The following is a 57,671-nucleotide window of genomic DNA, read 5'->3' as shown; positions in this document are numbered from 1 at the left end:
TTTCTTCCAGCTCACATTCTCGCGCACGGAATAAGTGGTCAGCACCGCATTAATGCAGGCTAAAACGTTGATGACCAAGATTCCTTCTACCGGCCCCATAATCAGCATGAGAATAGGACCGCCGATGAGACCGAGGCCCATTCCAGATACTCGCTGGAGGGTCGAACCTACGACCACAACGAGAAAAATGACCAGTGCTAGGCTCACTTTCGGTATTTCTCCTTTACCGCACGGCCTACGGCTTCAGGAAACATGCCGGTCACGTCCCCGCCAAACTTCGCCACCTGCTTACACAGTGAGGAACTGATATAGCCGTATTTTTCGTCCGTGAGCAAAAAGACGGTATCAATGCCGGAAAGGCGCCGATTCATCTGCGCCATAGGCAGCTCATATTCATAATCTAGGGAGCTGCGCAGCCCTTTCACCAAAACATCCACCCCATGCTCAGTGGTGTAGTCCACCAAAAGCCCAGAGCAGTAGTCCACCTTGATGGAAGAATCCACGCTCTGGCGAATTAGTTCCATACGCTCATCCACGCTAAAGAGCCCGGAGGGTTTGTCAGGATTACCGGTTACCAATACGGTGACCTCATCAAACATTTGCTTAGCGCGGTTAATGATGTCGACGTGACCTAAGGTCACGGGGTCGAATGATCCTGGGCACACGGCCTTAGTCATGCTTTTGTCGCTTCCTTTTCTTCAGGGGTTTAGTCTTCGGTTTCCTCGCTGCCAGGGCGGGTATAGACCGCCATATCCATGCGCGCGATGCCAAAGGTACGCTTCTTCAGTTTCTGACCAGTGGGCTCAAAACCTGCAGGCCACGCAGTTGCTGCGGAATCAACGTGGCGCTCAATGACTACCATGGCGTTATCACTTAACACCGGTTCAATGGCGGCGATGAGTTCATCTACCTCATCAAAAGCATAGGGCGGGTCCGCCAACACCAGATCGAAGTGCCGCCGCGGGGCACTTGCCAGGTAGGTGCCTACCTTCATCTCTTGCACGCGCACGCCGGGGTGCTTGACGACGCCCATGTTATGCCGAATGATCTTCACCGCATCCGCCGAAGATTCCACTAGTACAATTTCTTCTGCTCCACGGCTAGCTGCCTCAAGGCCGAGTGCACCGGAACCAGCAAATAGGTCGAGAACCGAAGAACCGGCAAAGCCCCACCGTGCCGCGAGGGATGAAAAAAGCCCTTCACGGGCACGGTCTGCAGTAGGCCGGGTTCCTTCGGCAGGCACCTTAATGGTGCGGCCGCGGGCCTCGCCGGCAATAATGCGCGTCATTTATATTTCTCCAATCTCCATCAAAAGGTCTCCGGCTACCACGTCCCTCAAGCCAGCGACTACAATGCGGTATGCCTTGCTTAGTCTTGGGCTCGCTACGGAAGCGACTAGTTCCGTGGCGTCGACGATCGCGGGCGCGACGCCGATATCAACGGTGCCTCCCCCATTCACCTGGCAGCGGAAGATGCCTGCAAAGGGGACAAGGACGTTCATGCTTCTAGGTTAACCTGTCTTAGTTCTTCTCCAAGTATTCCTGTTCGCTTTCACTCAAGTTGCGCGTGAGTTCCTCGGCCAACTCGGGATTGCGCATCACCATTGCGCGGGCATCCGTATGGGTGCGTTCCACAATGTCTTGGTCATCCGCCAGATTTAATAGCCGCAGCGTACGGTGTGTTCCGGACTGCATGGTGCCCAAAATGTCTCCCTCTTGGCGCTGACGCAAGTCGAGCTCGGCCAGCTCAAATCCGGACGAGGTTTGGGCAATCTGATTGATGCGGCGGAAGGACGGAGTGTTATCGCCTGCCATAGTGTGCAGAAGACAAATAGAGGCATTGCCGCCTCGTCCCACACGCCCACGCAGCTGATGCAACTGGGAGACGCCGAAATGCTCGGCCTCACGGATGAGCATCACCGTAGCATTGGGAACATCCACACCCACCTCGATGACCGTGGTAGAGACCAAGACATCGATCTCTCCCCTAGCAAATGACGTCATAACCTCGTCTTTATTGGGCATCTTTCCATGCAAGATTGCTATGCGCAGCCCTTTAAACGGCCCGTTTTCTAGCTGCTCCGCAAGCTCTAGCACTCCGCCTTTTCCTTCAATGCGCGGGCAGACGATATAGGCTTGGTGGCCGTGGGCCACTTCCTCGCGAATCCGCTCAAGGGCGCGCAATACCCAGGTAGGGCGCCACTCAGCTACCACCGCTGACTGAATAGGTTTGCGGCCACCAGGCAGCTCAGTAAGGGTCGATACGGCAAGGTCGCCGAAGACGGTCATCGCGATGGTGCGAGGAATCGGCGTAGCCGTCATCACCAGTACGTGAGGACTTAGCCCCTCGTTAGCCTTCAGTCTCAGGCTATCGCGCTGCTCTACGCCGAACCGGTGCTGCTCATCTACTACCACTAGTCCAAGGTTGAAGAACTCCACTGTGTCTTGGATGATGGCATGGGTTCCAATAATGATGTCCGCATCTCCGGAAACGATATCCAGCAATGCCTGCCGTTTATCCGCAGTGCGCATCGAGCCGGTGAGAAGTACCACCGTGACGCCTTCAGGAACAGCGGTTCCGATGGAGGCAGCGTGCTGGGAAGCCAGCACCTCAGTAGGCGCTAGAAACGCCGCCTGAGTTCCTGCGTCAACAGCCTGCAGCATAGCGCAGGTAGCCACCATGGTTTTGCCCGAGCCGACCTCGCCTTGCAGCAAACGCATCATGGGCAATGGGCGGGCTAGGTCATCTTCAATCTCACTGATAACACGCCGCTGCCCTTGGGTGAGCTCGAAAGGCAAATGGCTTAGCAGTTCTTCGCGGAAGCCGCCTAAGGTTGCCGGCATGGTCGGAGCGGTTCGAGCTTCCGCATCGCGCTGGCGCAATGCCATCACCAAGCCAATTGACAAAGCCTCGTTATATTTAAGCCTTTGGATAGCACGATAAGGCCCTGCCTTACCAGGCTCGTGAATTTCCCGCACCGCGTTATCCAGGCTGATTATCATTTGATAATCCAGTGGCTCTTCGATGGGCGGGGTCTTAGATAGGACGTAGTGAATAGCCCCCATGATGTACCAGGAGGTCACCTTGGACGTGGCTGGGTACACCGGGATCCATTCTCGTTCCAAAAGGAGCTGGTCGAGCCTCCCAAACTGCGAGAGGTTCCGCAATGAGCCGGTGGCCTTGGGCCGATTCTTCTTTCCAGATTCGGCCGCCGGCTGGCGGTAGTCATCCACTTCACCATCGGGACGGCCGAACGCATCGATTTCCACAAAGTCTGGCTGTTGCAGCTGCGGTTGGTTGCGGAAGAATTTGAGCTTGCCGCTCATCATGACGCGCTGTCCGCGATGCAGCATGCGCATGACGTAATTGGCATTGAAAAAAGTCGCCATAATGCTGTCATCGAGCTGGACATTGATGATGGTGGTCTTGCCCCTGTCATGCCGGTTGAAGCCGGTAATAGTCCCGGTAACGGTGACGATATCGCCCTCCGCAGCGTCTCCTAGGCCCACGTCCTTGTTGTGGCGAATATAGTCTCGCGGATAGTGAGCCAAAAGCTCACCGCAGGTCTCATACCCCAACGCCTTGGTAATCTTCGCGGCGTCTTTCGCCGCAAGAACCTCCGTCAACGGTCGGTTGTCCTGCCAGCCGAGCATTGCTACTCCACTCCGATTTCGGTTGCAATATCCGGAACGTTAAGCGCCACCACATCCACATGTAGCTGTTGGCCCAAATCCTCCTCATCTACGTCAAGGGCGCTTAAGATGGTGACCTGCTCCCCGCCTTCTGCCAAGAGATCGCGACAGGTGGCGCTGATTGACGCAAGGGTTTCCTGGCTGGGATAAGCTACGCGCATGGAATTGGCTGCATCGCGCATAGCAGCGACCACAGCACCGGTATCTGGGTTATTAGGTTCATTGACAGAGATAGCGGCCAAGGCAGCAACTAGCGACTGTGCAGGCACTACTCGCCCGGCACCAGTCTGCGAGCTCAGCCCCGTAACTAGGACAATATCCTCCTCTTCGGCCGCAATGGGTTTCTCCGGTGGCACAACGGTAACGCCCGCAGATTCCAAAAGATCGGTAATAGGCCCGGCCGGCGCGGCTGCGTATACCCGGCGAACAACTGATTCTTCGGCGGCGGGTTCGGTGGGAGCCGGCAGCACCTCAAGGTGCAAGTTGGTCACTTTTCCCTTAGCAAAAGCTGTCTCAATGACGGCGCCCGCCTGCGGAGAGTGGATATGCACATTAGCCCTGTCCTCGGTAGCGCGAGCGATGACCAAGCTATCTCCCATCGGTGCAATTGCCGCCTGCAGCGCGTCGATATCTCCTTCATAGAAAAAGACCACTTCCAGCACGGTGACCTCCTCTGGGGCGGGTAGACCTGCATGCCCAGTAGAGCCCTCAATCTCCGCGAGAAGGGACTCTAAGAGAATCACGAGGCCGGCTCCGCCAGCATCCACTACTCCAGCCTCCTGCAGGGCTGGCAATTGCGATGGGGTGCGCTCTAGAGCAGTCCGAGCGGCCGAGATTGCGCCGCTGACGATGCCGTGCAAGGTCGCGCCAGGACGCGCTGCGGAGTCGTCGGCGGCTTCCGCTGCTGCACGCAAAACCGTAATAACCGTGCCTTCCACTGGCTCGGCGATGGCTCGGTCCACCAACTCCACGGCCTGCTGCAAAGAACGGGCAAAAACGGAACCGTCAATAACTGAGTCCACCGTGGACTCCGCTACGCCGCGCAGAACCTGAGACAACACCATGCCCGAATTTCCGCGTGCCCCACGCACCGCCCCACGCGCGAGGGAATCAGCTACATCGCCACCTTTGTCGAGCTCCGCAACCGCTGCTTCCATGGTGTGCGCCATATTTGAACCAGTATCCGAATCCGGTACGGGAAACACATTGAGGGCGTTAATTTCCTCGCGGCGATGGGCTAATTCCCCCACGGCGCGGGTAGCCCAATTGCGCAGACCGCAGGAATCCAGCGTGCTGGGATATGACATGCGCAATAGTTTACAAGCGCCAGTCTATTTCCTGCGCGCCTTGGTCCCGCAAAAGGGCGTTTGCCCGGGAAAAGGGCCTAGAACCGAAAAAGCCACGGCTGGCAGAAAGCGGTGAGGGGTGTGGAGACTTGATGCACGGGACGTCGGGAAGAAAGCGCTCACACGCTTGCGCATCGCGGCCCCAGAGGATCGCCACCATGGGGCTGCGGTTGAGCGCGCGGATGGCAGCCTCGGTGATTTCTTCCCATCCGATGCGACGGTGCGAGCCTGCTTGGCCTGGGGCTACGGTCAGCACCCTGTTAAGTAGCAATACGCCTTGGTCAGCCCAAGCACTCAAATCGCCGTCCTCTCGGCCGTTGATCCCCACATCATCGTGAAGTTCACGGTAAATATTGACCAAAGAACGCGGGGGCTTCACGCCGGGGCGAGTAGAAAAGGCCATGCCCATGGCATGCCCTGGGGTGGGATACGGGTCTTGGCCCACGATGAGCACACGGACCTCATCCAGTGGCATGCGCAGCGCGCGACAAACATCCTCAGCTGGGGGCAGATATTCCTGGCCCTCAAGGGCGTGAGAAATCCGTGGCCATTGCTCTTCTATTACCGGCGCCAGCACCGGCTCCCATGAAGGGTGATAGGTGGGGTGCATATTTAAAAGCTTCGCCAGCCTTTCTGATAGCTCGGTGTCTTTCCTCCCACCGTAACCCCGCAGCCCCGAGTTACGGTGCCAATTTTCCGGAATCCGGAGGGGGTGTCTTTCGCGGTCGTGCCTATTAATGTGTGGTCTTCACCGCCGCTTAGCACCCATTCCCACGGGTCACGGTCCACAAGGTCTGCGGCCTGGCACAGCAAATCTTCCGGCTGCAAAGCCTGCGGATCCAAATCCATATGTACGCAAGAGTGTTCAGACATCGTGGTGCAGTCTTGGATCAAGCCGTCGGAGTTATCCGTCATGGCGGTAACCCCAGCGGCGCGGGCAATGACACCGCGGCCGGGATTGAGCCAGGGTGCGCAATGGGCGTCAATAAGCGGCTGGAGGTGCTCGTACCCAGCGGGGAGCTGTCGGCCGAAGCGCTCTAACAAGGCCAAGCCGGCGGCCGAGTGGCCAATCTTGCCATGCGCTACCACGTGCTGGCCTGCCCGCGCACCCTCCAAGGTCAGGGCAGGAAGGCTGCCGCCGAGGAAACCCACGGCCGAAATGTTGATGACCAAAAGATCAGACTTCGTGAGGTCACCGCCCACCAACTCGGCATTATAGAAAGAGCTATGCTCCGCAATGCCCTCAGCGATGCCCCGCACGAAGGACACTGGGGTATCACCTGGCGCGGCGATGGCTAAAAGGGCAGCAACGGGTCGCGCCCCCATGGCTTCAACATCGGCGAAGTTGCGCAAGATAGCTTTCTTACCAATCTCGCGCGGGGTAGACCACTCGCGCAGGAAATGACGCCCCTCCACCATCAAATCCGTGGCTGCCACGGTGCGGGAATTCGGTGGTGCGCTAGGCAATACCGCCGCGTCATCTCCGTTGAGCCTGCTCGAGGCCACAGAGGTAATTTCCCGAATGGCGTTGCGTTCTCCCACCTCTGCGAGAGTCTGAGTTAAGTTCACCAGCGTCCTTTCGATACTATGAGCCCTTATGACATCCCAATTTAACCGCACCGCGATCTTCATTTCACTTGGGTTGTCCATAGTGATGGTTCTGGCGGTCCTCTTCGGCGCAAAGTACGTATTCAATAACATCGCCAAAGCACCCGTGGCGGTCTCCCCCGTGGAATCCAAGGAAGCAGATTCACAAGCCTGCCATAGCTTTATCGACTCCCTGCCGGATGAGGTCATGGATAAGCCGCGCGCAGACATTGCCGAGCCTGTGCCCTCCGGTGTCGCTGCGTGGGCAGCTAACTCTGAGGATAAGGTCACCGTGCGCTGCGGCGTGGACATGCCTTTCCAGTACACCGAGTATGCCCAGACCCAAGACCTAGAGGGAGAAAAGTGGTACAAGGTGCGCGATGCCACGCCGGGATCCAACCTAACCACCTGGTATGCGGCGCAGCGCTTCCCTATCGTCGCCGTTACTGCCCCCACCGACGCCGAGCCGGGCGAGCTTAACGACGCCCTCTCAGAACTCAAAGAAAAGCCTGCCCCCGCTCATAAGGCCCCGCTCAAGGAGCTCAAGGCGGGCGATGAGCAAAGGTGCGCCGATATCGCAAAGGCCCTGCCTGATTCGGTGGCCGAGGGCTACCACCGCCGCGAGGTTGCGGAGAAGAATACCTTTGTGTGGAGCGCCGATGGCCGCGAAGACATCGTGGCCCGTTGCGGTGTGGCCAAGCCCGAAAACTATCGTGCTGGGGTAAAGCTGCAGCAAGTCAACGAGATTCCGTGGTTCGAGGACACCACCTTGGCCCACGGCACCACAGCCGGCACGTGGTTCGCCTTCGGCCGCGAAAACTACCTAGCCCTGCACGCCCCACAGGATGCCGCGCAAGCGGCACTGGTGGAGATTGGCGATGTACTCGCCAAGCACACCGCTGAAAAGTAGAAAGTACTCCGTCCCTACTTTGCTAGCGCCTGCTCAATGAGGGCCTCAAGCAAAGCGGGGTACTCCACACCCGAAGCGGCGAGCACCTGGGGATACATCGAAATCGGGGTAAAGCCCGGCAGAGTATTGATTTCATTGATGTACACGGAATCTTCGGTAACGAAGAAATCCACCCGGGATAGGCCCTCACAATTTAGGGCCTCGAATGCGCGAACAGCCATGTCGCGCAGCTTCTCGGTCAACTCAGGCGTGAAAGGCGCAGGGATTTCCGCGGTAACCACATTATCGAGGTACTTTGTGTCAAAGCCATAAAAGCCCTCGTCAGAATCATCAATGCCCGCCAGCAGTGCTGGAACAGACGCCAACAGTGTGCCGTCGGCATAGTGCAAAACACCGATTTCTACCTCTTGGCCTACGATTTCTGGCTCCACCAGGATTTTCTCGTCGTCTTCTAGAGCAAGGTCAACGGCTGCGGGGAATTCTTCCCAGCTATTCACTTTGGATACGCCGATTGATGATCCGCCCCGGGCGGGCTTTACAAAGACGGGCAACCCTAGGTGCTGCTTTTCTTCCTCGCTGAGCTCGGTGCGACCTTTGGGGATTACCTCGGGCGCGACCGGCAGGCCTGCCGCTGCCAGCACCTTCTTGGTAAATTCCTTATCCATCCCCACCGAGGAAGCCAATACGCCCGGCCCGACATAGGGCAGGCCGGAGAGCTCAAAGAGACCTTGGACGGTGCCGTCTTCACCAAAGGGCCCGTGCAGGATGGGAAATACCACATCAACCTCAGCAAAGAGCGTGCCATCGGTGACGTTATGGAACTGGCCCCTGGCATTAGGATCCAGGGAAAGCGTTAGTTCCGCCCCTCGCCTGACTTCTGGCATGACACCATTGACAATCTCTAGTCCCTCAGTGGTGCCGGGCGTCCACGTGCCCTCGCGGGTGATGCCGATAGGCACCACCTCGAATTTTTCAGGATCGAGGTGATTCATGATCGCACCTGCAGAGACGCAGGATACGGAGTGCTCGGTGCTACGGCCGCCATAGATAACGGCCACGCGGGTCTTTTCAGTCATGCCCGCAGATTTTACCCTTGACCTACTCCGACTTCTTGGACCGACCCATCAGAGCGATGATCATATCTTCCACCGCCATGCCCTCGTAGCAGACACCATAAACCGCGTGGGTAATCGGCATCTCTACGTCTGCCTGCTGGGCTAGGCGGTAGATAGAATCACAGGAGTAGACGCCCTCCGCAACCTGCCCGTTGGTGGCGGCCTTGGCCTCTTCAATGGTGCCGCCTTGGCCCAGGCGATAGCCAAAAGTACGGTTGCGCGACAATGTCGAGGTACATGTTGCCACCAAGTCACCCAAGCCAGCCAAGCCGGAGAAGGTAAATGGATCCGCCCCCAACTCCACGCCGAGGCGGGTAATTTCTGCCAAACCGCGGGTAATGATGGTGGCCATGGTGTTATTGCCTAGTCCCTTGCCAGAGGCTATACCGCAGGCTAATGCGATGACGTTTTTGCAGGCGCCGCCGATTTCCGCACCAATAACATCGGTGTTGGTATACGGGCGCAAGTACGGCGCGGCCACCGCCGCCTGGACGCGCTTTGCGCGTTCCTCATCTGGGCAGGCGATTACTGTGGCGGCCACTTGGCCTGCGGCAATCTCTTTAGCCAGGTTCGGGCCAGAAAGTACCGCCACGCGGTCTGCTGGCACTCCCGCCGCATCCATGATGACCTCGCTCATGCGCTTGAGCGTGGTGGTCTCCACACCCTTGGAAATGGAGACCAAGGTTGCGTTTTGAGGCAGATGCGGGGCCCACTTTTCCACGTTGCCGCGCAAGGTTTGGGAGGGAACGCCGAATACGACGACCTCGGCACATGACAATGCTTCCACTTCATCATGAGTCGCCCGCACAGCCGCCGGTAGGCGGGTATCCGGCAAGTAGTCCGGATTAGTGTGGGTCTCGTTGATAGCTTGTGCCAACTCTGCGCGGCGGGCCCACAGGCGAACGTCATTTCCGGCATCCGCAAAGACCTTGGCCAAGGTAGTGCCCCAAGAACCGGCACCCATCACCGCAACATTAACCATGGTGTCTCCTCCAAACGTGCAAAGCAATAACCTCAACTTTAAAGCATGTCTGTCCGACCGTGTGGCAGGGATGCACACCGCGCCTAACCCGTGGGACAATGGGCGCTTAGACGTTGTTTAAATGAAGCCAGTTACTGTGGAAAGGCCCCGTGGAGGCAGACGATGCCCAATATTAAAAAGATGCACGAAACCGACAAGGATCAACAGCACGAGGAATTCATTTCCGGTCGCCATCAAGAAATCCCGGTGGATCCAGGCAAAGAATTCCACCGCACTACCCTTGCCGCCGGCGCCGTTATCTGGCGTGGTTCTCCGCAGGAACCGGAAATCGCGCTAATCCACCGTCCCCATTACGATGATTGGTCCCTGCCCAAAGGCAAGGTCGATCCCGGCGAGTCACTGCCCACCACAGCAGCACGGGAAATCCTGGAAGAGACCGGATTCAGCGTCCGGCTAGGCAAACTCATTGGCAAGGTAACCTATCCGGTCCAGGGGCGGACCAAGGTCGTCTACTACTGGGTCGCTAAGTATTTGGGCGGCACCTATTCCGCCAATAGTGAGACCGATGAGTTGCGCTGGCTGCCTATCGACGAGGCGCAAAATCTCTTGTCCTACGACGTAGATACCGCAGTGGTGGCTAAAGCCGCCAAACGCCTGCGCATCGCGCCGGCCACGCGCGTTCTTTATGTCCGCCACGCCCACGCGCATGAAAGCGGCAGCTGGGAAGGCGATGATAACCTGCGGCCGCTTGATAAGAAGGGGCGTCGCCAAGCGGAAATGCTGGTCCCGATGCTCAGCGCTTATCAGCCCACTGCCATTTACTCTGCGCTGCCCCAACGTTGCCAGCAGACAGCTGCCCCGCTTGCCGACGAACTGGGCAAGGACATCTCCATCAATAAGAACTTTGGCGACGAGGCTTGGGAAAACGACCCAGAAGCAGCCAAGAAAGCCTTCCGCCGCGTGGTAAACGAAGGCGGGGTGCCCGTTATTGTCAGCCAAGGCGGCACCATCCCCGGCATCATCGAGGACCTCGCCCCAAAGTTCCTTAAAAAGCCGGTGGACAAGCTGAAGTTCAAGAAGTCTTCTGTGTGGGTCTTGTCTTTCAACAACGGCGAGCTCACCGGCGCCGATTACCTGGCTAGCCCACTGCCGGTGCGCTAGTTTCCTAGTTCCTCCCCGACCAACAATTAAGGCCCTGCCTTCCATCTCATGCGGTGGACGAGCAGGGCCTTACTTGCGCAATTATCGTGCGGCTGCGGGGTTTTCTAACCGCGCAAGCCGAGCGTGCGACGGACGAAGAGGACCAAAATGAGGGTGTTCAGTGCTGGGAACAGAAGCATGCCGACGAAGGTAAAGCTCAACACTGCGTACAGGACGGCAATCAAGACGGCTACTAGGATGGTCACTCCGACATTCTTCTTCGCTACTTCGATGGAAGCCCCGAAAGTTTCGCCAACGGATAGCTCAGGGCGTGCGGCCTTAACAGCCGGCATCCAAGTAAAGAAGAAGGTGGCGAAAAGTCCCGGAATAATCAGGAGAACGAAGCCCAGGGAAATAACCAGCCACGAAAGCACATTCACCGCCATGAGACCGGCGACATTTTTAAAGCTCAGAAAGTCCATTATTTCCAGCGTCCCGGTATCAACCTGTTTATTAGCAGCCTTGTACCAGGTGCTAATGGACCAAATAAACACTAGGAACATGGCGATAATAGCTAAGAACATTACCGCAATTAACCCACCAGTAAGTGCGGCATCGGAACCCGAGCCACTATTGGCTAGGGCATCAATGGATGTACCGCTGCCTGCTAGGACGAGGGTCAACAGCAAATAGAGAATGGAGACAATTACGATCTGCACCAGTGGACCGAAAATCCACTGCGCCCAATTGCGGCCGAAGTAGCGGAAGCTATCCGCGATGACCTGAATGGCGTCTACGTCACGACCAATAGGGGAATCTTCTCCTTGGTAGGTGCTTCCAGCGTATCCGGGTTGCCCGAACTGTTGCTGACCGTACTGCTGCCCGTAGCCTGGTTGGCCGTTCGCGCCGTTTCCGTAGGGCGCAGATTCACTCGCAGGTCCGGGAGTACCTGGACCATTGTTTCCTGAATTAAAGGAATCATTATTCGAATAGGGATTGCTCATAGATTTAAAGCTAGGGGCATACTTTGTTATAGGAAACTGGAGCAGGTGATTGTTACCCTTACGTTACCAATTTTTACCCCCGCAGCTCCCCCAAGGTTTGTACTCAAGACTCATAGCCAAAAGCAAAGCACCCCCACCGCCCCTTCTTTAGAGAGGACTTTAGGGGTGTTGGCGCAAGTTCATCCCCAACCGCGCTCCCATCTATGGGGCGATAACAGAGGGCTTAAAGCCGGGGCGTCGCTTTTCATAGTCAGCGATATCGCCCTCGTTACGGAGGGTGATATCAATGTCATCGAGGCCCTCCACCAACCGCCAACGGGTGTAATCATCGATGTCAAAGCGGTAGGTATTTTCTCCCACCGTGACCGTTCGCGCTTCCAAGTCAACGGTGACCTGGGCTTCTCCTGATTCCAGCTGCTTCCAGATAAGCTCGATGTCCTCTTGTTCCATCAAACCGGTAAGAAGGCCGGACTTTCCTGCGTTACCGCGGAAGATATCTGCAAAGCGGGAAGAAAACACGGCACGGAACCCGTATTCACTCAACGCCCATACTGCATGCTCCCGGGAGGAACCGGTGCCAAAGTCTCTTCCTGCAAAAAGCACCGACCCATTTTTAAATTGCTCTTGGTTAAGCACGAAGCTTTCTTCGGGGCGCCAATTAGAAAACAGCCCTTCAGAAAAGCCTGTACGCTTAACCGACTTCAGGTAGCGCGCCGGAATGATTTGATCAGTATCCACGTTAGTAACGCGCAGCGGTACGCCAGTTCCGGTATGGGTTATAAATTTCTCCATTATCAATGCCTTTCTAAGCGCTTAATTCAGGTCAGCAGGACTAGACAGGTATCCGGTCACGGCTGTAGCGGCAGCCACCTGGGGCGAGACTAGGTGTGTGCGCCCACCTGGGCCTTGTCGGCCTTCGAAATTGCGGTTGGAGGTTGAAGCTGAGCGCTCTCCCGGCGCTAGTTGGTCTGGATTCATTCCTAGGCACATCGAGCAACCAGCGGTACGCCATTCGGCTCCAAACTGGCGGAAGATCTCATCTAAGCCTTCTTCCTCTGCTTGGGCCTTGACAGCTGCTGAAGACGGCACTACCAGCATCCGCGTATCTTCGGCGATGGTGCGGCCCTTGACCACACCGGCAGCGGCGCGCAAATCTTCAATGCGAGCGTTGGTGCATGAGCCGACGAATACGGTATCTATTTTGATATCGCGCAGCGGAGTCCCCGGCTGCAGGTCCATATATTGGAGGGCCTTTTCTACAGTGGCCGTTTCATTGTCGTCACCGCAGTCTTCTGGATCTGGAACACTCTCCCCTAATGGCAGACCTTGTCCAGGATTGGTTCCCCACGTAACAAACGGGGTCAAGGCAGAACCATCAATCTCAACGACGGTATCGAATTCCGCCCCCTCGTCGGTGGGAAGCGTCTTCCAATAGTCAACCGCAGCATCCCAGTCCGCCCCGCTGGGAGCAAACTCGCGTCCCTTCACATATTCAAAGGTGGTCTCATCTGGGGCGACCATGCCGGCGCGGGCTCCTGCCTCAATAGACATATTGCAGATAGTCATGCGCTCTTCCATGGACATCCTGCGGATCGCCTCACCACGGTACTCAATGATGTGACCTTGTCCGCCGCCGGTACCGATTTTGGCGATTATGGCCAGGATGAGATCTTTGGCGGAGACTCCCTCTTGCAATTCGCCCGTCACCTCAATCGCCATCGTTTTAAAAGGCTTCAAGGAAAGCGTCTGCGTGGCCATGACGTGCTCCACCTCAGAGGTGCCGATGCCCATTGCGATTGAGCCAAAGGCACCATGGGTGGAGGTATGCGAGTCGCCGCAGACAATGGTCATACCTGGCTGGGTGATACCCAATTGTGGGCCAACTGTATGGACAATGCCTTGCTGTGCATCTCCCATGGAATGCAAGCGCACACCAAATTCCTCGCAGTTCTTACGCAGGGTCGATACCTGGGTGCGAGAAACCTCATCCTTGATTTCCAAGAGGTTGCCAGACTTAATGCCTTGCGTGGGAACGTTATGGTCCTCGGTTGCCAAGTGCAGTTCAGGGTGGCGCAGTGTGCGCCCAGCCAGCCGCAGACCATCAAAGGCCTGTGGACTGGTAACTTCATGTAGTAGCTGAAAGTCAATAAAGATGAGGTCTGGTGCCCCAGCATCACCGGGTTGGACGACGTGATCGCGCCACACTTTTTCCGCCAATGTCAGCTTCTGGTTCATAAACATCTCTCCACACTTGAAATCTCATAATTTGGGACGTAGATTTCATTGTATGGGAGAGTATAGCGCAGTTTCCGGAATTAAAGTGTTGGATCGAGCAATGGCCATCATGATGGCCGCCGCCAACCACCCCTCCACCCTCAACGAACTATGTGAAACCACGGGCCTACCTCGGGCGACGGCACACCGGCTAGCCACCGCACTGGAAGCGCACCGCATCCTCGTTCGCACCCCCGAAGGAAAGTGGAAGGCCGGTCCAGCCCTCCCTGGCAACCGTGACCACCTACTGGAAGTGGCGGGTCCAATTATGGAGAAGCTGCGCGAAAACACCGGCGAGTCCATCCAGCTTTACGAGGTCACTGGAAATACCCGCACCTGTATTGCCACTAGGGAACCCGAGTCTGGCCTTCATAATGTCGTCCCCGTCGGACGCCAGCTACCACTTAGCTCCGGATCCGCAGCGCGCATCATTGCCGCCTATGTAGAGGTCAATATCGAAGACGCCTCGTTTACTCTCCAGGACATCGAAGCGGCAAGGAGCCAAGGGTATTCGGAGTCCATTGAAGAACGCGAAGCCGGGCTAGCCTCTATTTCTGCACCGGTTTTCGACGAAGCCGGAACTTTCCTGGCAGTCTTGTCCATTTCCGGATCTGTCGAGCGCTTCCAGCCATCACCCGCCCAAAAGTACGCGGATACCCTCACGGCAGCCGCTCGCGAATTGAGCAGCCAGCTTTAAGCTTCCCCTCGCCCCCCCCCCACCATGCCCGTCTCTGCCCAATCCTTGCAGAGACGGGCAATGCCTTTTTCTACTCATTTAAAAAAAATTTGAGGAAACTCGCCGCCAGCTATTGAAACCAAACTGAAAATACGATTTAATGAAAATACGTTGAAAACAACGGGGACTAATCCCCGCCAGAAAGGACCAGTCATCATGACCCACACCACCCACGAGAACCACACCCACACCCACGGCACCGATTGCGGCCACGTATCCTTCCCACACGGCGACCACACCGACTACCTCCACGAAGGTCATATCCACCGTGAGCACGATGGCCACTGGGACGAGTGCGAGACCACCGAGCACGTAGAAGCCGAGGCTCACACCGACCACACTCATGGTGAAGGCTGCGGCCACGTAGCTATCCCGCACGGCGACCATGTGGACTATCTGCACGACGGCCACCGCCACGCCGCACACGGCGATCACTACGACGAGCACTAGTTGCAGCTCGGGGCTTAGCCCCTCATTATGCGCCGCCTCGGCCCTTCACCTTGTGGGTCCCGGCGGCCATTTCTATGTCTACCCTTCCGCTAAAGAGCGCCCCGAAATTCACACCAGAAACATATCTGCGAGCTCGACAGGACACACTCTCTCATTTCTGTTAAAACTGACAGTCAGACTATTAGTTCTTTCCGGTTGGGTGCTACGGTTCTTCGAGTGATTACTAGTTGGAAGATTTTTCTCCAAGATTTTGTCCGCTTGTGGCGGACCCCGCAGGTCTGGGTGATCCTTATTGGTTTGATGATCACCCCAGCCCTGTATTCCTGGGTAAACATCTCCGGTTTCTGGGATCCCTACGGAAACACAGAACACCTCAAGGTCGCCGTTGTAAATGAGGACAAGGGCGCCACCTCGGAGATGACCGGCCACTTAGACGTCGGCGGACAAATGATTGACAAGCTGCATGATAACGACAGGCTTGGCTGGCAATTCATGGACAGGCAAGAAGCCGAGGACGCCGTTAAGAAGGGCGACGTGTTCGCCTCGGTAATAGTGCCCGAGGACTTCTCGGCCGATTTCGTCAGCCTGTTTAAAGGTACGTATTCTCAGCCCACGCTCGAATACCACGTTAACGAAAAGCTCAATGCAATCGCGCCGAAGATTACTGATACCGGCGCTTCGACTCTGGATACCACTATTAGCACTACTTTCAATGAGCAGGTGGCAGATTCAGTGGCGACGGAGCTTAAAAATTCCGGTGGTGATTTAAGCCAGAAGATTAACCGTTCCGCGGGCGATACCGCGGATTCTTTTTCGGAAACCGCAGACACTGTAGCCAACTCGCGCAGCCAGTTGGCCGACGTTCACGCCACCATCGATGACGCACGCCCGACTATCGCGCAAGCCCGCGAATCACTCGGTACGGTCCAACAGACCGTCGATGACGCGCAGGCCGCGTTGAACGAAGTTAATTCCATTACCGCTGAGGTCCAGCGCGAGGTCACTTCTTTCTCCGATGACGCCACGGCCGCTTATGTGGAAGGAACGACCGCGTTGGCAGACGGCACTGCTTCTGCCAACGCTACCGTGGGCTCGGTATCTGGCAAGCTACGCGGTGCCCTCACTCGCGTCGATGCCGCTTCTGCTGGCGCAGCAGGCATCGTTGGTGAAGCGGATCGGGCTATTGACCAGCTCGATAAGCTCGCCTCATCTCCAGCCCTGCCCCCGCAGGTTTCCCAGCAGATTAAAGATCAGGTGGGAGATTTGCGTGAACGCAATAATCAGAACCGCGCAGTCCTCGGTGACCTGGACTCTCTCAACGGCGATACCAACGACACCATCGATTCGCTCAATAAGACAACGAGCTTGCTGGATAAGATGGCTGCCCAAACGCGCGATGACTCCCACGCGCTGCGCGATAATGTGGCCGAAGGCTTGCCCAAGCTCAATGCCGCGCTTTCCGACGTCACAGCTACCACCGGAAAACTTTCCGCCTCGCTCGAAAGCCAAAAGGCACTGGTGGGCCAGACCGATGGGCTCTTAGGCGGCGTCGACAAGCAGCTCAACCAAGCCCAACAGGTGGTCGAGCGCTTTTCTGTAGACCTCGATGGCATTGAACAGGGACTCCGGGCCTCCCGCAGCGATGTGCTGGCGTTGAGTAATACCGCCAATAACAATTCCATCCTGCAGTCAGTCAAGGGCCTCAATACCGACGAGGTTTCCTCCTTCCTTGCCTCCCCTGCGGAGATGGAAAGCCACGCCGTCTTCCCGGTGAAGCACTATGGCTCGGGCATGTCCTCCCTATTTATCAACCTCACGTTGTGGATCGGCGCTTTCATGCTGCTCATCATCTTCCGCGCTGAGGTAGACCCGCAGGGCCGCAAGAACCTCACCATCACCAAGGCGTACCTTGCCCGCTTCCTTCTACTCTCCTTCTTTGCCATCGCCCAGGCGCTCATCGTGTCCATCGGCAACCTTGCCATTGGAGTGGAGCATGCCAATGCAGTGGCTTATGTCGGTACCGCAGTCATCGTCGGCCTGTGCTATCTGAGCATTACCTATAGCTTGGTGTCTACGTTTGGCCACGTGGGCCGAGGCATCGCGGTGGTCTTTGCCTTCATCCAGATTCCTGGCGCTTCCGGCCTCTACCCGATTGAGATGACGCCAGATTTCTTCCGTGCGGTACACCCGTTCCTCCCCTTTACCTACGGCATTGACGCCATGCGAGAAACCGTCGGAGGTTTCTACGGTAACCATTACGCACGTGATCTCTGCGCCCTCATCGGCATGGCGGCGATTGCTTACCTCATCGGTTCGGTGATGCGCCGTGGCTTGTCCAACGTCAATATGTTGGTCAACGACGAACTGCGCAAGGGTGGATTGGTTATCAATGAACAGGTCCACCTTGTAGGAAGCCGCTACCGTTTCACCGATCTCCTCTATGCCTTGAACGACCGCGAGGCTTATCAACAAAGCCTTGAGAATAAGTGGGGCATGGCGCGCAGGAACTACTCTCAGTTGATGAAAATCACCGTGGCGGTGGGCCTGGCGCTGGTTGTCGCTTTGGGTATCTACTCACGCATTAACCCTGGAGAAAAGGCCATCATCTTCGGCCTGGCCTGCCTGGTTACGCTCATCGCGGTGGGTGTTATCTGTTCCCTCGAGTACGTCAAGCAGAGCATCGCACATGATAACCGCCTGGCGGATCTTAGCGACGAGGAAATCCAGGAGCACCTCGAGCACCAGCAGGAACATCCAAACCGCTACCTCCTGGAAGATTTGGACGAGGAATCCGCACCTGCTGATACCACCGAGACCAAAGAAATACCCGCCGTTGAAGGCGATGACTCCGGAAAGGGCGGCGAGTAAGTCATGAAAAACATTCTGACCATCCTCCGCGATGACCTCCACGCCATTCGCACCAATGTAATGACCGCAGTCATTATCTTCGGTCTTGCTATCATTCCGTTGCTTTTTACCTCCTTCAACGTGCTGGCCAGCTGGGATCCTTTTGCCAATACCAACCAGCTCAAGATTGCTGTTGCCAGCGAAGATGAGGGACACGAAAGCGACCTAGCCTCATTGAAGCTTAATTTGGGCGATGAGGTGCTCTCGCAGCTCAGCCGCAATCACGATATTGATTGGGTCATTACCGACAGCGCCGATGCGGTCGAGGGAACAAAATCCGGTGAATACTATGCTGGCATCGTCCTGCCAAAGGACTTCAGCGCAGATCTGCTTACCTTTTATGTAGAAGGAACCGAGCCCAGCAAGCTCAATCTCTATACCAATGAGAAGAAGAACGCGCTGTCTACCAACATCACACAAAAGAGTGCGGACGGCGTCATTCAAAAAATCGACGAGTCCTTCACCCGCGTGGTATCTAACGTTGGTCTCGGCGTCGTATCCGATTTAGATAAATACCTCAACGAGGACGACACCCAGACGGCACTCAATAACCTTCACAACCGCATCAATAACGTCAGCACTCGCCTCGATGCGGCTTCAGGCACTGTAGGTGCCCTAAGCAATCTTGTCGATTCCACCCTCCCGCTTACGCAGGCAGCGGATAATATCCTCGCCGAGGCCGGCCGCCAGGCCACGGAGACGGACAATGCCCAAGGCGAGAACCCCATCGACATTCTGCGCTCCACCCTCAATGACTCTGCAGGTTCACTAGACGCTTCCTTGGCGGCTACAACACAAAGCTACGATGCGCTTTCTGCCCAGGTGGATGAGTTGCTCAATAACGCAAGTAACGCCACCGCACAAACGGCGCAGACCTACCGCAGCGCAGCTGAACGTGTAGATGAGCAAACGAGCGCCTTTGAGGGCGTACGCGCTTCCATCAAGGAGCAAGCCGATAAAGCGGCGCTGCCGGCTCCAGTCGCTGGCGGCTATAAGGCGTTGATGGGCCAGATTGATGCTTCTATCGCCCAGAGCAACGCGCTACATGATTCGTTGGTTTCGACCGCCGATGATATTGAGCAGGGCCGTGGTACCTCGCAAGAATCGCGCCAGCGCACCAAGGATGCCATCGCCAATGCGAAGCACGCCGCAGAGAAGGCGCGCACTTCCTATAACGAGAACCTCAAGCCCCAGCTGGATCAGCTCAACCAAAGCGTCTCTGTAGTGGCCGGCGATATTGATGCTGTTAAGCAGGACATAGCTGGTATTCGCGACTCGGTTTCTCAAGATAACGAGTCCCCACAGCAAAGCCTAGCCCGCGCCCGCGATACTACTGCTAGCCTTGCCGGCACCCTGCGAGAGCAAAGCGGCCGTTTCGCGGACATGGGACGCAAGATCGACGAGGTTCGCCATGGCGGCGACCTAAGCAAACTGGCCGATATCGTTGGCTCTGACCCAGAGCTACTCGCCTCCCGCATTGCTGCTCCTGTGGCTGTGGACCGTGAACCGGTCTATCCTGTGGCCGCCTTCGGCGTAGGCATGACACCGTTCTACCTCACCTTGTCGCTGTGGGTAGGTGCCCTCCTAGCGTGCGTGCTGGTCCATACCAACGCCGAACGCAAGTACTTGCGAAAAGACGAGAACGGCAAGTACGACGAAAGCGATTTCACCCGTGGCCAGGCATTCTTCGGTCGCTTTGCCACGCTCGCGTTGGTCGGTCTGGCTCAAGCCACCTTGGTGGTGCTTAGCCTCATTTTCTTCGTCCAAATCGAGCCTGCACACCCGTTCATGCTCATGTTCGCAGCATGGGTAGTCTCGCTAGTATTCATGTTGATCATTTACTCACTGGTCATCACACTCGATAGTGCCGGCAAGGCCTTGGCGGTATTGTTGCTTGTGATACAAGTGTCTGGTTCCGGCGGCGCCTACCCGTTGCCATTGCTGACTGAATGGTTCCAGAACGTCAGCCCTTGGCTGCCAGCTACTTATGCTATCGATGCCTTCCGCAGCGCCATTGCGGGCATCTACCATGGCGATATTTGGCGTGAGCTGGGCATGCTGCTGCTGTTTACCATCCCGGCATTGCTCGTCGGGCTCCTTATCCGCCGCGCCATGGACGCCTATCATAAGCGCCTACAAAAGGCGATTAAGAAGACGAAGGTGATGGCATAGCCAGCGCTTGGCGACGCCCTCCTTACACAGCCCAGCGAGCCGTTTCACGGCCCGTTGGGCTTCTTCCTTGCTGCGGTCTAGCGCAGGGCGCAGCTGACCACTCAGAACTCACTGTAGGGAGGTGCAACGCCGCCTGCTGCACTGTTTAGGGCGCTCGACGAGAATCGAGCGAGAATTGAAGAATACAGGCGCCTGAGGGCCGAGAGATTTATGGGCCACCAACCGCAAAAAATGCGCCTGGAACTAAAAACAAAAAGCTGCGAGCCATTAAGCTCGCAGCTTGCTATTGGTACCCCGTACGGGATTTGAACCCGTGTTACCGGCGTGAGAGGCCGGCGTCCTAGGCCGCTAGACGAACGGGGCGCGTTCGCAGCAAGCACACACTGTGCGTTGCGGACTCGTTAAGAGTAAACGATGGGTTAACTGAGCACAAATCGCACGCTTAGGGGCGGTTTTGAGGGCGGAGGCTAGGAAAACGAAAAGGGTCCCGAGTCTTCTACTGCAGTGAGGTTTCTTCATGGCCGAGGTGCGGATCGAATCAGTGGTTATTCCGCATGCAATCTGTGGATAGTCCGTGGCCGAGAACGCTGTGCTAGTAGGACTCGGGATGGCGCTGTGCGTCGAAGTGCATATACTGCAGGCTCCTATACTTCGTACAAATGTTGGTGGGAAGGAAGTTGTGGATTATAGCGTTACTACCTGGCTATGCTTTCGGCCTGTGCGCCTTCGCTGTGGTGCGTTTCGATTTCTGTCACCCGCTCTCCTTTCTGTCTGTTTTCTGCTGTACTTGCAGTCTATGCCTGTACTTGCAGGACTGGAAGGGGTTTGCACAACTTCGCGGTGGTCTTAACCCTGGTCTTATCGGCGGCGCGTCGCTGCCTGCGCGAAAGCTACCAATGGTCCGGGGTTAGGTTATAACCAGTCCCCCATGCTTGACCACATCTCCACGTGGCCTTTAGACGACACCTCACAATCGATACCTTCCCCTTTAAGCCCCGAAAGGATACCGACTCGGATATGAAAAATCCTCCAGCGCTAAGCTGGAGGTCTTTGTACCCCGTACGGGATTTGAACCCGTGTTACCGGCGTGAGAGGCCGGCGTCCTAGGCCGCTAGACGAACGGGGCATAGAACTAGTGAGCCTGCCGTTTAAAGCATTTTCACTGCTGGCCTACCAGGACTCGAACCTAGAATGGCGGTACCAGAAACCGCTGTGTTGCCAATTACACCATAGGCCATTTGCTAACTCGCTAGGGAAGCTAACTGCCTTTCAGCCGTTCTCCCTTGCTCGCTGCAACGTGTAATAACTATAATGATCTTCGCGTAAACTGCCAAATCGCCAGCGCATAACGCTTTTTCAGCCCATAAAGACGGCATTAAAAATGCGGTGAATGACAGTGCTGTAGTTCAGCCGTCATCCACCGCGCTAACGCGAGAGGAGTTCTTAATCCCAGCGTTGACTGCAGCGCTTGCCGCAGCGTTACCTACTGCGCCGCCGGGACGTAGGGAGTCACCTCGCGTGCGGCACGCAGGCGGGCCAAGGTAGATTCCTTACCCAGCAGCTCCATGGACTCAAAGAGCGGTGGGGAAACCTGGGCACCAGAAATAGCTACGCGCAGCGCACCATAAGCCTTACGAGGCTTCAGCTCTAGGTCTTCAATAAGCGCCTGGGAAAGGGCCGCCTCGATATTCTCGGTCTTCCACTCGGCAACGCCTTCGAGGGTTTCAATACCTACCTCCAGAGGCTGCACGGCCTCTTCCTTGAGGTTCTTCTTCGCTGCCTTCTCATCGAGTTGAAGTTCCGCATCTGGGGTAACCAAGAAGCTCATGAGGCCATAAGCATCGGAAAGCGTCTTGATACGGGTCTGTACCAGATCTGCCGCGAAGGCAAATTTCTCGCCGTCATAGTCGGCCGGAAAGTCGGTGTATTCCGTCAGGTAGTTGCGCAGACGGAAGGCAAACTCTTCTGGTTCCAGCTGGCGGATATGGTCGGCATTGATAGCCTCGAGCTTCTTCTGATCAAAGCGGGCCGGATTCCCCAGCACATCGTGGACATCAAAGTTCTTCACCAAATCTTCCATGCTGAAAATATCCTGGTCTGCAGACAGCGACCACCCTAGCAGGGAGAGATAGTTAAGCATGCCCTCCGGGATAATGCCATTATCACGGTGGTTGAACAGGTTGGACTGCGGATCACGCTTAGAGAGCTTCTTATTACCCTCGCCCATCACGAACGGTAGGTGACCAAACTCTGGAGTGAACTCGGCAATGCCGATCTTCTGCAGGGCGTCGTAAAGCGCGAGCTGCCGCGGAGTAGAAGACAGCAGATCTTCACCGCGCAGCACATGGGTGATGCGCATTAGGGCATCATCCACCGGGTTAACCAGGGTGTAGAGCGGCGCACCGTTGGAACGAGCAACCACGTAATCCGGCTGGGTTTCAGACTTGAAGGTCATTTCCCCGCGGACCAAGTCAATCCAGGTCCAGTCCTGATCCGGCATGCGTAGGCGCCACACCGGCTTGCGGCCTTCGGCCTCAAAAGCGTCGATCTGCTCCTGGGTGAGATCACGGTCAAAGTTGTCATAGCCCAACTTCGGGTCACGGCCAGCCGCCTTGTGGCGCTCCTCTACCTCTTGGGCGGTGGAATATGCCGGGTAGACAAAGCCACCTTCGATGAGCTTGTCTAGGACTTCCTTGTAGATGTCCATGCGCTGGGACTGACGGTAAGGCTCGTGCGGGCCACCGACATTGATGCCCTCATCCCAGCCCAGCCCAAGCCAGGTCAGGGAATCAATGATGGCCTGGTAGGACTCTTCAGAGTCACGGGCGGCATCGGTGTCCTCGATGCGAAATACCAGCTTTCCGCCGGTATGACGGGCGTAGGCCCAGTTGAATAGTGCGGTGCGCACCATGCCTACGTGCGGTGTGCCGGTTGGGGATGGACAGAATCTAACGCGTACTTCAGTCATGCCCACCATCGTAGTGGAGCCGCCGATTCCAGTCCGCACCAGCCCAGGCGCCCCTGAAACCTGCCCGGCGCGTAGCGGTTTGCAGTTTATTCCTACACGCAAATTGGGGTAATTGGAAACAGGTTTCACTACAAAACCACAGGTCAATGAAACTGACTTCCATTAGGGCTAACAGGTTATGGGAATCATTTTCTATAGTTTCTGGTGAACTTGTGAGAACTGTAGAAAGGCCTTCCCAACTGTGGCTTCCCCACGCACCCGTTTCCTTGCCACGCTGAGCACGTTGGCGCTAATCACTCCCGCCACGGCTGTCGCGGGCCCGGATGATGGCAAGCACATCGCTACCAATACCCACGTTGACTCCCCCAAGTCTTTCTGGGAGAACAACGATTTCGTCCTGAAATCCGAGTTTGGCGGTCAAGAGCCCCCGATAGCCGACACCGTTGCCTGGGTGGGCAAGGGCTACAGCGCCACGGATAACAGCAACCAGTATCTCTATACGCTTCCGGCAAACGGGACCCAAGACTACATTGGGGCACCTGGTACAACCTACTACACAGCGCCGCACCAAGTATCCGGCAATACTTCACCCATTTGGCTGGGCTTTGGCGCCGATACCTCCTTGCCCACGGACAAATTCCGTGACGGGGTCGCGTTCCTTGATTTGCTCAGCGTCGATGGCCCCGGCGAGGTAGAGCTTTTTACCAATAAAGATGATGAGGCCGGCACCCAGCTGCACCGCATGCTCGGTTCCTTCCCGGATTCGCCGCACTCTGCTTACCTTGTTGCCGGCACGCATACGCACAACTCCACGCTGTTTACCAAGCCCGGACGATACCGCCTGACCTACCGCACTAGTGCGCGCGGAAAGGACGGCCAGCTCATAGCCAATGAGCCACAGACCACCACCATCCAAGTGGGCGGGCAGAAACCCAAAGAAGAAAAGACGCCGAGCCTCAAGGAACGCTTCGCACAGTCCGCAGCCGGTAACGCCGCTGCTGCAGGCTACAGCCTGCGCATGGCGCCCAAGTCCAAACCCGAAAAAGACGGTGATGACAAGCTCACCACCATCTCCTTCGATGCCAAGAACAAGGCGCAAGGCACCCTTACGCTGCTTATCGACGGCTACTTCCTCACCGACCTTCCCGTTAAGGATGGGCATGCTCAGTGGGACGAATACATGGGCCCCGACCCTTCCCAAGTACAGGCCGTATTTACCCCAGAGGGCGATGCCCCACGCTGGATATCCCAACCCCTTGACTTCCAACCCGGTAAATCCAGCCACACCGATTCTTCTGCCGCCGCAGATACGTGGCAGGAAACCTCCCAACCACGCCAGCTTGCCCCCACCCAGGAAACCGAGCTAAAGGAGTTGGGCTACACCATCCGCATGCGCAAGCAGGGCGATGGCGGCACCAAGATCGTGGTGGATACCGAGGATAAAAACTTCAACGGCCTACTCACCGGCGGGCTCTATGACACCAAAGGGGCGAAATACCCCACCGTGGATCTGGAAACCCCTATTACTAATGGCCACGGCGAGGTCTCCTTTGATGAGGGCGAGTACTTCAAGGGCTATTTTGCCAAGGTTAACCTCTTCCCCCATTCCACTCTGAAGGCCGGACATGCCAGCAGCGTAATCACCGAGTCCTTTGCTTTCGGCGAAAATTATGAAGTCAATGGGAAATTTTCTACTTCCACTGACGAACCGGAGACTACTCCCGGCGAGCAAGATACTCCGTCTTCAGCGCCGCAGCCAGGCACCGAAAAACCGCAAACCGGCAATGCACAATGCAGCGACAAGTACCTATTAGACCGTGGGCATGTAGATATCAAGGCCCAGCCTGCCGAGGGAGGCTTTGCAACGGTTCTGCGCGATGACACGGCGCAGGTAGACAAGAAATCTGTTGACCGCAAACTCGATGATGTTGTACTCGGCGTACACGATAATGCTCTTACCCCACGCAATAAGAAGCTCGCGGGCAAAGAGTTCGACTTCCTAGGAAAGCCCGGTGAGCGCTTCTATCACCTGCCGCAAACCCAGGACCAAAACATCATTTGGCCCGGCTATAACACCCAGGATCTGGACTATTCCTTAACCAAGGACAATGCCGTCAACCTCAACTTGAAGCCCACCTCCACGCCGGACGGCGCCGAGTGGGGCGCATTCATCGATGGCACCCATGGCAAGGGCTTTTCGGTCCTCGCCAATTCTGCGGCTAAAGACTACACCATCGAAACCAACTTTTCGGCCCATACCCATACGCACTGGGCCTTTTCCAAGCCTGGCTTGTACACCTTTGAGGCCACCTATACGGCCACGGGCACAGACGGCAAGGAGCTAAAGTCCGCGCCCCAAACCCTCACCTTTGCCGTGGGCGATAAGACGTTGGATTCCTGTTCCTTCCGCGCGCCGGGCACGGCCGGAAGCGGAGAGCCCAGCGAAAATCCAACGGATAAGCCTTCCGCGGAGCCTTCCCAGAAGCCTTCCACCCAACCATCCACCCCAGATACGCCGGACAAGCCAGCTCACCCCGGTAGGCCAGAAGAGCCCACAGGGTCCTCGTTTAGCCCGTGGAGCCTGGTCCTCCCAGCGGTTCTCGTGGTGGTTTTCAAGGCCTTTTATAACTTCTTCCGCGATAACGAGGACCTCATCCGCAAACGCTTCGGCCTCAACTTCTAAGCCTCTTCTACCCCACCAACTAGACGGGAAACCACAATGCATCATTCACCATCCTTTGCCCCTCGGCGCGTCCCGCTGCGGCGCCGATTCATTCACGTATTCGCCGCCGTCTTTGCCACAGCATTGGCCTTCTTCTCCCCTGCCGCGGCACTTGCCTTTGATGAGGTCTTCGACTCTGGCCACGTAGACGCCTTTTATGTCACAGCCCCAGATGGTCAGCTCCACCTATCGATGAAGGAAGACATCACTGGATCGGGCGTTCCACGCTCCGGCGATGATGTGGCGCTCAAGGTTGTGGAGGACGCTTGGTCCGATGCCACCGAGGCCGTGCCGGAGATCGGCCAGCCCACCTATTTCCTGCCGCAGACCCAGGATCAACGCATCATTTGGCCCGGCTGGGATACCCAGCCTGCACGCGATGGCGGCTTTGACAACGTTGACCTAGAATTCGCCGAAGTCTCTGGACCTGGTTCAGTGTATGTTTTTGAAACGAGCGGCTTTGGCGATGTGAAGACGGTGACCGATTCCGGCTCAATGGAGCTCACCAGCGGCGAGGTCATCAACCAGCCCAATCCTGCTCACCGGCACGTCAACTGGGCCTTTAGCGAGGCCGGCACGTACACCATGACGGTGCAAGCCCATTCCAACGGTGAATCCAGCAATGCTGTGACCTACACCTGGGAGGTGGGCGACGGCGGCGATGCATCCGCAGCGGATCGATCGGCTGATACTGGCGAGGTTAGCAATGACCAAGAAGCTACGAGCACCCCGCGTTCAGCAGACAAGGGCGGCGCTGCAGCCGCAGATAAATCCGGTGCAGCTACGGATAAAGAGTGCACCCCGGGTATGACGCCGCAAATCAAGGACGATACTGTCTCTCCTTCCCAGTGGCGCGATGCTGATGACGCTACCTTTTATCTCTCCGATAAATCCAGCGTCGATCTGCCCCAAGAGGTAGGCCCAGTGCCAGCTGGTCAGGCGTGGATGATTGGTTCTACCCAGGTCGATGGCGTGCCGTGGCTCGGTGCTAATACCCAAAGTCCAACCATGCGCGAGAATATCCCTGGCGATGTCACCTGGGAGTTAGCAGGCTTCAAGGGCCCTGGCCCGATGATGGTCTACTCCCAGGGCGGACTGGGAAAGATTGTGGGCGATGAGTGGTTCCGAGGCAATGCCGATGCGGCGGAGGGCACCTATTCGATTGCCCCCAATACGCACGTGCACCCCAACTGGGTCTTTGGTGCGCAGGGCACCTACGACGTCACCATCCGCCAGGTGGCCAAGACCGGTGAGGGCAAGCAAGTCGCCGGCGAAGCGACACTTCACTTCGTGGTCGGCGGCGACAAGCCGGCGGAAGCCTTTGACAACGGGCACTTCGACCTAGGCGCTGCGGTAAATCCGGAGGGCGGAGACTGCGGGGATGGTGCTGCGGCAGGTGGGGCGTCGGCAAGCGCTGGTGGCTCTACCACAAGCACCGGAACAAGCACTGGCCAGGCCGCGCAGGCCCCTAGCAAGGGCGGTTCTTTAGCCAATACGGGGACTCCCATTGTTCCCTTTGGCATCGGAGCACTGGGCTTGGGCATGCTTTTCCTCGGCCTAGGCATTGCCCGCCTAGCTGTAGCTAAGGCAGCGGACTAATGGCGCGTGCGCTTTCCCATAGAGGCAGGCTTCGGACCATAGGCGCGCTGCTGGGCTCCTGCCTGCTAGCCACTGGTTGTGCCCCCTCGGCCGCGTTGGATGCTGGAGACGGAGAGAAATTCACCGTGGTGGCCACCACCCCGATCCTCGCGGATCTCGCGCGCAACATTGCGGGAGAAGATGCCCGCGTACAAAACCTTATCCCCAGTGGAAAAGATCCGCATACCTTTGAGCCAACGCTGCGCACGGTCCGCGATGTTGCCAATGCCGATTTGGCGCTGAGCAATGGCTACTTGCTGGAGCCGCAGTCTCTCATCGATACACTGCACGAATCCACCGATGCCCCCGTGGTGGAAGTCGCCGATGCTGCCTCCACCCGCGGTGCCACTCTCGTGCCGCTGGTAGAAGATGTCTCGCTCGAGGCAATTTGGCTGGGCCTGCGTATCAGCGGCGCACAACAGCGCTCTTCCGGAGTGGACTTCCGCATGGTCTCTGCCGACGGACCAGGTAACGTCGCCGCCTATGTGGTCTCTACCTTCGGCACCCCGGAGGTCCTTTTTAACTCGGCCGATGGCATCGATGAAAAAGAAGACTCAGTGACCCTGCCGGCCAACGCTCACACGCATGTCTCTTGGGGATTTTCCCAGCCAGGGATCTATCACCTCGGGTTCCAAGCAGAGGGCACCGACGTCCAACACCTCACTGTGGCCGTCGGAGTAAACCCACCTAAAGGCATGCAAGTGATAGATTCCGGACACCTGGATATTGCAGGTGACCTAGCCAAACACAGCATTGACTTGCGCGATCAGGACAAGCGTTTCGACCCTGCCACCACCGTGATGTCCATCCCCTCTTCAGTGCTGCAGCCCATTCCGCCTGATCCTGCCTACCGCTTCCTGGGCAGGCCGGGCGCGGATACCTACCTATTGCCGCAAGCGGTCCTAGGAAAACACATCCACGGCGAGGTGGACCCGCACCTATGGCACAACGTGGACAACGCCATCGCCTACGTCGATGTCATTGCCGAGGAAATGGCGCAAGCAGATCCTTCTCACGGGGCGTCCTACCGCCAACGGGCGGAGGCCTACACCCAGCGCCTGCGGAATACGGATACCTATGTTGACCGCGCCATTTCTTCTATCCCTAAAGAAAACCGGCACCTCGTGACCACCCACCACGGCTACGCCTATCTGGAGCAAGGATATGACATGTCGGTGGCCGGCTTCGTCACTCCCAATCCGGCCATCGAGCCTTCCCCGCGCGAGGTCATTTCCTTGCGTCGCACGCTGGAGAACCTACATCTGCCAGCCGTGTTTGTAGAACCCGTGCAGCAGGCAAGCGCCGAGACATTGAAGCAGGCTGCAGCGGAGCAAGGCGTGGAGCTGTGCCCCATCTACGGCGACACGTTCGATGACACCGTCAGCTCCTACATCGACCTTATGAAATTTAACGCTGATTCCCTTCAGCGCTGCCTCACCCCCAACCCCACCGATGGAGATAAAAATGCTTAAATTCGCTACTCGTACCGCCACCCGCACCGCCGCCTGCGTCCTTACTGCAGGCCTGGCATTTTCTACCAGTCCTGCTTGGGCGGGCGACCTCGCCCAGGTGGTCGGCGCCGATGAACACGTTGCCCCACAGGGCGAGGAAAAGGTCATCGATACCGGTCACGTAGACGTTGGTGCCCTGCTTAATGGCACGGATTCTGAGCTTATGGCCCGCGATGATGCCGGCGATAAGCCAGTCTGGCGTCACCTGGATGACCTCGTGTTTTCCGTGGGCGATAAGGCACAGCAAACCCTTCCCGATACAGATGACTTTGGCTTCGTTGGCGCTGAATCCGGCGATAAGGTCTGGGTAGTTCCCCAAACCGAACAAGTCGGTGTTCCCTGGCTGGGGTGGAATACCCAGGCTCCCTCACTTGTCGACGCCGCCGATCGTGGAGTCACCATGGAATTCCTCGGCCATTCCGGGCCAGGCGATTTCTCCCTCTTCCTGCAAAACGGCGGCTTCGAAGCGCCACAGCTCTTGTGGTCCACCGCGCAGAAGAGCGACGAGGACTTCTGGGTAGACCTCAATACCCACACCCACGCCAACTGGACGTTTACGGAGCCAGGCACCCATCAGGTAGGCATCAGGGTAAAGGGCAAGACCAAGGACGGTGCTGATTTCAGCACCGATGGCGTACTCACCTTCGCCGTGGGTGATGATGCCGACGTCCAAGCGGCCCAGGACACCACCTGGAATCCAGACGATGCCCAGACCGCGGGCTCCTCTATTCCCACCTGGGTTTTTGTCCTCGCCGGTGTCGGCGCCGTAGTACTGCTACTGGCCCTGGGACTCGCCCTGCGTTCAGCCAAGCGGGGCGATAACCGTGGCTAAACCGCTTATTTCCGTTGCTGATCTCAACGTCTCGCTCTCGCATCGCAGCGTCATCACCGATGCCAACCTCACCGTCTGCCCGGGCGAATTCATCGGGCTCCTCGGGCCCAATGGTGCTGGTAAGACCACTCTCATGCGCGCGATTTTAAGGCTTATTCCTTCCTCCGGAACTCGCAGCATCTCCGGCACTGTGGGGTATGTTCCCCAGCGCCACGAGGTGGAATGGGGCTTTCCCATCAATGTCTATCGCACCGTTCTCAGCGGCCGCACCGGCCTTATCGGCTGGCTCAAGCGACCGCGCGCCACGGACCACGCCGCGGCGGCAGAGGCGCTTCGTTTGGTTCACATGGAAGAATTTTCTACCCGCCCCATCGAAGAACTCTCCGGTGGTCAACGCCAGCGCGTGCTCATCGCCCGGGCCCTCGCCACACAACCACACGTGCTGCTGCTCGATGAGCCCTTTACCGGGCTAGATGCGCCCAATACCGAATCGCTTCTCGAGCTTTTTGAAGAGCTTTCCCACCGCGGCACCTCCATCATTATGTCCACTCATAACCTTTCTGAAGCCGCACATTCCTGCCACCGCCTCATTCTTTTTAACGGCACCGTGGTAGCCGATGATTCCGCTTCGCGCCTTCTTCGCCAGACGGATCCGTGGACGCACACCTTTGGCGTGCGTGCCGGTTCGCCTTTGCTTTCTGCCATTGGAGTCTCCGCATGATAGAAATTTCCTTCCTCGATTTCCTGCGCGACCTGGTCAATCCCCACCTTGACTTCCTCGCTCGCGCGGTAGGCATCTCCTTGCTGGCGGCCATCGTGTGCGGCGTCATCGGCTGCTATGTCGTGCTGCGCGGCATGGCCTTTATTGGCGATGCCGTCTCCCACGCGGTATTTCCTGGCCTAGCCATTGCCTTCTCCCTGCAAGCCTCGGTGCTCGTGGGTGGCGCAGTCGCCGGTGCGGTTGTGGCCTTGCTCATCGCCGCCTTTTCGCAGCGTCGCCACGTACGAGCGGATTCCATCATCGGTATCTTCTTCGCCGCGGCCTTCGCCTTGGGCATGGTGATCATCTCGCGCACCGATGGCTATAGTGCCTCGTTGACAAACTTCCTCTTCGGCTCACTCACCGGCGTATCCCGCACCGATATCATCATCGCGGCCTGCGTATGTGCCGTGGTTATCGCCATCGTTATAGCCTTTGGCCCCCAGCTCAACGCCACGTGCTTGGACCGGGAAACCGCTCGCGCGATGGGCTTGCCCGTCTTTGTGCTGGATATCATTTTGTACCTGTGCGTCACGGCCGCAGTGGTCATTTCCGTAAGCACGATCGGCAATATCTTGGTCCTCGCACTGCTTATCACTCCGGCCGCGACGGCACGCCTACTTAGCGCAAACCTCACGACCATGATGTGGCTATCCGCCCTCATTGGCGCGCTATCTAGCTTCCTCGGTATCTACCTAGCATGGGCCATTGACCTGCCAGCCGGCGCCTCCATCGTGCTCACCCTTACCGTAATTTTCTTGGGCGTTTGGGCCATCCACCCACTGCTCGGCGCCCGCAAGCACGCAGGTGCCTCGCTTTCCGACGCCCCACACCCCACCCCACGAAAGGAATCCGTCTCCTCATGAAACCTGTCTGCCGCACCGCGGTGGCCCTTGGCGCCGCCGGACTTATTAGCCTCGGCGCCCTTCCGGGAGCGGGAGTAGAACCCTTCGAGCCCGCCACCGCATATGCCGAAGAATCCACCGAGGAATGCTCTTCCAGCGACTTCGACCTCATCACCAAGGGCCACCAGGACATGGCGCTCAGCGGCGATTCCGGTGATCTCAGCTTCACGGTGAAAGATGATGACAAGGGCGTCGAGCATGACTCTGAGTCCTTCGCCATTGAGGTATCTGATGACCTTAAACAACCGCTATCAGAGCTCGGTGATTCTTCCCTGCCCGATGAAGGTTGGATTCTGCCGCAAACGCAAGACCCCGATGCTCCTTGGCTAGGTTTTAATACCCAAGAGCTGTCTCAGGATCTCCTCGCCACTGGAGACACCGCTAACTTGAGCATGGCTATCGCACAGGGCCCCGAAGATGGCCGCATCCTGGCCTACCAGGTGAATCTTGGTGACCCCAAGGTGCTTATGGACACTGCCGATGGCTCTGCCTGGGACTACCCCGGCAACTCCCATTCCCACCCGGCCTTTGCCTTTACCGAGCCGGGTACTTACGCGGTGAGTTTTACCTTCGAGCTTCCCGACGGCACCCGACACCACTTGCATGCTGGCTTCCTCGTCGGAAAGCAGGCAGATGCGAAAGATCTATGCGGCGTGGACTATACCGATGCGGACGCTGCTACCGGCAACGGTGGCGACTCAAATAGCCGCCCCAAGCAACTGGAAAAAGACGTCAAAGACGTAGACAAAGCCATCGCCGGGCTAGACAAAGAACTCGACAATACCCTGCAGGAGGGCCAGAAATTCCTAGACGGTGGCAAGCCACAAGAAGACAAGAAGGGTTCTGACGAGGACAGCGCGGGCAAGCGCAAGCAGCCCTCCCGCACCAAGGAAAAAGACGCTGGGAAGGATGGAGCGCCACATAAGACGCCGTCCACGGGTTCGGCTCACGCCTCTGGTACTACGCGAAAGTCTGGTGCTGGTTCTGGGGCTACGACCCACCATTCGACTAGCCGTGTCAATGATTCTGCCTCCACTGCGAAATCCGGAAAAAGCGGAGGCGCTGGCACGGGCTCGCACCGTTCTGCTTCCACCAGCGGTTCTTCCCACTCGACGGCCAAAAAGTCCACCGGCTCTCGGGACGCAAAGTCCGCAAAGCGTACCAAGGGCAAGGCCGCAGGCACCGCTGGTGCAGAGAGGGTGCCGGATGCCGGCGCTGCGGAAGGCAAAAACACTGGAAATGTACTGACTAATGCCGCTGCGTATACCGCCACCCTGGCTAAAAGCAGCTTCTGGGCGGGCCTTTTAGCCGGACTAGGCGCATTCGCTCTGGTGCTCGGAATCGGCCTGTTGGTCTATGTCCAGTTCTTCCGCAAGAAGAAGGCCCCAGCCCAGCAGCCGGCCGATAATGCCACGGCTCACTTGCCGCGCGTCGACTAGCGCAGTGCTGATTGTCGGCCAACAATAGAACGAGGCCCAGAGGATCTCTCCTCTGGGCCTCATCCGTGGCTAAGCGCCGCTGTTTTTATACCCTGGTCTTGGACGAGAGGAAGTCCCAGACCACCTTTGGAGTATCTGGCTGCCAGAACCAGGTGTGGTCTTCTGGAACCTTGACCAGCTGTACGTCCTTTTGGCAACCGTTGAAGTTCAGGCGTTCGGAACCGCCAGCCTCTGGAGTCGCCTGGAAGGTCATATCGCATCGATTGCGTTTCAGGTAGCCGCCAAGCACGGTGCGCACCGGCAAGTAGCCAGCCTCGTGCCGGTCACCGCCTTCATAGGTCATCATCTTGTCATTGACGCCATGCATGATGAGGGTACTCATCGGCGCATCGGCACAGTTGACCTCGACCGGGTTATAAAAAGCACCCGAGACCATGGCTACAGCGGCGAAGGTATCTTGGGCGTGGCAGCCCAGCACTGAGGTAAAGCCGCCGCCATTGGACATACCCATGGCGTACACGCGGTTGCGGTCAACGTGGTAGTCCTTGTCCACAGAGTCAAGAATGCGTTTGATGAAGCGGATGTCCTCACCATCGCGCGTCTTGGCATAAGGTGCTGCCTCCCAAGCACGCTCAAAACCCTCCGGGTAGACGATGATTGCCTCGTTATTGGCTTCAGTGGTCTGCATGCGTGCGTAGCTGGAATAGTTTTCCGGGGAATCTCCCCATCCACCGAAGCCGAAAAGTACAGGCGCAGCCTTTTCCGGCGAATAGTTATTGGGAATGCGCAATAGATACCTGCGGGTCTTTCCCTCGTGCTCCATAGTGAGCGACTGTATGGAGCCCGGCTTAAATGGCGGGTTGGGGTTGATGCTGGCATCTACCATCGCTGGCCGCGGCGCCGGCTCCGGAAGCGATGATCCCTCTGGAGCAGGTGCCGGGTTGTCTTGGTCAGCACCTTTATCTGCTGGTGCCGGGGTGGATTCTTTCACGCCTTCTGGAACGAGGTGGGATCCATCTGGCTGCGGGATAACCGGCTTCGCGTTTTCGGGTGCCGGCCCCGGTGCCGGTGCTGGTGCCGGTGCTGGTGCCGGTGCTGGCTGTGGTGCGTTTGCTGGGGCCGGCGCAGGTGCAGGTGCAGGCGCTTCTTGCGCGTGGGCAGGAGACACGCTCAGCAGCGCCCCGCAAGCCAGCACACCAACAACAATCAGGTAAAGGAAATAGCGAAGAAAATTAGTAACATTAGCCACAAGGTTAAAACTAACCACATTTTTCACTAGAGACACTGTTTACACGCCCAGTGCACACTCAATTCTGTAAGAAAAGCCCAAGGCATTAAGCTATATTTTCATGCACGAAGACAGACCAAGCACCGCCCCCGATTTTTTGCTCTCACGGGCAACGGGGTCTGTCCGTACCCAAGGGGCGCGCCACACTTTTAATGACGCCGATGCGGCAATTTCCGCTCTCCGCAGCAAGGATGTAGAGATGGTCGTCGGTGCGATCCCCTTCGATTCGGACACCCCCGCGGCACTAACCGTACCGGAGGCCATCATCCGCGAAGAGGGCCCGCTGGAACCGCACGCTTATTATCGCAACCAGAGTTTAAGCTCCCGCGTAGTTGGCTTCGATCCAGAGCCTGAGGAACACCTTCGCCGCGTGGAGGCAGCCATCGGCACGATTGAAACCTCCAAACTAGAAAAGGTAGTTCTAGCCCGCGCGGTAGACATCGAATTCCCTGAAGCCATCGATCCGCGCCTCGTAGCGGCGCGCCTTATCGATCTCTCCGCCAACCGTGACGGGTTCATTGCTGATCTCTCTCCCGCTGGAAGGCCGGGCGCGATGCTGGTCGGCTCCTCCCCGGAGGTTCTAGTCAAGCGTCAAGGCTCGACTGTGTCAGCCTTTCCCTTGGCGGGTTCGTCTCCGCGCCGCGCCTCGGCGGCCGAGGATCACCTCGCAGGACAGGACCTCTTGCATTCTTCCAAGGATCTCCACGAACACGCTTTTGTGGTCGACCACCTGCGCCGGGCGCTCACCCCATTGTGCGAGCGACTAGATATTCCGGACGTCCCACAACTGATAAGCACAAATGAAATGTGGCACCTTGGCACGCCGATTTCCGGAACGCTCAAGGATAAAGACTTGACTGCGCTCGAGCTTGCCCTAGCGGTCCATCCCACACCGGCTATCTGTGGCACCCCGGCCGAAGCCGCCCAAGCCCTTATTGAGACTGCGGAGACTGACCGTGGTTTCTATGCCGGCGCGGTCGGCTGGTGCGATAGTTCAGGTGACGGCGAATTTATGGTAGCCATTCGCTGCGCAGAGGTTGCCGGCGATGGACTCTCCGCACGCGCTTGGGCTGGTGGAGGCATCGTCGGCGATTCTGATGCCCAAGCGGAGTTGGAAGAAACCACCGCTAAGCTGCGCACCATTTTGAAGGCGCTAAGCCTCTAGCCCACGCGCTTGGCGACGAGCACGACGTCGGTGCGGTGGTGCGCACCTGCACCTTCAGCCAGGTGGCGCTCCTGGCGAGTTAGGGTAATAGTTTTTAATTCCTGCAGGTTGTGCGCCAACCATTCCGGCATCGCCAGTTCTGTGGACTCCATATCGTGGTGAACAAAAAGCAGTGTTCCCCCTGGAGCTACCAAGTGCTCAAGCTTTTCGACCTCTTCCGACGTTGCGCGTATCCCACCGTAGTGGACGCTTACCAAGTCAAAGGGCTCATGGCTAAAGCCACTAAACATAGCAACCTGTGCGGCAACGCCGAGGGCGCGAGTGCGGGCTACGGCCGTCGGGGCGAAGTCAATGCCCAACACATCCTAGCCGTGGTTTTAAGCCAGAGCGCGTCCGCGCCTTCTCCGCAGCCAATGTCCAGGGCAGAGCCAGGCGCAAGCTCCGCAGCATAATCGACAAGGGTGGAGTTCGGCTTTCCTGACCACACGCGATCAGTGCTGCGGTACCGCTCCTCCATTTCCGCGGGAGTGGGAACGTAGGGGCGATGCTCGCTCTGGTGGGAGTTATGCACGGTCGATGGAATTGCGTAGGGTACCCAGGCCTGGGATCTCGATTTCGATGGTATCCCCCGGGACCATCGGAGCGGTGCCCGCCGGTGAACCAGTAGTAATGACATCGCCGGGAAGCAAGGTATAGGCGGCGGAAATCTCTTCTAAGATGCCGCCCATCTTCACAATCATCTGGTCCGTATTGGAATCCTGCTTTTGCTCACGAGAGCCCTCGTGTGTCAGGTAGGCATTAATCTTCTGGTCATCCAGATTCAAGCTGTCCAGATCCGTCTCAATCCATGGGCCGAGCGGGCAGAAAGTGTCGATCCCCTTGGCACGAGCCCATTGTCCGTCCTTGAACTGCAGGTCACGGGAGGAAACATCATTGCAAATGGTGTAGCCCAGTACGTGGTCTTGCCAGTTCTCGGCCTTGATATTCTTCGACGGTTTGGAAATGACTACGGCAAGCTCGCCCTCAAACTCTACATTGGTGGCATAGTCTGGGATCTTGATCGCGGCATCCGGGCCGATGACCGCGGTGGACGGCTTGATAAAGATGGTGGGCGGCAAGCTATCGGCAGACTTCTTGAAGACTTCCGCAACATGGTCCGCATAGTTGCGGCCCAGCGCCACAACCTTGGTAGGCAGGGTCGGTGCCAAGAGGCGAACCTCGTTAAGCTTCCACTCGCGTCCGGTTGGCTCCGGCGGAGTGAAAGGCGTGCCAGCAATTTCTTTTGCTACTAGCTCTTGCATCGGGGCGTCTTTCGGCCCATCGATAATGGCGAAACAGATTCCTTCTGGGTGTGCAATTCGTCCTAAACGCATAGCGGTAATCCTACTCAATCGCTCCCTTTACATGTGTGCAAAGGTTACGGTGTTAATTAGTTAATTTGAGTAAATTGCGGTGTCCTTGCAAACGCCATTGCAAGCCCCTGGAAGAGGGGATGAAAGCAACCGTTCGGATCCGGGGGCGTCGGCAAGCGCATCGTGCAGGGCAGGTTTGCTCCTATGTAGCTAGGGCGCGCGAAATTCGGTCGCCGACGTCAGTGGTCTTCACCGGCCCATCGCCGCGTTGGGCAACGTCTTGCGCTACCGCATCCTCTACCCTTTGCGCATTGGCTTCATCGCCTACGTGTCGAAGGAGCATGGCCGCCGACAAAATAGCAGCCGTCGGATCCGCGATCCCCTTCCCAGCGATATCCGGTGCAGAACCATGGACCGGCTCGAACATCGAGGGATTCGCTCCTGAAGCATCAATATTTCCGGAGGCAGCAAGGCCAATGCCACCCACTACGGCACCGGCAAGATCGGTAAGAATGTCTCCAAAAAGGTTATCGGTAACTATTACGTCATATCGCGCCGGATCCGAAACCATATAAATGGTCGCAGCATCGATATGTTGGTAGTCCACCTGAACCTCTGGAAACTCAGCGGCGATGTCATCGACAGTGCGCTGCCACAGCCCACCCGCATTGACCAATACATTGGTTTTGTGCACCAAGGTCAGGTGCTTGCGGCGCTGCTCAGCCCGCGCAAAGGCATCGCGCACTACGCGCTCCACGCCAAAGCGGGTGTTTTGTGATACCTCACTAGCCACCTCATGCTCAGTGCCCTCGCGCAAGGTACCACCGTTTCCGCAGTACAGCCCCTCGGTGCCCTCGCGCACCACCACAAAATCAATGTCTCCAGGATCGGCCAACGGCGAAGAAGCAGTGGGATACAGCTTGGAAGGACGGAGGTTTACGTAGTGATCCAGCGCAAATCGCATCTTGAGCAATAGCCCTCGCTCCAATACGCCTGGAGGCACTTTACCCGGGGCACCAATAGCCCCCAATAAGATGGCATCGTGTTCGCGGAGACTAGCTAAATCCGCATCCGTGAGAAGCTCCCCGTTGCGTAGGTAGCGCCGGGCACCAAGGTCATACTCGGTGGTGTCAATATCGGAGCGAACGGCATGCAGCACCTTGAGAGCCTCAGCCGTTACCTCGGGCCCAATACCATCCCCACCAATTACCGCAAGTTTCATTATGTAGGATTCCTTTCTCATAGAGTGGATTTAACCAACTCTATCAAAAAGGACCCGCGCAGCGCAGGAAGTTACCTGTCACTACGCGGGATATGCTCCACGGATTCTGCACCAGCAGCTTTATGCGTCCATATCCAGCTGTTCACACTGCGCACCTAATGCCGCATTGACCTCAGCAATGAGAGACTCCGGAACCTCGGCTTCCACACGCAGAATAAGAACCGCATCAGATTCCTGCTTGCCATACGTAAGCGCCGCCGCCACGATATTGATTCCAGCAGCACCTAGCTTGGTACCCACCGTTCCCAACGCGCCCGGAGCATCTGCATAGCGGAAGAAAAGATTGCGACCAGTAGCGCGCATATCGACGCCGCGGCCGTTAATACGAATAAACTTCTCGGTTCCATCGATGCCAATAAGCGCACCGGTCAGCGAGGAAGTTTCTCCATCAGCACCGATAACTTTCACCTGCAAGGAGGAGCGGTGCCCCTTGGATTCCGCGTTGGTAGATACCTCCACCTCTACCCCACGGCTCTGCGCAATCTGCATGGCATTAACAAATGTCACCGGCTCCGATGTCACGCCACTAAACAGACCCCGGACAGCAGAAAGACCTAAAACTTCTACATCCTCGGTAGACAGCTCACCGCAAGCTTCTACTTCAACGGCAACGGGTGCCTGCCCCAGCAGACGTCCAGCCGTAAGTCCTAGCTTGCGCGCGAGATCCAACCAACCAGCAACTTCTTCTCCTACAGCACCACCGGAGACATTTACCGCATCCGGGACAAACTCACCAGCGAGAGCCTTGAGCACCGAAGCCGCCACATCGGTTCCTGCTCGGTCCTGGGCCTCTACAGTGGAGGCTCCCAAGTGTGGGGAAACGGTGACCTGCGGCAGCTTAAAGAGCGGAGAATCAGTACATGGTTCCGTAGCAAAGACATCGAAACCCGCGCCCCGGTGATGGCCCTGTTCGATAGACTCAGCCAAGGCCTCCTCATCCACCAATCCGCCGCGAGCCGCATTAATGAGAATCTGCCCCTTCTTCGCCTTATCCAAAAGCTCCTTATCAAACATTCCGGCAGTCTCTGGGGTCTTCGGAAGGTGAATGGTCACAAAATCGGAACGAGACATGAGCTCTTCCAATCCGACCAGTTCCACGCCCAGTGTCGCCGCACGAGCCGGGTTGGCATAGGGGTCGTGGGCAATGATGGTCGTTTCAAAAGACTTCAGACGCTGTGCGAAGAGCTGACCAATGTGTCCAAAACCAACAATACCGATGGTCTTTCCATATACCTCCACGCCCTTGAAAGAAGAACGCTTCCATTCCCCCTCGCGCAGCGACTGGTCGGCTGCTGGTACCTGACGCGCCGTCGCCAAGAGCAATGCAATGGCCTGTTCGCACGCCGAGTGAATATTAGACGTAGGTGCATTTACCACCATGACGCCCTTTTCCGTTGCCGCCGGAATATCAACGTTATCTAGGCCTACTCCTGCGCGGCCCACAATTTTTAGCTTTGGAGCTGCTTCTAAAACCTCTGCATCAACAGTAGTTGCAGAACGCACCAGCAAAGCCTCTGCATCCGGAACTGCGGCGAGCAACTCCGCACGGTTTGGACCGTCCACCCAACGAACCTCAACTGAATCCCCCAAGGCCGTAACTGTGGATTGAGCTAATTTATCGGCAATAAGGACTACCGGCTTCGACATATCTTCCTTCGCTTAAGTGTGATGCGGTGCACGCGGAATTCCCGCGTGTCAAGGAAGTGTAGTTCAGGAAGGAGCGCCCTGCTTGATTTTTGCCTTAAATTCTTTCACTCGACCGAATTCCGGTCCAAGGGCTACTAAGGCACCATCTTCAAGGCCTGCAACAGCGGCCATGCTGTGCTTATCCTCCAATGGATCAACAGTCGGCACTACCAACACCTTGCCGCCATAGGCTGCCGCCGTAATGACGTTCGCGATGGGACTATCTTTTGTCGCGATGATATTCGGCGCCATCTGGGCATCCCTGCGGGACTGTGCTGGGACAGGTTTTTTCTTTTTCCCATCAGCCTCAGGCTCGCCTTCATACGGCACCCATGCGGGCCGCAGCTCCACTTGGGGAGTCTTGTCCAATCGCGCAATATCTTTGACCATTTGCTCAGGGGAAGCTACCACCTTGGAGCCGTATTGGAATGCCGTAAACTCTCCCAGCGCTTTGTGCGTACCTGGATCCTTAATCACCTCGAAGTCCCCAGATGTTTGTGTCCACGGCACATCGCCGACAATCACCAAGCGTCGTACTCCCAGGTCCGTGAGTAGCTTATGGATTTCCAATCGCCTAGCGTCGTCATACTGCACCGCAGGCAAATGCTGGTTTACCGCCAACGTTGCTGCACGCAGAATAGATTTATCATCCGCGGTAAAGAGGACGAGCGAATCGGAATCTTCAAAAAATAGGCGGCTAGCCTCGATGCCTATGGGGTCATTGACAATGACGAATCTGCCGTCAAATTTCGGGTCAATCAGCCGGTTTTGGTTCTCCGCTTTGGCCTTATTGAGGTCAATTTCAGACTCATCCAAATCAGACAATCCCCGCCTGACCAGTTTGGTTTCAGTAACTGGCGTGCCACAGGCAGCTAATGCGAGCGATGCGACAAGCACTGTGGCAGTCAGGCGCACAGATTTAGCGATCAAAAGCTTGCGGGCCTTCCTCTCCACCAAACAGGTTTGCTTCATCCACATCACGGATGACAGGTTTACCTAAAGCATATTCCACGATGTCAAGGAACCGTTGACGACGGTCTGCTAGGAATTCTCGCGGCTGTGACGCCCGCAGGTAATTCAAATTCATATCGTGGGACGCTAGTACCTCATCAAATTGCCTGTCTTCCATGATGGACTTGGACTGAACGCGCGGCAGGTAGCGATCGGGAGCGAAGCCATCGAGTACTACCTCAGTTCGCTTGCCCATTGGGGTGTAGTTCATCACGGACTCCGCCAAAACGGGGTCCACTCCGTGGCGCTTGCACCAATTCAGCGGGAACACCGGGAAAAAGCCCGGCTTGAGCTCTTCAAATGTGCGCCTATTAAACGCCTTTCCTGTGCGCCAATCCTTTGCGCCGCGCGCCATAAGGAGGGCATAGAGACCATGCCATACACCGTCATTATCATCCACAGAGAGCAAACGGGATTCCCGGAAGGTGGCATCGGTGACAGTCTTCGGGGCCTCATCCGTTGCGCCCGCTACCCACTCGGTGACCTCATCCACGTCGCGAGCGGCGCGCAGCTGCACTGCAGACGAGCCATAAAGCTCGCCGAAGACGCCGCACCAGAACCATTGGTTCATGCGGTCCCACGATTGCTGGGTGGACAGCGCTCCCCCGCGTTTAGCCAGGCGGGCAATGATGACGGCTAGAGGAACAATCTGTTCATTAAACGGAACCTGATCCGTATTAAGGATGCATCGTTCCGCCAAAAACTCAGATACCTCACGGAAAGTAATGCGTAAATCATTGGCCGCCGCCTTATACTCCGTTAGGGACAGCTTTAAGATGTCCTCGCGCTGCCCACCAGCACGGCCCTTTTCTCCGGAGACTAAAAGCGATACTGCAGAAAGAAATTCTGTGCGCCCAATTCCGTCCAAAGCTGGGGACGTACGCAGATCCTTTTCCACTTCTTGCCAATCAGTGGCCAGGTGGAACGTGGGATCCTCGGAAGCAAATACTGCGGTGAATAAATCGAATACGTCCATTTGCAGGCCTGCCGAATTTGCCTGCGCGAAAATTGACCCGATGCCGGCTCGCTCTGTTTCTCGGGAAAGCCGAATCATCGGCAGGTCATAGCCGGACAATGGTCTAACGATGCGGTTATTAAACGCTGCTAGCTCCGCGCTGTATTCCTGTTTGGTCGATGCAAGCTCAAAGAGCATGCCAACGCCATCTTCACTCAATAGTGAAGCAACAGGAATGCACATATTCTCTAGGGCGTCTTCCCGTGAAAGAATGTCCCCCTCAATCGTCGGTGCGAAGTGCGATCGAATTTTTCCTTTGTGATCGACTGCAAAGATGGCGTCATCCGGCATAATCTCGCCCCGCACGGCAGCTCGAATATCAATGAAGAAACGGCGATGAATTTTCTTCTTGCGGAAGTCAGTTGTGTCTACAAAGCCCTCGCCGTTGAAGCAGTGATACAGCGTGGTCAAACGCTGCTGTCCATCTAAAAGGAGCAAGCCGGGGTCAACGCCGGTATCCGGCGCGCCGGCGAGGGCGCGGGGGCGAAAGCGCATCTTTTCGTTTCGAGTATCAAGTGCCATAAGCGCCCCGATGGGATAGCCGCGAAGCACAGAAACAATGAGTGAACGGATGCGATCTTCGTCCCATGCATAGCTGCGTTGGAAATCAGGTAGCTGGATGTCCCCGCGATTAATCCGTGCAAAGAGGTCTCTGAGATCATAACTTGGCGTCGTAAAGCCCATGCCCGACATCCTACCCCCAAGGATTAATTCTTTCCTGCCGATAATTCAGAAAAACCCACGGTGAACACCCCTAATTCACCGTGGGTTTGGCGCTATTCGCGTGGCCTTATGTGCTAGGCCGTAGCATCCAGTGGGTTCTTGACCCAGCTCATCAAATCGCGCAGCTTAGCGCCGGTCTTTTCAATCTCGTGCTGTGCAAATTCCTCGCGCAGGTCCTCCAATTCCTTGTTGCCGCCCTCAATATTGGCCAGCAGGCGCTTGGTGAAGGTGCCATCCTGAATATCAGACAAGATGTCTTTCATGCGCTGCTTGGTATCGGCATTGATAACGCGGGGACCGGAAATGTAGCCGCCAAACTCTGCGGTATCAGATACCGAGTAGTTCATATTGGCGACGCCGCCTTCAAACATCAGGTCCACAATCAGCTTCATCTCATGGAGAACCTCAAAGTAGGCCATTTCTGGCTCGTATCCAGCCTCAGTCAGAACCTCAAAGCCGGTACGAATCAGGTATTCCACACCGCCACACAAGACAGCCTGCTCCCCGAAGAGGTCAGTAACCGTCTCTGCTTCGAAGGTAGTCGGGATAACGCCGGCACGCGCACCACCGATGGCTGCGGCATAGGACAAGGTCAAATCATGGCCTTCACCCTTCGGATCCTGCTCAGTAGCAATGAGGCACGGAACTCCCTTGCCATCTACAAACTGTCGGCGAACCAAGTGACCAGGCCCCTTAGGAGCAACCATTCCGACGGTGACACTGGCCTGCGGCTCAATCAGCTTGAAGTGAATATTCAAACCGTGACCAAACAGCAGTGCATTGCCATCTTCCAGGTTAGGGGCGATTTCCTCTTCAAAGATCTGCTTCTGAGAGGTATCTGGCGCCAGCAGCATAATGACGTCTGCCCACTTAGCAGCCTCTGCCACGGTCTTAACCTCAAAACCTGCTTCCTCAGCCTTATCCGCCGACTTGGAACCCTCGCGCAGGCCGATAACAACCTCAACGCCGGAGTCACGCAGGTTTTGCGAGTGTGCATGACCTTGGGAACCGTAGCCGATGACGGCTACCTTGCGGTTTTGAATGATGGACAGATCCGCATCATCGTCATAAAAGGTCTCAATTGCCATGTCCTAATCCTCAATTCTGTAGTGATTGAAAGTTCAATGAATCAACGTCCCACCCACTATTGTATCAGTGTATGGGATTTAATGCCCACCTAGTGAGACATTAATTTCGGGGCGGAGCCAATGCTTTGGGCCCACGCCCTAAGGCCACGTCGCCCGACTGCACCAGCTCGAGTACACCAAAAGGTTCTAATACATCCAGTAGCGCCGCCAGCTTTCCCGGGGTACCAGTCGCTTCTACTACCACGGATTCTTGCGCCACATCTACCACGCGAGCGCGGAAGATATTGACGGCATCGACAACCTGGGGCCGGTTGGTATTATTTGCAGCCACCTTGACCATCATCAGAGCTCGCGCCACGGTTGCGTCAGCCTCAAGCTCAACTATCTTGATGACCGGAACAATTTTATTGAGCTGCTTAGTTACCTGCTCCATAATTGTCTCGGATGCATCAACCACGATAGTCAGCCGGTTGATACCCGGATTTTCCGTTTGGGCGGAAACTAAGGAAATGATGCTGTAACCGCGCCGCGAAAACATTCCGGTCACCCGCGACAGGATTCCCTCTACGTCTTCCACCAGGACCGACAAGGTATGCCGGGAAACGTCAGTGGGTGCCATGCCTATACCTCCTGGATGGTCTCGTCGATATCGGCTGGACTTTCTGCTGCCGATTCAGTTTCATCGAATAGCGGGCGCAAACCGCGGGCGTATTGAATCTCTTCGTTAGACGCCCCACCGCCAATCATCGGCCACACCTGGGCATCTTCTCCAACGATGAAGTCAATAACCACAGGGCGGTCATTGATTGCACGGGCCCGTTCAATCGCTGGCACCACTTCTTCCTCGCAGGTGACCCGGATGGCTTCACACCCCAGCGCTTCTGCCAAGCGGACAAAGTCCGGGGTATAGACATCGCGCTCTCGCAGCTTGGTATGGGAGTAGTTCTCATTAAAGAACAGGGTTTGCCACTGGCGGACCATACCTAGGTTGCCGTTATTAATAACGGCAACCTTGAATGGAAAGCCCTCCAAAGCTGCGGTGGTTAGCTCCTGGTTGGTCATCTGGAAGCAGCCATCACCGTCAATCGCCCATACCTCTTTATCTGGGCATGCTGCTTTGGCGCCAAGGGCTGCTGGTACCGCGTAGCCCATGGTTCCAGCTCCGCCGGAGTTAATCCAGGAACGCGGCTGTTCAAAGTCAATAAACTGTGCCGACCACATCTGGTGCTGCCCCACTCCGGCACAATAAATTGCCTCGGGGCCTACGGTTTCACTGAGCTTCTCCAAGACAAATTGAGGATTTAGCTGCCCATCCGGAGTGGGATCATAACCACGGGGAAACCGCTCTTTGAGTCCGTCAAGGTAGTCCCGCCATGGACCTGTCTGCGGCAGATCCAGAGAGAAGTCTTTACGGTATTCCTTTAAAAGTCCCGCTAGTACTTTTTGCGCATCACCCACGATAGGCACGTCCACCTCACGGATTTTGCCGATTTCAGCAGGATCGATATCCGCATGAATCACCTGGGCCTCAGGGGCAAAGGTTGAGGTATCCCCAGTTACTCGATCATCGAAGCGCGCGCCGATGGCAATGAGCAGATCCGCACGTTGCATCGCCGCGACCGCCGGAACGGTGCCGTGCATGCCCGGCATGCCCATATGCAGCGGATGAGACTCTGGAAAGGACCCCAAGGCCATGAGTGTGGTCACGACTGGAATTCCGGTACATTCCGCAAATGCACGCAGCTCCCGTGCCGCCTCTGCCTTGATGACACCACCTCCGGCATAAATAACCGGCTTTTCTGCTTGCGCGATGAGTTCAACCGCTTGCGCGATTTGACGGTGGTGTGGCTTGGTCGTTGGCTTATATCCAGGCAAATCGAATTCGGTTGGGAAAGAGTAGTCCAAGTGGCCATTTTGAACGTCTTTCGGAATATCCACTAGGACCGGTCCTGGGCGCCCTGTAGAAGCCAAATGGAATGCTGCAGCAATAGCAGCGGGAATCTGCCTAGGCTCCGTCACGATGTAGTTATGCTTGGTAATCGGCATTGTCACACCACGGATATCGGCCTCCTGGAAGGCATCGGTTCCCAAAAGATTGCTTCCCACTTGGCCGGTGATAGCGACGATGGGGACGGAATCCAGGTTGGCGTCGGCAAGCGCTGTCACCAAGTTAGTCGCACCCGGCCCCGAGGTGGCAATGCACACCCCCACCTTGCCAGAAGCCTGCGCATAGCCTTCCGCAGCATGTCCAGCTCCCTGTTCATGACGGGTGAGCACATGCCGCAGCTTGGTCGAGGTATGCAAAGCATCGTAGAGCGGAAGCACGGCACCGCCTGGAATGCCGAAGACAAGATCGGTTCCCAAATCTTCAAGAGTGCGGACAATGGCGTGGGCACCACTCATCCGCTCCGGAGCGTGGGCGCGTGAGGCTGCAGCCACCGAAGCGGGCGTGGGCGAAGTTGTCGTAACCACGGTTAATGTGCTCCTTGGATTGCTCTAATACTGGTCGTGATCATCATCGTTAACGCCTTTAGATATGAACAAAGCCCCCGCGGGCTGGTGTGTCTGCGGGGGCGAAAAGCGTCGACGTCATGAGCGCCGCGGTCACCGCCGCATTGGTACTACCTGAAGTCGAATAATGATCATGAGCATGACTATACACCGATAGGTATTACGGTTATGACAGTTACCCCCATTTGGGATCGGCTTCCCACATGGTGAGACATACCTGAAAATAGGTTAGCCCTCACCCACCCCTGTGAATTAGGCTTGCACACTATGACTCCACCACCTAAGGACAATAAACCTCATCAGTCCACCACCCAGGCAGAGGTTTTCAAGCCATCCCGTGACCACATCTTGGGCATCCTTATCCTGTCCACCATTGCGCTATTGAGCATTGGGTGGGCCCCCAAATACCTCGCATGGCTGTTCATCATCCCCATCCTCGGATTGTGGTGGGTCATAAAATCCCGCACCAAGGTCTCAGAATCCGGGATCGACATTTCCTATGCTTTCCGGAAAAAGGTACAGATCCCTTGGGACGATTTTGCCGGTATCGGGTTCCAACGCTCCCGCACCTTTGCTCGTACGAGAAGCGGCGTGGAGCACAACCTGCCTGGTATCACCTTTAACTCGCTCCCACGCCTTTCGGAGGCCTCCCGCGGCCGCATCCCGGACGCCCTTACCCAGGGCCGTGAAGCGGCAGATGAAAAGGTGGTTATCGTCCACCGCGACGGCCAGCAAGTCCTCCTCAGCAAAGAAGAGTATGCGGACTACCTTGAGCGCCACCCCGAGCTCAAGCCCTCGGCCGAAAACTAAATACGCCACCGACGCTCTCCCCCACATCCCTTGAAGGAATGGTGACTTTAAACCATGTTCCCGCTGCGCTCAAAAGTAACTACCGTCGGCCGCCAGGCCTCTGGCGCCCGGGCCCTGTGGCGCGCAACCGGCACCAAGGAAAATGACTTTGGTAAACCGATCGTGGCCATCGCCAACTCCTATACCCAATTCGTCCCCGGCCACGTGCACCTTAAAAACGTCGGCGATATTGTCGCCGATGTCGTACGTGAGGCCGGCGGAGTGCCCAAGGAATTCAACACCATCGCAGTCGATGATGGCATTGCCATGGGCCATAGCGGCATGCTGTACTCGCTTCCCTCCCGCGAAATCATCTCCGATTCCATCGAGTACATGGCCAATGCCCACACTGCCGACGCCCTGGTATGCATCTCCAACTGCGATAAAATCACCCCCGGCATGCTCAATGCTGCCCTGCGCTTGAATATCCCCACCATCTTTGTCTCCGGTGGGCCAATGGAGGCAGGAAAGGCGGTCGTTGTAGACGGCGTAGCCCACGCCCCAACCGACCTCATTACGGCGATTACGGCCTCCGCCAATGATGAGGTCTCGGATGAAGGACTGACCCAGGTCGAAGCATCTGCCTGCCCCACCTGTGGTTCCTGCTCCGGCATGTTTACCGCCAACTCTATGAACTGCCTGACCGAGGCCCTTGGCCTAGCGCTGCCCGGCAACGGTACTACCTTGGCCACCCACACGGCCCGCCGCGGCCTATTCGAAAAGGCCGGCACCACCATCGTCGATATGTGCCGTCGCTATTACGGCGAAGAAGACGAATCGGTGCTTCCGCGCAACATCGCTACCAAGGAAGCTTTCACTAACGCCATGGCCCTAGACATGGCCATGGGCGGCTCCACCAATACCATCCTGCACACCTTGGCGGCCGCGCAGGAAGGCGAGGTGGACTTCACCCTGGATGACATCAACGACATCTCCTACCGCGTACCCTGCCTGTCCAAGGTAGCGCCCAACGGGACCTACCACATTGAAGATGTTCACCGCGCCGGCGGCATTCCCGCCATCTTGGGCGAGCTTCGCCGCGCCGGGCACCTCAACCTCAAGGTACATACAGCGCTATATGACAACGCCGAACAGTGGCTCGATGACTGGGATATCCGCAACCCTCACGCCACCGAGGAGGCCCGCGAACTCTACTACGCCGCCCCCGGCGGCGTGCGCACCACGGAGCCCTTCTCCCAATCCAACCGCTGGGACGAGCTCGATACCGACGCCGCCAATGGCTGCATCCACGACGCCGAGCATGCCTTTTCTTCCGACGGTGGCCTCGTTGTCCTGCGCGGCAACCTCGCTCCCGACGGGGCCATCGTCAAGGCAGCGGGCGTCGAAGAGGAGCTGTGGACCTTCTCCGGCCCTGCACGAATCGTAGAGTCCCAGGAGGAAGCGGTATCTATCATCCTCAATAAGGAGGTTCAGCCGGGCGATGTCGTGGTCATCCGCTATGAAGGCCCGGCCGGTGGCCCTGGCATGCAAGAGATGCTCCACCCGACTTCCTTCCTCAAGGGCGCCGGTTTGGGCAAGGCATGTGCCTTGATTACCGACGGCCGCTTCTCCGGCGGTACTTCCGGCCTATCCATTGGCCACATCTCCCCCGAGGCTGCTCACCAAGGACTTATCGGGCTCATCGAAAACGGCGACACCATCTCTATTAATATCCACGAGCGCGAGCTCACCCTAGACGTGGATGAGGAAGTACTGAAGCGCCGCCGCGCCGCCCAAGAACAGCGCGAATCCCCTTGGACCCCAGTAAGCCGCAACCGCCCGATCACTAAGGCACTGCGTGCATATGCGGCAATGGCAACCTCAGCTGACCGCGGCGCGGTTCGCGTGGTTGACGGTTATGTGAATTAGCAGGAGATAGCTGCTAAATTGCTGTGCTTCGGTGGGGTGCGCGCCTTTTGCCTGCAAATCGCATAAAATATCCTGCGATGAGATTCGCGCGTACCCCGTTATTCCGCTATGCCCTGACCTTACTGGGGCTCATTCTTGGCGCTCGGAAGATCGTCCAAGATATCCACATTACGGACTTCCCCATCGATATGGTGGTCTACCGCGAAGGCGTCAAGGCCTTCCTTGAACACCGCTCTGTCTACAGCGAACCCATGCTGGCCGGCGATATTCAATTGCCCTTTATTTATCCACCCTTTGGCGCGTTGGTCATGGTCCCCTTGACGGCCTTCGACGGTATTGACCACGATATGGCAGGCGACATCGTGGTCGTCCTCTCTGATCTTCTCGTGCTCCTATGCCTCTACCTTGTATTCAAGGCAGTGCTGAAAAAGCCAGAGTTCCTCCTGCCCGTCACCGCCATTACTTGGGCAATTGTATTGCGCTTTGAGCCGGTTGACCTCAATAACGGCTTTGCCCAGATCAACATCGTGGTCATGACGCTCGTTGTCCTCGACCTCGTTCCGCGCCGGCGCTTCCTACCGCAAGGAATCCTGATCGGTCTGGCGGCCGCCATCAAAATAACCCCGCTGGCCATGCTGCTTTATTTCCTCGTGCGCAAGGAGTGGAAGCAGATTGCCACAGCGCTCCTTTCCGCTGTTGCGGCCACCCTCCTTGCCGCAGCCTTCCGCTGGGACGCGTTCGTGGAGTTCTTCAGTTCCAAATTGCTCGATATGGGCTCTGGCGGCGACTTCGGCGTAGGCACTGATTACCAGTCCAATAGCTCTATCAAGGGCGCCATTCAGCGCATGTATTCTTCTTCCGAGGCCATGGATGCCAATGGTCTGGCTATCAACATTGCGTGGATCACCTCCTCCCTCGTGGTCATTGCATTCGCGGCGTGGCTTATTAAGCGCCTGTGCGAAGAGCATTTGCTTGTCGACGCCCAATTGGTCACCGCCCTCACCCTCCTGCTCATCTCCCCCGTTTCCTGGTCACACCACTGGGTCTGGCTCACGCTCATCATCCCAGTCTTTCTTTACCGCGCCTGGACCTGGCTGCCATCTGGATGGGCCGCGGGCAGCCTGCTTACCGTTCTCATCGCCTGGGCAGCCATGCTTCTGACCGTCCCGCCCAAGTGGTGGTGGGGCGACCAGGTCGATGTCCACGCCATGGAGCGCTACCAAAAGTTTTGGGTAGATGACTTCGTCTGGCTAACCATACTGTCCGTCGCGCTTTATACGGCCGCGCTATACGCCGCCCGGCGCAACCAAACTGCGCGCACCGCTACTCCTGCCCCGCTAGCGTCTTAAGCGCCGAAAGGTGCGAATCGAATGCCGTCTTACCTTTGGCCGTGAGCATCACCCACACCGTGTCCTTGCCACGCGAGGATCCATACTCGCGAAAGCGGCTGATATAACCCTCTTTTTCCAAGGCGCTTAATTGCTTAGAAAGCGTGGCATCGGATTGATTCACCTTGTCCCGGATCGCCGCGAAGCGCATCTCCTTATTAATGGCGCCTTCCACTGCCCCGGCAGCATTAAGTACCGCACAAATCTTAAACCGATTGAGCGGGTGAATTACTGGATCAAGCTCACTCATCACCGCTCGCCTGCTTGTCGTTTCCATGGTCACGCGTGGACATATCCATCGCCCCTGAGTTGAGGACCCAAAATACAGCACAACCCCACAGCGTAAAAACGATGGCCGCAATTACCAAGTGCCCTTCGAGAAAGTTCGGGAAAAATACCGGAGCAAAAAACGCTATAGAACTGGTGTAGAACATTTTATCTGGCTTCGGCTGGTTGAAAGGATCTTGCCTATAGCTCGGGCGCACATCGCTCTGATGGGTACCAATCCAAAAAAGAACTGCCATCCAGGCAACGAAGAAGCCGACAAACACCCACGGAGAAATATCCTTTCCCCACTGGCTAATGATGAAATAGCCCCCTGCAAGCACCACTGCTGCCAGAGCATTGAGCGCGGTTTTTCGCCACCCCCTAGGCTTCCTTTGTATTTCCCTGTTGAACGCCAGTGCCTCGTGCACACTGTCATCCATATTCGTCGCTTCCTTTCACCCTCGACCCTGCGTTGTTTTCCACTTTAGAAAGTATCATACTTTCCCTCCTGGAAAGCAAGGGGTAAAAGAAAATCCGCCGCGTGCGCGACGGATTATTTTTTGGCGATTATTTCAGCGGATTAACTCCCGCACCGAAGAACCACAGTGCTACGAGAATCGCTACGCCGATAAGCACAAAGACCCAGGAGGTGCCCAGCGGGCGGCGTGCCCAGGAGCGCTTGAAGTCTACGGAAATAAAGCCCGGGCCAGTAAACTGCAGGCCCACAGCAATAACGAAGAGGACCAAAGAAAGCCAGACGGAATCTGGCCAGCTAAAGACGTCCAAACCGGCATCGGTCTGCGCTAGCTCGTGGACAGCGCTAAAGCCGGTCACCACCAAGCCCAGCATGGCAGCCAGAGGCGTAATGAGTCCCAGCAACAGGAATACACCAGCGATAAGCTGCATGGTCGGAACCGCAATCGACAGCGCGGTATCCCAAGCATAGTTGGCAAAATCACCCTCTAGACCGGACAAGCCCTGGCTATCGCCGAGCTCGAAGAAGGTTTTTGCACCGGCAATGATTAGGTAGGCGCTCAGTGCGATGCGAATGAATAGCAGACCAAAGTCGATAGTGCCGCGGCGCCCATAGCGGTGGTAGCCTTCTTTTTCTTCCTGTTCCGCCTGCAAGCGGGCCTCGCGCTCCTCTGCGGTTTCTGCGCTGGCGGCACCTTCTTCAGGGGCGTCGGCAGTAGCAAGTGCCGATTCCTCCTCGGCACTAACCGGCGTGGCCGACTCCGGTTGCGCAAACGCTACAGTTTCCTCGCTGGCGCCGCTTTGCTGACGCGCGGCTTCATTCGCGCTGGAGTAGGACATTACCTCAGTTTCAGGGTGGTCTTGCCGCGCCTGGAAAGGCTTGATCTCCTGCGGCTCAGCGCGGCCGGCGCGCTCGAAGAGGCCAGGCTTCGAGTTCTTCTCGCTGGAAACGGAATCTTTGCTCGCGGGCTTGGCGTTGTAGGTAGGCACGCCCATGTCTTCATCTAACGGTGTGGCTTTATCCGGCTGTTTATCGCTCATAGCTCCAATTTAAGGCACGGGCCTGCGCTTTTGTGGTACCCGCCACGGCGCGCCGTTGCAGCAAACTGGCTAGAGTGCTTCCAAGCCGCTTGCGGCCTCAATCACCGAACGCGTGAGCTCACCCAAAACCTCCGATTCCAAACGCCAACGCTGCCAATAGAGGTCGATATCGAGCGGGGAGCCGTCGAGAAGCACCAGCTCTTTCGCCTCCAAAAGCGGCAGTGCCTGGGCTTGGGGCAGCAATCCCCACCCTAGGCCGACCCGAACCGCCTCGAGGTAGCCCTCGGAAGAGGGAATCTGCGACACCCGGGCACGCACCACGGCCGAATCAATGAAGCGCTCGCGCATGGCATCATCCAATACCTGATCGTTGGGACCATATCCCACCAAAGGCATGGTTTCCCAGGTCAGCCGACCGCTATGGAAGCTTTCTGCAATATGTGGCGCCGCGACTGGAAAGTAGCGCATAGTGCCCAAAAAGCTAGACTCGCAACCCGAAACTGGTGTGGCCTCCCTCGTTACTGCGCCCAGCACATCGCCACGCCGCAACATGGCTAAGGTGCGTGCTTCATCCTCAATCCGGATGCGCAAGGCGACGTCACCCCGCCGCGCGGTATCGCTTAGAACCCTCCTAAACCACGTCGCCAAAGAATCCGAATTTACTGCGACAGACAGCGGGACCCGAGCTAGGCGATGGCCGAGGCGGGCATCCGTTTCTGCCTGCACTAACGCCATGCGGCGCGCGGACTGAACAAGGATCTCGCCCGCTTCCGTGGCGGTTACCGGGGTGGCACGGCGAAGGAGTACTCGTCCGGTGCTCGATTCCAAGGCCTTGATACGCTGACTCACCGCAGACGGCGATATACCGAGCACGGCTGCGGCAACATCGAAGCTGCCTTCGTCCACGATCGCAAGCAAGGTTTCTAGGTGCACCGGATTCATGAAGCCATTCTAAACCAACTGAAGAAGCATTAACTGGACTAATCCAGCCTAAGAAATCACACTAGAAGGCATGTCCATCGTGCTTGCTGGTTTCTTTCTGGGATTATCGCTCATCGTGGCCGTCGGCCCGCAAAATGCCATGCTGCTTAAATTCGGCATCCGCCGTGATCACATCGGTTTAATCATTGCCGTCTGCGCGCTTTCCGACGTCATCCTGATTACCTCCGGCACAGCCGGCGTGGGCTACCTGGTCGAAAAGTTTCCCAACGCCCTGCAAGTCCTGAAATACGTTGGCGCGGCTTACCTGGCCTATTTTACTTTTACCTGCTTCCGCGATGCGTTAAAGACGAAGGGCGAGGCCATTGAGGTCGAATCCACACAGCCTAAGGTCCCGCAGGAAGTAGCCACCTTCGATGGTTCCACGTCACGCAGCACGACGAAGACTAAAACTCGGGTGGAGATAAAGCGCTCCCCCTCCTGGGTTAAGCCACTATTGACCGCCCTGGCCTTAACGTGGCTGAACCCAGGCGCCTACGTAGACGTGGTGGTCATGCTCGGCAGCATCGCCAACCAATACGGCGAATCAGGGCGCTGGCTTTTCGCCGTGGGTGCTATCTGCGCCAGCTTCACTTGGTTCCCCTTCATCGGCTTTGGCGCTGCACGTTTTTCCCATGTGTTGTCCCGACCCACGGTATGGCGTTGGATCAACTTCGGTATCGGCGTCATCATGATTGGCCTAACGCTCAAGTTGCTCCTGCTCTAGGGGCCGGGTTCAAAGGGCCGCCTAATTGCCGCGAACGCGCGACGCGGTCGCACCGGCCCACCGGTTGATTCCGGCGTCGTGGGCGACGTCGTCAATCGCGCCCAGCTCCTCTGCACTGAAGTCGAGGTTGTCCAGTGCCCCTAGGTTATGCTCGAGCTGCTCCACCGAAGAAGCGCCCAACAGCGCCGAGGTTAGCGTGCGATCGCCTTGGTCGCGCAGTACCCACGAAATAGCCATCTGAGCTAGAGACTGTCCACGCTTACGCGCAATATCGTTGAGGTCGCGAATCATGGACAGGTTCTCCTCGTTGAGCCAGCCCTTTTCCAAGGTCTTATCTTGTGCCGCGCGAGAGTCTGCGGGAATGCCATCGATATAGCGATCGGTCAGCATGCCCTGTGCCAGCGGCCCGAAGCCGATGACTCCCAATCCGCTACGCCCGGTGACGTCAAGCAACGACTCGCCATCTTCGCCCGGACGCTCAATCCAGCGGTTGAGAATGGAATAGCTTGGCTGATGAATCAGCAATGGGCAGCCTTCGTCTTCCATGAATTCCACGGCCTCCGCGGTAAGCTCCGGACCGTAGGAAGAAATGCCCACGTAGAGGGCCTTGCCGGAAGCTACGATATCGCGCAGTGCATAAAGGGTTTCTTCCAGCGGGGTATCTGGATCCGGGCGGTGGTGATAAAAAATGTCCACGTAGTCCAAGCCCATTCGCTTGAGGGACGCGTCCAAGGAGCTCACCAGGTACTTGCGGGAGCCACCAAAGCCGTAGGGGGAATCATTCATCACCCAGCCGGCCTTGGAAGAGATGATCATTTCATCACGGAAGGGACGGAAATCGCGGGCGAAGATGCGGCCGAAGTTGTCTTCGGCGGCGCCAGGTTCTGGGCCATAGTTATTGGCCAAATCGAAATGAGTAATCCCCCGGTCATACGCTGCACGTAGAATCTCGCGCTGCGTGGCCAGGGGACGATCGTCACCGAAGTTCTGCCATAGGCCAAGGGAAATGGCCGGCAGCTTCAGCCCAGAGTTGCCTACTCGGCGGTACTCCATCGAATCATAACGGTCAGATGCGGGTGCATAGATACTCATGGCACCCATTGTCCGCTTAATTCTTCGGTTTGTCAGTCTGCGGAAGCTCCTCATCTTCCTCGGGGTCGCCGGATGCCCCGGTTTCTTCGACCCACTTTTCAATTTCCTCCGGGGTGCGGTCGGTTTCTACCGCATCGCGCTCGGTGTAGTAGGAGTAATCGTGGCGCTTTTCTTCGTACTTTTCCTTGTCAAAGTCCACGTCATCGTCGCCGTCGAGCTCTTCGGTGACTTCCTCCACCAGCTCATCGTAGAGGGCCTCGTTGTCCATATTGGAGTCCTCGATGTGCTGGCCAATTTCATCGTCGTAACGCTCGGCGTCGTAATCCTTGTCTGGGTGCAGCTTCAGGTGCATGAGGGCTCGTACGCGCTCGCGACGCACTGCCTCGTCCTGGATCTGGGACTGGCTACGGAACCACGCAAAAACCAAGATGGCGACCATGAGGATTCCCATGTAGCCAATGATTGGATAGATGTAGTTCATCAAGGTCTTAAAGCCGGCAAAGGAAACAGCGAAACCAGCCAAGCAGCCGATGACGAAGATGACCGGGTAGCGCTTCTCATGGCCGGCAGACAGGCGCTTACCCAGCGCGTAGAACATGCCGATGGCGGTATTGAAGATCATCAAGTAAATGATGACCGCCATGACAGCGCCCAATGTGGGATTGACGTCATCGACCAGAGACAACATCGGAATATCGGAGCCTTGTGCCTTATCCGAGTTCATCAGCAAAGAGAAACCGGCAAGACCCATCATGACGGAGTAGATAATGCCGCCCACGACGCCGCCCCAGCCGGCCTCGCGCGGGCTAATATTATCGCCGCCGATAACCAGGGACATAGATACGGCTAGCATCAGAGCAAGGCCGTTGTAGTTCAGTGCGGAAATCAGCCAGTTGCCAATCGGAGTATCGATCTGACTCGAAGCGTCTAGGGCCGCCCCAATGTCATCCGGCATATTGAGTCCGGTGTAGATGGCTACGCCAATGACCGCAATGATGATGGACGGTGTGACCGTACCGATAACCTTGGAAACCTTATCCACGTCGAGCATGCCGACGAGCAAGACCAAGACCAGCATGAGCGTGGAACCAATCCACGTCTTCCAGCCAAATTGCTGTTCCATGTTGGAGCCGGCACCGGCCAGCATCACAAAACCAATGGCAAAGAGGGTGATGATGACCGCCACATCCAGCAATTTGGAGACGATCGGGTGGGTGACATTGCGGAAAACAGTATTGTGTTCCGAGGCGTGGAAATAGCTTCCCAGCTGCAAGAACACTGTACCCGCGAGGGTCATGACGAGTGCGGCGATAATGATGCCAGGAATGCCCCAGGTGCCAAAGGCAGTGAAGTACTGCACCACCTCTTGTCCCGTGGCAAAGCCTGCGCCGACCAACAAGCCCACGAAGGACATTGCAATGGCGATAATGTTTTTAGAAGACACAGTTGCCTAACTTTTGTAGCGAATATCTCTCGCATACTGGTGCGCGCGGCCCCTTTGTCCCCCGCTCCCCAGCACGTGGGCTACGCAACACCGATATGCGTTCCTTAAGGAATGGTACGTAAGTGACCCGCCAAACACCTACTGATGCATACCGATGTTGTGCTAAATCACATATGGGGATTCAGCGAAATCAACCAAACGCCTTAGTCTTCGAAGGTCGCGGTATCAATCACAAAGCGGAATTTCACGTCCCCGGCTACCACGCGCTCATAGGCAGCATCGACATCGTTGACGCCGATCTTCTCAATGACGGCACCAATGCCGTACTCGGCACAAAAGTCCAGCATCTCCTGGGTCTCAGCGATACCGCCGATATTATTGCCCGTCAGCACCTTACCGCCGCCGACGAGGCTGCCCATATGGATTCCCAGCTCCTCTGGTGGCAGCCCTACCACGGACATGATGCCGCGCGGCTTGAGCAGCTGCAGGTAATCATCGAGAGAGTACTGGGCAGAAATGGTGGACAGGATGACATCGAATTCGCCGCGGTGGTTGGCAAAGAAGTCCTCGTCTTCACCGGTGGCCAAAATGTGCTTCGCACCAAGCTCGTAGGCCTCCTTCTCCTTGCGCAAGGAGCGGGAAATCACGGTCACTTCCGCACCCTTTGCCGCCGCGATTTGGACACCCATGTGGCCCAATCCGCCTAAGCCCACTACAGCGACCTTGTCACCTTCCTTGACCTGCCAGCGTGCCAGCGGCGAATAGGTGGTAATTCCCGCGCACAGCAGCGGGGCCGCTTCGTCAAAATCGATGCCCTCTGGGATGGTGCATACAAATCCTTCGTTGACGACTACCTTCTGAGCGTAGCCACCTTGGGTAATGGTGCCGTCCACGTCCTCGGAGTTATAGGTTCCTACATTGCCGTTAAGGCAGTTCTGCTCCTGTCCATTGCGGCATTGCTCGCACTCGCCACAGGAATTTACTAAGCATCCCACGCCAACGCGGTCGCCGACCTTGAATTTAGTGACCTTATCGCCCACGGCTTCTACAACACCGGCGATCTCATGGCCCACCGTCAGTGGGAAGTGGGCTTCGCCCCACTCGTTTTGAATGGTGTGGATATCGGAGTGGCAAATGCCCGCAGCTTTGATATCAATGACCACGTCATCCTCGCGCGGATCGCGGCGCTCGATTTCTACGACCTTAAAGGGGGCGGAATCAAGCGGTGGATGCGCCACGCTTGAATAGTTCGTTAAGTATTTCACGTGGGGTTGCGCCGCCGAGGATTTGTCGGGGTGTTTCGTTGAGCTCATTTTGCACCCACGCGACAT

The 57,671-nt window shown here is 56.9% G+C and carries 49 protein-coding genes and 3 tRNA genes (1 of these 52 running past the window's edge); 18 read left to right on the top strand and 34 right to left on the bottom strand.

Annotated features, from left to right (window positions below):
* The 8 genes in view from MHK04_RS08705 to MHK04_RS08670 are tightly spaced (at most 29 nt apart) and all read right to left on the bottom strand, a layout consistent with a single transcriptional unit that may run on beyond the window.
* A protein-coding gene (locus MHK04_RS08705) for a sulfite exporter TauE/SafE family protein (RefSeq protein WP_239208468.1) crosses the window boundary here: on the bottom strand, positions 1-207 show its 5' portion. Its footprint begins 537 nt before the window's first position; the window shows 207 of its 744 coding nt (coding positions 1-207); its start codon is at positions 205-207; its stop codon lies beyond the left edge, outside the window.
* Positions 204-677, bottom strand: coding sequence for a pantetheine-phosphate adenylyltransferase (gene coaD, locus MHK04_RS08700; protein ID WP_023021668.1), 474 nt, complete (start codon positions 675-677; stop codon positions 204-206). Before coaD ends, MHK04_RS08705 begins: the two co-directional genes overlap by 4 nt.
* A gap of 29 nt (positions 678-706) precedes the next feature.
* The gene (rsmD, locus tag MHK04_RS08695; RefSeq protein WP_200287598.1) at positions 707-1,288 is read right to left on the bottom strand and encodes a 16S rRNA (guanine(966)-N(2))-methyltransferase RsmD; all 582 of its coding nucleotides are present in this window, start codon (positions 1,286-1,288) and stop codon (positions 707-709) included.
* Entirely contained in the window at positions 1,289-1,501 is a 213-nt protein-coding gene (locus MHK04_RS08690; protein ID WP_200287600.1) for an acetyl-CoA carboxylase biotin carboxyl carrier protein subunit, read from the bottom strand. It lies immediately after the preceding gene.
* Between the two features lie 19 nt (positions 1,502-1,520).
* The gene (locus tag MHK04_RS08685) at positions 1,521-3,653 is read right to left on the bottom strand and encodes an ATP-dependent DNA helicase RecG (protein WP_239208466.1); all 2,133 of its coding nucleotides are present in this window, start codon (positions 3,651-3,653) and stop codon (positions 1,521-1,523) included.
* 2 nt (positions 3,654-3,655) lie between these two features.
* Positions 3,656-4,999 carry a DAK2 domain-containing protein gene (locus MHK04_RS08680; RefSeq protein ID WP_239208464.1) on the bottom strand — a complete coding sequence of 448 codons (1,344 nt, stop codon included), beginning with the start codon at positions 4,997-4,999 and terminating at the stop codon, positions 3,656-3,658.
* A 10-nt stretch (positions 5,000-5,009) separates the two neighbouring features.
* Positions 5,010-5,648: a uracil-DNA glycosylase gene (locus MHK04_RS08675; RefSeq protein WP_023021673.1), complete on the bottom strand. Its 639-nt coding sequence runs from the start codon at positions 5,646-5,648 to the stop codon at positions 5,010-5,012.
* A 2-nt stretch (positions 5,649-5,650) separates the two neighbouring features.
* On the bottom strand, positions 5,651-6,688 hold the full coding sequence (locus tag MHK04_RS08670; protein ID WP_239208462.1) for a thiamine-phosphate kinase: 1,038 nt from the start codon (positions 6,686-6,688) through the stop codon (positions 5,651-5,653).
* Between MHK04_RS08670 and MHK04_RS08665 the strand changes: the two genes are divergently transcribed.
* A complete protein-coding gene (locus MHK04_RS08665) occupies positions 6,636-7,535 on the top strand; it encodes a DUF3515 domain-containing protein (RefSeq protein ID WP_239208460.1) in 900 nt (299 codons plus the stop codon). The two genes, MHK04_RS08670 and MHK04_RS08665, sit on opposite strands and share 53 nt — an antisense overlap.
* 14 nt (positions 7,536-7,549) lie before the next feature.
* Here MHK04_RS08665 and MHK04_RS08660 read toward each other — a convergent pair whose 3' ends face one another.
* Together MHK04_RS08660 and MHK04_RS08655 are read right to left on the bottom strand one after the other, a co-directional pair.
* Positions 7,550-8,611 (bottom strand): D-alanine--D-alanine ligase family protein, encoded by a 1,062-nt coding sequence (locus MHK04_RS08660; protein WP_200287609.1) that lies wholly within the window; start codon positions 8,609-8,611, stop codon positions 7,550-7,552.
* A 22-nt stretch (positions 8,612-8,633) separates the two neighbouring features.
* Complete coding sequence (locus MHK04_RS08655) at positions 8,634-9,632, bottom strand: NAD(P)H-dependent glycerol-3-phosphate dehydrogenase (RefSeq protein ID WP_023021677.1); 999 nt, start codon at positions 9,630-9,632, stop codon at positions 8,634-8,636.
* A 162-nt stretch (positions 9,633-9,794) separates the two neighbouring features.
* On the opposite strand from MHK04_RS08655, the gene MHK04_RS08650 reads away from it, so the two are divergent.
* The gene (locus MHK04_RS08650) at positions 9,795-10,793 is read left to right on the top strand and encodes an NUDIX hydrolase (protein ID WP_239208458.1); all 999 of its coding nucleotides are present in this window, start codon (positions 9,795-9,797) and stop codon (positions 10,791-10,793) included.
* A gap of 104 nt (positions 10,794-10,897) precedes the next feature.
* Here MHK04_RS08650 and MHK04_RS08645 read toward each other — a convergent pair whose 3' ends face one another.
* From MHK04_RS08645 to leuC, 3 genes are all read right to left on the bottom strand, one after another.
* The gene (locus tag MHK04_RS08645; protein ID WP_239208456.1) at positions 10,898-11,776 is read right to left on the bottom strand and encodes a hypothetical protein; all 879 of its coding nucleotides are present in this window, start codon (positions 11,774-11,776) and stop codon (positions 10,898-10,900) included.
* Between the two features lie 201 nt (positions 11,777-11,977).
* On the bottom strand, positions 11,978-12,568 hold the full coding sequence (leuD, locus tag MHK04_RS08640) for a 3-isopropylmalate dehydratase small subunit (protein WP_239208454.1): 591 nt from the start codon (positions 12,566-12,568) through the stop codon (positions 11,978-11,980).
* 21 nt (positions 12,569-12,589) lie between these two features.
* Positions 12,590-14,011, bottom strand: coding sequence for a 3-isopropylmalate dehydratase large subunit (gene leuC / locus MHK04_RS08635; protein WP_239208452.1), 1,422 nt, complete (start codon positions 14,009-14,011; stop codon positions 12,590-12,592).
* 52 nt (positions 14,012-14,063) lie between these two features.
* On the opposite strand from leuC, the gene MHK04_RS08630 reads away from it, so the two are divergent.
* The 4 genes from MHK04_RS08630 (at position 14,064) to MHK04_RS08615 (ending at position 20,315) form a co-directional block, all read left to right on the top strand.
* Complete coding sequence (locus MHK04_RS08630; protein ID WP_239208450.1) at positions 14,064-14,747, top strand: IclR family transcriptional regulator; 684 nt, start codon at positions 14,064-14,066, stop codon at positions 14,745-14,747.
* Between the two features lie 195 nt (positions 14,748-14,942).
* Entirely contained in the window at positions 14,943-15,236 is a 294-nt protein-coding gene (locus MHK04_RS08625) for a hypothetical protein (RefSeq protein ID WP_023021683.1), read from the top strand.
* A gap of 216 nt (positions 15,237-15,452) precedes the next feature.
* Entirely contained in the window at positions 15,453-18,104 is a 2,652-nt protein-coding gene (locus tag MHK04_RS08620; protein ID WP_239208448.1) for a YhgE/Pip family protein, read from the top strand.
* A gap of 3 nt (positions 18,105-18,107) precedes the next feature.
* Complete coding sequence (locus MHK04_RS08615; RefSeq protein WP_239208446.1) at positions 18,108-20,315, top strand: YhgE/Pip domain-containing protein; 2,208 nt, start codon at positions 18,108-18,110, stop codon at positions 20,313-20,315.
* 287 nt (positions 20,316-20,602) lie between these two features.
* On the opposite strand, the gene MHK04_RS08610 is transcribed toward MHK04_RS08615, so the two are convergent.
* The 4 genes from MHK04_RS08610 to gltX form a co-directional block, all read right to left on the bottom strand.
* Positions 20,603-20,678 (bottom strand) — tRNA-Glu (locus MHK04_RS08610).
* Positions 20,679-21,368: 690 nt separating this feature from the next.
* Positions 21,369-21,441, bottom strand: a tRNA-Glu gene (locus tag MHK04_RS08605).
* Between the two features lie 39 nt (positions 21,442-21,480).
* Positions 21,481-21,552, bottom strand: a tRNA-Gln gene (locus MHK04_RS08600).
* Positions 21,553-21,798: 246 nt separating this feature from the next.
* Positions 21,799-23,292 (bottom strand): glutamate--tRNA ligase, encoded by a 1,494-nt coding sequence (gene gltX / locus MHK04_RS08595; RefSeq protein WP_239208488.1) that lies wholly within the window; start codon positions 23,290-23,292, stop codon positions 21,799-21,801.
* Positions 23,293-23,524: 232 nt separating this feature from the next.
* Here gltX and MHK04_RS08590 point away from each other — a divergent pair, with 232 nt between their 5' ends.
* The 7 genes from MHK04_RS08590 to MHK04_RS08560 are packed head-to-tail and all read left to right on the top strand — an operon-like array spanning position 23,525 to position 33,090.
* A complete protein-coding gene (locus tag MHK04_RS08590) occupies positions 23,525-25,966 on the top strand; it encodes a choice-of-anchor M domain-containing protein (protein WP_239208444.1) in 2,442 nt (813 codons plus the stop codon).
* Positions 25,967-26,002: 36 nt separating this feature from the next.
* Complete coding sequence (locus MHK04_RS08585) at positions 26,003-27,604, top strand: choice-of-anchor M domain-containing protein (RefSeq protein WP_239208442.1); 1,602 nt, start codon at positions 26,003-26,005, stop codon at positions 27,602-27,604.
* Positions 27,604-29,115, top strand: coding sequence for an anchored repeat ABC transporter, substrate-binding protein (locus tag MHK04_RS08580; protein ID WP_239208440.1), 1,512 nt, complete (start codon positions 27,604-27,606; stop codon positions 29,113-29,115). The genes MHK04_RS08585 and MHK04_RS08580 overlap by 1 nt, the downstream gene beginning before the upstream one ends.
* Positions 29,108-29,986, top strand: a complete 879-nt coding sequence (locus MHK04_RS08575) for a choice-of-anchor M domain-containing protein (RefSeq protein ID WP_239208438.1) — start codon at positions 29,108-29,110, stop codon at positions 29,984-29,986. Before MHK04_RS08580 ends, MHK04_RS08575 begins: the two co-directional genes overlap by 8 nt.
* Entirely contained in the window at positions 29,979-30,707 is a 729-nt protein-coding gene (locus MHK04_RS08570) for an anchored repeat-type ABC transporter ATP-binding subunit (protein WP_239208436.1), read from the top strand. Before MHK04_RS08575 ends, MHK04_RS08570 begins: the two co-directional genes overlap by 8 nt.
* A complete protein-coding gene (locus MHK04_RS08565; RefSeq protein WP_239208435.1) occupies positions 30,704-31,612 on the top strand; it encodes an anchored repeat-type ABC transporter permease subunit in 909 nt (302 codons plus the stop codon). The genes MHK04_RS08570 and MHK04_RS08565 overlap by 4 nt, the downstream gene beginning before the upstream one ends.
* A complete protein-coding gene (locus MHK04_RS08560; RefSeq protein WP_239208434.1) occupies positions 31,609-33,090 on the top strand; it encodes a choice-of-anchor M domain-containing protein in 1,482 nt (493 codons plus the stop codon). The genes MHK04_RS08565 and MHK04_RS08560 overlap by 4 nt, the downstream gene beginning before the upstream one ends.
* Before the next feature lie 85 nt (positions 33,091-33,175).
* Here the strand turns inward: MHK04_RS08560 and MHK04_RS08555 are convergent, their stop codons facing one another.
* Positions 33,176-34,339: a CE1 family esterase gene (locus MHK04_RS08555; protein ID WP_239208433.1), complete on the bottom strand. Its 1,164-nt coding sequence runs from the start codon at positions 34,337-34,339 to the stop codon at positions 33,176-33,178.
* A 100-nt stretch (positions 34,340-34,439) separates the two neighbouring features.
* Between MHK04_RS08555 and MHK04_RS08550 the strand changes: the two genes are divergently transcribed.
* Positions 34,440-35,543 (top strand): isochorismate synthase, encoded by a 1,104-nt coding sequence (locus tag MHK04_RS08550; RefSeq protein WP_239208432.1) that lies wholly within the window; start codon positions 34,440-34,442, stop codon positions 35,541-35,543.
* Here MHK04_RS08550 and MHK04_RS08545 read toward each other — a convergent pair.
* The 9 genes from MHK04_RS08545 to MHK04_RS08505 all read right to left on the bottom strand — a co-directional run bounded on the left by MHK04_RS08545 (position 35,540) and on the right by MHK04_RS08505 (position 46,172).
* On the bottom strand, positions 35,540-35,905 hold the full coding sequence (locus MHK04_RS08545) for a class I SAM-dependent methyltransferase (RefSeq protein WP_396127275.1): 366 nt from the start codon (positions 35,903-35,905) through the stop codon (positions 35,540-35,542). The genes MHK04_RS08550 and MHK04_RS08545 overlap by 4 nt on opposite strands.
* A 201-nt stretch (positions 35,906-36,106) precedes the next feature.
* Positions 36,107-36,916 (bottom strand): fumarylacetoacetate hydrolase family protein, encoded by an 810-nt coding sequence (locus MHK04_RS08540; RefSeq protein WP_049360951.1) that lies wholly within the window; start codon positions 36,914-36,916, stop codon positions 36,107-36,109.
* A 181-nt stretch (positions 36,917-37,097) separates the two neighbouring features.
* Positions 37,098-38,117 carry a 3-isopropylmalate dehydrogenase gene (locus MHK04_RS08535; RefSeq protein ID WP_239208431.1) on the bottom strand — a complete coding sequence of 340 codons (1,020 nt, stop codon included), beginning with the start codon at positions 38,115-38,117 and terminating at the stop codon, positions 37,098-37,100.
* A gap of 120 nt (positions 38,118-38,237) precedes the next feature.
* Positions 38,238-39,824, bottom strand: a complete 1,587-nt coding sequence (gene serA / locus MHK04_RS08530; protein WP_239208430.1) for a phosphoglycerate dehydrogenase — start codon at positions 39,822-39,824, stop codon at positions 38,238-38,240.
* 63 nt (positions 39,825-39,887) lie between these two features.
* The gene (locus MHK04_RS08525; protein WP_239208429.1) at positions 39,888-40,688 is read right to left on the bottom strand and encodes a hypothetical protein; all 801 of its coding nucleotides are present in this window, start codon (positions 40,686-40,688) and stop codon (positions 39,888-39,890) included.
* 94 nt (positions 40,689-40,782) lie between these two features.
* On the bottom strand, positions 40,783-42,573 hold the full coding sequence (locus tag MHK04_RS08520) for a GmrSD restriction endonuclease domain-containing protein (protein ID WP_239208428.1): 1,791 nt from the start codon (positions 42,571-42,573) through the stop codon (positions 40,783-40,785).
* A gap of 113 nt (positions 42,574-42,686) precedes the next feature.
* Entirely contained in the window at positions 42,687-43,700 is a 1,014-nt protein-coding gene (ilvC, locus tag MHK04_RS08515) for a ketol-acid reductoisomerase (protein ID WP_200287638.1), read from the bottom strand.
* 100 nt (positions 43,701-43,800) lie between these two features.
* Positions 43,801-44,319: an acetolactate synthase small subunit gene (gene ilvN / locus MHK04_RS08510; RefSeq protein ID WP_086589129.1), complete on the bottom strand. Its 519-nt coding sequence runs from the start codon at positions 44,317-44,319 to the stop codon at positions 43,801-43,803.
* A gap of 2 nt (positions 44,320-44,321) precedes the next feature.
* Positions 44,322-46,172 carry an acetolactate synthase large subunit gene (locus MHK04_RS08505; protein WP_239208427.1) on the bottom strand — a complete coding sequence of 617 codons (1,851 nt, stop codon included), beginning with the start codon at positions 46,170-46,172 and terminating at the stop codon, positions 44,322-44,324.
* Positions 46,173-46,478: 306 nt separating this feature from the next.
* Between MHK04_RS08505 and MHK04_RS08500 the strand changes: the two genes are divergently transcribed.
* The 3 genes from MHK04_RS08500 (at position 46,479) to MHK04_RS08490 (ending at position 50,278) form a co-directional block, all read left to right on the top strand.
* Positions 46,479-47,021: a PH domain-containing protein gene (locus MHK04_RS08500; RefSeq protein ID WP_239208426.1), complete on the top strand. Its 543-nt coding sequence runs from the start codon at positions 46,479-46,481 to the stop codon at positions 47,019-47,021.
* A 54-nt stretch (positions 47,022-47,075) separates the two neighbouring features.
* Positions 47,076-48,929: a dihydroxy-acid dehydratase gene (gene ilvD / locus MHK04_RS08495; RefSeq protein WP_239208425.1), complete on the top strand. Its 1,854-nt coding sequence runs from the start codon at positions 47,076-47,078 to the stop codon at positions 48,927-48,929.
* A 77-nt stretch (positions 48,930-49,006) separates the two neighbouring features.
* On the top strand, positions 49,007-50,278 hold the full coding sequence (locus MHK04_RS08490; protein WP_239208424.1) for a glycosyltransferase family 87 protein: 1,272 nt from the start codon (positions 49,007-49,009) through the stop codon (positions 50,276-50,278).
* Here the strand turns inward: MHK04_RS08490 and MHK04_RS08485 are convergent.
* The 4 genes from MHK04_RS08485 to MHK04_RS08470 all read right to left on the bottom strand — a co-directional run bounded on the left by MHK04_RS08485 (position 50,253) and on the right by MHK04_RS08470 (position 53,041).
* Positions 50,253-50,567 carry a transcriptional regulator gene (locus tag MHK04_RS08485; protein WP_239208423.1) on the bottom strand — a complete coding sequence of 105 codons (315 nt, stop codon included), beginning with the start codon at positions 50,565-50,567 and terminating at the stop codon, positions 50,253-50,255. The genes MHK04_RS08490 and MHK04_RS08485 overlap by 26 nt on opposite strands.
* Positions 50,560-51,024 (bottom strand): hypothetical protein, encoded by a 465-nt coding sequence (locus MHK04_RS08480; RefSeq protein WP_239208422.1) that lies wholly within the window; start codon positions 51,022-51,024, stop codon positions 50,560-50,562. The genes MHK04_RS08485 and MHK04_RS08480 overlap by 8 nt, the downstream gene beginning before the upstream one ends.
* Positions 51,025-51,151: 127 nt before the next feature.
* Positions 51,152-52,099 carry a DoxX family membrane protein gene (locus MHK04_RS08475; protein WP_239208421.1) on the bottom strand — a complete coding sequence of 316 codons (948 nt, stop codon included), beginning with the start codon at positions 52,097-52,099 and terminating at the stop codon, positions 51,152-51,154.
* 69 nt (positions 52,100-52,168) lie between these two features.
* Positions 52,169-53,041 (bottom strand): LysR family transcriptional regulator ArgP, encoded by an 873-nt coding sequence (locus MHK04_RS08470; RefSeq protein ID WP_239208420.1) that lies wholly within the window; start codon positions 53,039-53,041, stop codon positions 52,169-52,171.
* 70 nt (positions 53,042-53,111) lie between these two features.
* On the opposite strand from MHK04_RS08470, the gene MHK04_RS08465 reads away from it, so the two are divergent.
* Positions 53,112-53,804, top strand: coding sequence for a LysE/ArgO family amino acid transporter (locus MHK04_RS08465; protein ID WP_239208419.1), 693 nt, complete (start codon positions 53,112-53,114; stop codon positions 53,802-53,804).
* A gap of 21 nt (positions 53,805-53,825) precedes the next feature.
* Here MHK04_RS08465 and MHK04_RS08460 read toward each other — a convergent pair whose 3' ends face one another.
* From MHK04_RS08460 to MHK04_RS08450, 3 genes are all read right to left on the bottom strand, one after another.
* Entirely contained in the window at positions 53,826-54,896 is a 1,071-nt protein-coding gene (locus tag MHK04_RS08460) for an aldo/keto reductase (RefSeq protein WP_239208418.1), read from the bottom strand.
* Positions 54,897-54,912: 16 nt separating this feature from the next.
* A complete protein-coding gene (locus MHK04_RS08455) occupies positions 54,913-56,340 on the bottom strand; it encodes a YkvI family membrane protein (protein WP_239208417.1) in 1,428 nt (475 codons plus the stop codon).
* Between the two features lie 203 nt (positions 56,341-56,543).
* Entirely contained in the window at positions 56,544-57,578 is a 1,035-nt protein-coding gene (locus tag MHK04_RS08450; RefSeq protein ID WP_239208416.1) for an NAD(P)-dependent alcohol dehydrogenase, read from the bottom strand.
* Between the last annotated feature and the right edge of the window lie 93 nt (positions 57,579-57,671).

Origin of the sequence: Corynebacterium nasorum (assembly GCF_022345765.1) — a bacterium.
In the GTDB taxonomy this organism is placed as follows: domain Bacteria; phylum Actinomycetota; class Actinomycetes; order Mycobacteriales; family Mycobacteriaceae; genus Corynebacterium; species Corynebacterium kefirresidentii.
The sequence above is the reverse complement of the archived record's forward strand: the minus strand, read 5'-3'. Positions and strand labels throughout refer to the sequence as shown.

Bases quoted from the DNA above. Each gene is read 5' to 3' on its own strand.
- coaD (WP_023021668.1), bottom strand. From the start codon at position 677: ATGACTAAGGCCGTGTGCCCAGGATCATTCGACCCCGTGACCTTAGGT.
- rsmD (WP_200287598.1), bottom strand. From the start codon at position 1,288: ATGACGCGCATTATTGCCGGCGAGGCCCGCGGCCGCACCATTAAGGTG.
- MHK04_RS08690 (WP_200287600.1), bottom strand. From the start codon at position 1,501: ATGAACGTCCTTGTCCCCTTTGCAGGCATCTTCCGCTGCCAGGTGAAT.
- MHK04_RS08685 (WP_239208466.1), bottom strand. From the start codon at position 3,653: ATGCTCGGCTGGCAGGACAACCGACCGTTGACGGAGGTTCTTGCGGCG.
- MHK04_RS08680 (WP_239208464.1), bottom strand. From the start codon at position 4,999: ATGTCATATCCCAGCACGCTGGATTCCTGCGGTCTGCGCAATTGGGCT.
- MHK04_RS08675 (WP_023021673.1), bottom strand. From the start codon at position 5,648: ATGCACCCCACCTATCACCCTTCATGGGAGCCGGTGCTGGCGCCGGTA.
- MHK04_RS08665 (WP_239208460.1), top strand. From the start codon at position 6,636: ATGACATCCCAATTTAACCGCACCGCGATCTTCATTTCACTTGGGTTG.
- MHK04_RS08670 (WP_239208462.1), bottom strand. From the start codon at position 6,688: ATGGACAACCCAAGTGAAATGAAGATCGCGGTGCGGTTAAATTGGGAT.
- MHK04_RS08660 (WP_200287609.1), bottom strand. From the start codon at position 8,611: ATGACTGAAAAGACCCGCGTGGCCGTTATCTATGGCGGCCGTAGCACC.
- MHK04_RS08655 (WP_023021677.1), bottom strand. From the start codon at position 9,632: ATGGTTAATGTTGCGGTGATGGGTGCCGGTTCTTGGGGCACTACCTTG.
- MHK04_RS08650 (WP_239208458.1), top strand. From the start codon at position 9,795: ATGCCCAATATTAAAAAGATGCACGAAACCGACAAGGATCAACAGCAC.
- MHK04_RS08645 (WP_239208456.1), bottom strand. From the start codon at position 11,776: ATGAGCAATCCCTATTCGAATAATGATTCCTTTAATTCAGGAAACAAT.
- leuD (WP_239208454.1), bottom strand. From the start codon at position 12,568: ATGGAGAAATTTATAACCCATACCGGAACTGGCGTACCGCTGCGCGTT.
- leuC (WP_239208452.1), bottom strand. From the start codon at position 14,011: ATGAACCAGAAGCTGACATTGGCGGAAAAAGTGTGGCGCGATCACGTC.
- MHK04_RS08630 (WP_239208450.1), top strand. From the start codon at position 14,064: ATGGGAGAGTATAGCGCAGTTTCCGGAATTAAAGTGTTGGATCGAGCA.
- MHK04_RS08625 (WP_023021683.1), top strand. From the start codon at position 14,943: ATGACCCACACCACCCACGAGAACCACACCCACACCCACGGCACCGAT.
- MHK04_RS08615 (WP_239208446.1), top strand. From the start codon at position 18,108: ATGAAAAACATTCTGACCATCCTCCGCGATGACCTCCACGCCATTCGC.
- gltX (WP_239208488.1), bottom strand. From the start codon at position 23,292: ATGGTGGGCATGACTGAAGTACGCGTTAGATTCTGTCCATCCCCAACC.
- MHK04_RS08585 (WP_239208442.1), top strand. From the start codon at position 26,003: ATGCATCATTCACCATCCTTTGCCCCTCGGCGCGTCCCGCTGCGGCGC.
- MHK04_RS08580 (WP_239208440.1), top strand. From the start codon at position 27,604: ATGGCGCGTGCGCTTTCCCATAGAGGCAGGCTTCGGACCATAGGCGCG.
- MHK04_RS08575 (WP_239208438.1), top strand. From the start codon at position 29,108: ATGCTTAAATTCGCTACTCGTACCGCCACCCGCACCGCCGCCTGCGTC.
- MHK04_RS08565 (WP_239208435.1), top strand. From the start codon at position 30,704: ATGATAGAAATTTCCTTCCTCGATTTCCTGCGCGACCTGGTCAATCCC.
- MHK04_RS08560 (WP_239208434.1), top strand. From the start codon at position 31,609: ATGAAACCTGTCTGCCGCACCGCGGTGGCCCTTGGCGCCGCCGGACTT.
- MHK04_RS08550 (WP_239208432.1), top strand. From the start codon at position 34,440: ATGCACGAAGACAGACCAAGCACCGCCCCCGATTTTTTGCTCTCACGG.
- MHK04_RS08540 (WP_049360951.1), bottom strand. From the start codon at position 36,916: ATGCGTTTAGGACGAATTGCACACCCAGAAGGAATCTGTTTCGCCATT.
- MHK04_RS08535 (WP_239208431.1), bottom strand. From the start codon at position 38,117: ATGAAACTTGCGGTAATTGGTGGGGATGGTATTGGGCCCGAGGTAACG.
- serA (WP_239208430.1), bottom strand. From the start codon at position 39,824: ATGTCGAAGCCGGTAGTCCTTATTGCCGATAAATTAGCTCAATCCACA.
- MHK04_RS08520 (WP_239208428.1), bottom strand. From the start codon at position 42,573: ATGGGCTTTACGACGCCAAGTTATGATCTCAGAGACCTCTTTGCACGG.
- ilvC (WP_200287638.1), bottom strand. From the start codon at position 43,700: ATGGCAATTGAGACCTTTTATGACGATGATGCGGATCTGTCCATCATT.
- ilvN (WP_086589129.1), bottom strand. From the start codon at position 44,319: ATGGCACCCACTGACGTTTCCCGGCATACCTTGTCGGTCCTGGTGGAA.
- MHK04_RS08500 (WP_239208426.1), top strand. From the start codon at position 46,479: ATGACTCCACCACCTAAGGACAATAAACCTCATCAGTCCACCACCCAG.
- ilvD (WP_239208425.1), top strand. From the start codon at position 47,076: ATGTTCCCGCTGCGCTCAAAAGTAACTACCGTCGGCCGCCAGGCCTCT.
- MHK04_RS08490 (WP_239208424.1), top strand. From the start codon at position 49,007: ATGAGATTCGCGCGTACCCCGTTATTCCGCTATGCCCTGACCTTACTG.
- MHK04_RS08485 (WP_239208423.1), bottom strand. From the start codon at position 50,567: ATGAGTGAGCTTGATCCAGTAATTCACCCGCTCAATCGGTTTAAGATT.
- MHK04_RS08480 (WP_239208422.1), bottom strand. From the start codon at position 51,024: ATGGATGACAGTGTGCACGAGGCACTGGCGTTCAACAGGGAAATACAA.
- MHK04_RS08475 (WP_239208421.1), bottom strand. From the start codon at position 52,099: ATGAGCGATAAACAGCCGGATAAAGCCACACCGTTAGATGAAGACATG.
- MHK04_RS08470 (WP_239208420.1), bottom strand. From the start codon at position 53,041: ATGAATCCGGTGCACCTAGAAACCTTGCTTGCGATCGTGGACGAAGGC.
- MHK04_RS08465 (WP_239208419.1), top strand. From the start codon at position 53,112: ATGTCCATCGTGCTTGCTGGTTTCTTTCTGGGATTATCGCTCATCGTG.
- MHK04_RS08460 (WP_239208418.1), bottom strand. From the start codon at position 54,896: ATGAGTATCTATGCACCCGCATCTGACCGTTATGATTCGATGGAGTAC.